The organism is Pseudomonas sp. FSL R10-2189 (genome assembly GCF_009600325.1).
GTDB lineage: Bacteria > Pseudomonadota > Gammaproteobacteria > Pseudomonadales > Pseudomonadaceae > Aquipseudomonas > Aquipseudomonas helleri.
In genome coordinates, this window is record NZ_WIVZ01000018.1 from 1 (window position 1) to 57,671 (window position 57,671).

At 57.4% G+C, this 57,671-nt stretch carries 53 protein-coding genes and 1 tRNA gene; 27 read left to right on the forward strand and 27 right to left on the reverse strand.

Translation table 11 applies throughout. The annotated features are described in order from the left end of the window. Positions 1-148 precede the first annotated feature (148 nt). Positions 149-1,348 carry a tyrosine--tRNA ligase gene (tyrS, locus tag GHO32_RS14255; protein WP_123750923.1) on the reverse strand — a complete coding sequence of 400 codons (1,200 nt, stop codon included), beginning with the start codon at positions 1,346-1,348 and terminating at the stop codon, positions 149-151. Positions 1,349-1,560: 212 nt separating this feature from the next. Between tyrS and GHO32_RS14260 the strand changes: the two genes are divergently transcribed. Together GHO32_RS14260 and GHO32_RS14265 are read left to right on the forward strand one after the other, a co-directional pair. After that, positions 1,561-2,961, forward strand: a complete 1,401-nt coding sequence (locus GHO32_RS14260; protein ID WP_153335046.1) for a peptidoglycan DD-metalloendopeptidase family protein — start codon at positions 1,561-1,563, stop codon at positions 2,959-2,961. A 3-nt stretch (positions 2,962-2,964) separates the two neighbouring features. After that, positions 2,965-4,056, forward strand: a complete 1,092-nt coding sequence (locus GHO32_RS14265) for an anhydro-N-acetylmuramic acid kinase (protein WP_153335047.1) — start codon at positions 2,965-2,967, stop codon at positions 4,054-4,056. Positions 4,057-4,117: 61 nt separating this feature from the next. On the opposite strand, the gene erpA is transcribed toward GHO32_RS14265, so the two are convergent. Then, the gene (gene erpA, locus GHO32_RS14270; RefSeq protein ID WP_048372172.1) at positions 4,118-4,468 is read right to left on the reverse strand and encodes an iron-sulfur cluster insertion protein ErpA; all 351 of its coding nucleotides are present in this window, start codon (positions 4,466-4,468) and stop codon (positions 4,118-4,120) included. A 147-nt stretch (positions 4,469-4,615) separates the two neighbouring features. Further along, positions 4,616-5,650, reverse strand: coding sequence for an N-acetyl-gamma-glutamyl-phosphate reductase (gene argC / locus GHO32_RS14275; protein WP_048389637.1), 1,035 nt, complete (start codon positions 5,648-5,650; stop codon positions 4,616-4,618). Positions 5,651-5,783: 133 nt separating this feature from the next. Here argC and hemJ point away from each other — a divergent pair, with 133 nt between their 5' ends. The 6 genes from hemJ (at position 5,784) to coq7 (ending at position 9,818) form a co-directional block, all read left to right on the forward strand. Further along, on the forward strand, positions 5,784-6,209 hold the full coding sequence (hemJ, locus tag GHO32_RS14280) for a protoporphyrinogen oxidase HemJ (RefSeq protein WP_048372176.1): 426 nt from the start codon (positions 5,784-5,786) through the stop codon (positions 6,207-6,209). Between the two features lie 30 nt (positions 6,210-6,239). Continuing rightward, a complete protein-coding gene (locus tag GHO32_RS14285) occupies positions 6,240-7,199 on the forward strand; it encodes a nitronate monooxygenase family protein (protein WP_153335048.1) in 960 nt (319 codons plus the stop codon). 60 nt (positions 7,200-7,259) lie between these two features. Beyond that, positions 7,260-7,778, forward strand: a complete 519-nt coding sequence (locus GHO32_RS14290; protein WP_153335049.1) for a DUF805 domain-containing protein — start codon at positions 7,260-7,262, stop codon at positions 7,776-7,778. Positions 7,779-7,854: 76 nt separating this feature from the next. Next, on the forward strand, positions 7,855-8,643 hold the full coding sequence (locus tag GHO32_RS14295) for an SDR family oxidoreductase (protein ID WP_153335050.1): 789 nt from the start codon (positions 7,855-7,857) through the stop codon (positions 8,641-8,643). A 66-nt stretch (positions 8,644-8,709) separates the two neighbouring features. Continuing rightward, positions 8,710-9,048, forward strand: a complete 339-nt coding sequence (locus GHO32_RS14300) for a histidine triad nucleotide-binding protein (protein ID WP_153329208.1) — start codon at positions 8,710-8,712, stop codon at positions 9,046-9,048. Between the two features lie 122 nt (positions 9,049-9,170). Continuing rightward, positions 9,171-9,818, forward strand: coding sequence for a 2-polyprenyl-3-methyl-6-methoxy-1,4-benzoquinone monooxygenase (gene coq7, locus GHO32_RS14305; RefSeq protein WP_048372185.1), 648 nt, complete (start codon positions 9,171-9,173; stop codon positions 9,816-9,818). Positions 9,819-9,886: 68 nt separating this feature from the next. Here the strand turns inward: coq7 and speD are convergent, their stop codons facing one another. Beyond that, positions 9,887-10,678 carry an adenosylmethionine decarboxylase gene (gene speD / locus GHO32_RS14310; RefSeq protein ID WP_048372186.1) on the reverse strand — a complete coding sequence of 264 codons (792 nt, stop codon included), beginning with the start codon at positions 10,676-10,678 and terminating at the stop codon, positions 9,887-9,889. A 238-nt stretch (positions 10,679-10,916) separates the two neighbouring features. Then, positions 10,917-11,339 carry an OsmC family protein gene (locus GHO32_RS14315; protein WP_048372189.1) on the reverse strand — a complete coding sequence of 141 codons (423 nt, stop codon included), beginning with the start codon at positions 11,337-11,339 and terminating at the stop codon, positions 10,917-10,919. 221 nt (positions 11,340-11,560) lie between these two features. On the opposite strand from GHO32_RS14315, the gene crp reads away from it, so the two are divergent. Further along, positions 11,561-12,205 (forward strand): cAMP-activated global transcriptional regulator CRP, encoded by a 645-nt coding sequence (crp, locus tag GHO32_RS14320; RefSeq protein ID WP_048372190.1) that lies wholly within the window; start codon positions 11,561-11,563, stop codon positions 12,203-12,205. Here the strand turns inward: crp and GHO32_RS14325 are convergent. From GHO32_RS14325 to rpe, 7 genes are all read right to left on the reverse strand, one after another. Next, positions 12,202-12,903, reverse strand: coding sequence for a lipoate--protein ligase family protein (locus GHO32_RS14325; protein ID WP_153335051.1), 702 nt, complete (start codon positions 12,901-12,903; stop codon positions 12,202-12,204). The two genes, crp and GHO32_RS14325, sit on opposite strands and share 4 nt — an antisense overlap. Positions 12,904-12,928: 25 nt before the next feature. Beyond that, on the reverse strand, positions 12,929-13,765 hold the full coding sequence (trpC, locus tag GHO32_RS14330; RefSeq protein WP_153335052.1) for an indole-3-glycerol phosphate synthase TrpC: 837 nt from the start codon (positions 13,763-13,765) through the stop codon (positions 12,929-12,931). Further along, positions 13,762-14,811 carry an anthranilate phosphoribosyltransferase gene (gene trpD, locus GHO32_RS14335; protein WP_153335053.1) on the reverse strand — a complete coding sequence of 350 codons (1,050 nt, stop codon included), beginning with the start codon at positions 14,809-14,811 and terminating at the stop codon, positions 13,762-13,764. The genes trpC and trpD overlap by 4 nt, the downstream gene beginning before the upstream one ends. A gap of 9 nt (positions 14,812-14,820) precedes the next feature. Next, the gene (locus GHO32_RS14340; RefSeq protein WP_048372197.1) at positions 14,821-15,414 is read right to left on the reverse strand and encodes an aminodeoxychorismate/anthranilate synthase component II; all 594 of its coding nucleotides are present in this window, start codon (positions 15,412-15,414) and stop codon (positions 14,821-14,823) included. Positions 15,415-15,425: 11 nt separating this feature from the next. Further along, positions 15,426-16,913 carry an anthranilate synthase component I gene (trpE, locus tag GHO32_RS14345; RefSeq protein WP_153335054.1) on the reverse strand — a complete coding sequence of 496 codons (1,488 nt, stop codon included), beginning with the start codon at positions 16,911-16,913 and terminating at the stop codon, positions 15,426-15,428. A 69-nt stretch (positions 16,914-16,982) separates the two neighbouring features. Beyond that, positions 16,983-17,801 carry a phosphoglycolate phosphatase gene (locus GHO32_RS14350; protein ID WP_153335055.1) on the reverse strand — a complete coding sequence of 273 codons (819 nt, stop codon included), beginning with the start codon at positions 17,799-17,801 and terminating at the stop codon, positions 16,983-16,985. Then, on the reverse strand, positions 17,798-18,472 hold the full coding sequence (gene rpe / locus GHO32_RS14355) for a ribulose-phosphate 3-epimerase (protein ID WP_153335056.1): 675 nt from the start codon (positions 18,470-18,472) through the stop codon (positions 17,798-17,800). The genes GHO32_RS14350 and rpe overlap by 4 nt, the downstream gene beginning before the upstream one ends. Positions 18,473-18,757: 285 nt before the next feature. On the opposite strand from rpe, the gene GHO32_RS14360 reads away from it, so the two are divergent. After that, on the forward strand, positions 18,758-19,216 hold the full coding sequence (locus GHO32_RS14360) for a transposase (RefSeq protein ID WP_153335057.1): 459 nt from the start codon (positions 18,758-18,760) through the stop codon (positions 19,214-19,216). Positions 19,217-19,219: 3 nt separating this feature from the next. Here GHO32_RS14360 and GHO32_RS14365 read toward each other — a convergent pair whose 3' ends face one another. The 6 genes from GHO32_RS14365 to GHO32_RS14390 form a co-directional block, all read right to left on the reverse strand. Beyond that, complete coding sequence (locus tag GHO32_RS14365; RefSeq protein WP_153338143.1) at positions 19,220-20,044, reverse strand: ABC transporter permease; 825 nt, start codon at positions 20,042-20,044, stop codon at positions 19,220-19,222. 10 nt (positions 20,045-20,054) lie between these two features. Continuing rightward, positions 20,055-21,302 (reverse strand): ABC transporter permease, encoded by a 1,248-nt coding sequence (locus GHO32_RS14370; protein ID WP_048372205.1) that lies wholly within the window; start codon positions 21,300-21,302, stop codon positions 20,055-20,057. 68 nt (positions 21,303-21,370) lie between these two features. Then, positions 21,371-22,411, reverse strand: a complete 1,041-nt coding sequence (locus GHO32_RS14375; RefSeq protein WP_048372207.1) for an ABC transporter substrate-binding protein — start codon at positions 22,409-22,411, stop codon at positions 21,371-21,373. Positions 22,412-22,451: 40 nt separating this feature from the next. Continuing rightward, complete coding sequence (locus GHO32_RS14380; RefSeq protein WP_123750912.1) at positions 22,452-23,576, reverse strand: ABC transporter ATP-binding protein; 1,125 nt, start codon at positions 23,574-23,576, stop codon at positions 22,452-22,454. Positions 23,577-23,871: 295 nt separating this feature from the next. Continuing rightward, positions 23,872-24,501, reverse strand: coding sequence for a response regulator transcription factor (locus tag GHO32_RS14385; protein WP_048372210.1), 630 nt, complete (start codon positions 24,499-24,501; stop codon positions 23,872-23,874). Positions 24,502-24,511: 10 nt separating this feature from the next. Continuing rightward, positions 24,512-26,923 carry a PAS domain S-box protein gene (locus tag GHO32_RS14390; protein ID WP_153335059.1) on the reverse strand — a complete coding sequence of 804 codons (2,412 nt, stop codon included), beginning with the start codon at positions 26,921-26,923 and terminating at the stop codon, positions 24,512-24,514. Positions 26,924-26,977: 54 nt separating this feature from the next. Between GHO32_RS14390 and GHO32_RS14395 the strand changes: the two genes are divergently transcribed. Then, positions 26,978-27,970: an alpha/beta hydrolase family protein gene (locus GHO32_RS14395; protein ID WP_153335060.1), complete on the forward strand. Its 993-nt coding sequence runs from the start codon at positions 26,978-26,980 to the stop codon at positions 27,968-27,970. On the opposite strand, the gene GHO32_RS14400 is transcribed toward GHO32_RS14395, so the two are convergent. From GHO32_RS14400 to GHO32_RS14410, 3 genes are read right to left on the reverse strand one after another with little or no spacing between them, the layout of a single operon-like run. After that, positions 27,967-28,734: a TerB family tellurite resistance protein gene (locus GHO32_RS14400; protein WP_153335061.1), complete on the reverse strand. Its 768-nt coding sequence runs from the start codon at positions 28,732-28,734 to the stop codon at positions 27,967-27,969. The two genes, GHO32_RS14395 and GHO32_RS14400, sit on opposite strands and share 4 nt — an antisense overlap. 1 nt (position 28,735) lies before the next feature. After that, positions 28,736-29,407, reverse strand: a complete 672-nt coding sequence (gene murU / locus GHO32_RS14405; protein ID WP_153335062.1) for an N-acetylmuramate alpha-1-phosphate uridylyltransferase MurU — start codon at positions 29,405-29,407, stop codon at positions 28,736-28,738. Further along, complete coding sequence (locus GHO32_RS14410; RefSeq protein WP_153335063.1) at positions 29,404-30,429, reverse strand: aminoglycoside phosphotransferase family protein; 1,026 nt, start codon at positions 30,427-30,429, stop codon at positions 29,404-29,406. Before GHO32_RS14410 ends, murU begins: the two co-directional genes overlap by 4 nt. Positions 30,430-30,561: 132 nt before the next feature. Between GHO32_RS14410 and GHO32_RS14415 the strand changes: the two genes are divergently transcribed. From GHO32_RS14415 to GHO32_RS14465, 11 genes are all read left to right on the forward strand, one after another. Continuing rightward, positions 30,562-33,348, forward strand: coding sequence for an LPS-assembly protein LptD (locus tag GHO32_RS14415; protein WP_153335064.1), 2,787 nt, complete (start codon positions 30,562-30,564; stop codon positions 33,346-33,348). Continuing rightward, on the forward strand, positions 33,329-34,666 hold the full coding sequence (gene surA, locus GHO32_RS14420; RefSeq protein ID WP_048389642.1) for a peptidylprolyl isomerase SurA: 1,338 nt from the start codon (positions 33,329-33,331) through the stop codon (positions 34,664-34,666). Before GHO32_RS14415 ends, surA begins: the two co-directional genes overlap by 20 nt. Next, positions 34,663-35,652, forward strand: coding sequence for a 4-hydroxythreonine-4-phosphate dehydrogenase PdxA (gene pdxA, locus GHO32_RS14425; RefSeq protein ID WP_368668385.1), 990 nt, complete (start codon positions 34,663-34,665; stop codon positions 35,650-35,652). Before surA ends, pdxA begins: the two co-directional genes overlap by 4 nt. Then, a complete protein-coding gene (rsmA, locus tag GHO32_RS14430) occupies positions 35,649-36,467 on the forward strand; it encodes a 16S rRNA (adenine(1518)-N(6)/adenine(1519)-N(6))-dimethyltransferase RsmA (protein WP_153335065.1) in 819 nt (272 codons plus the stop codon). Before pdxA ends, rsmA begins: the two co-directional genes overlap by 4 nt. A gap of 123 nt (positions 36,468-36,590) precedes the next feature. Further along, entirely contained in the window at positions 36,591-36,971 is a 381-nt protein-coding gene (apaG, locus tag GHO32_RS14435) for a Co2+/Mg2+ efflux protein ApaG (protein ID WP_048372227.1), read from the forward strand. Continuing rightward, the gene (locus GHO32_RS14440; protein ID WP_153335066.1) at positions 36,971-37,852 is read left to right on the forward strand and encodes a symmetrical bis(5'-nucleosyl)-tetraphosphatase; all 882 of its coding nucleotides are present in this window, start codon (positions 36,971-36,973) and stop codon (positions 37,850-37,852) included. Before apaG ends, GHO32_RS14440 begins: the two co-directional genes overlap by 1 nt. 33 nt (positions 37,853-37,885) lie before the next feature. Continuing rightward, a complete protein-coding gene (glpE, locus tag GHO32_RS14445) occupies positions 37,886-38,203 on the forward strand; it encodes a thiosulfate sulfurtransferase GlpE (protein ID WP_153335067.1) in 318 nt (105 codons plus the stop codon). A gap of 311 nt (positions 38,204-38,514) precedes the next feature. Continuing rightward, the gene (locus GHO32_RS14450; RefSeq protein WP_048372233.1) at positions 38,515-40,437 is read left to right on the forward strand and encodes a PrkA family serine protein kinase; all 1,923 of its coding nucleotides are present in this window, start codon (positions 38,515-38,517) and stop codon (positions 40,435-40,437) included. 102 nt (positions 40,438-40,539) lie between these two features. Beyond that, positions 40,540-41,814 carry a YeaH/YhbH family protein gene (locus GHO32_RS14455; protein ID WP_123750903.1) on the forward strand — a complete coding sequence of 425 codons (1,275 nt, stop codon included), beginning with the start codon at positions 40,540-40,542 and terminating at the stop codon, positions 41,812-41,814. Next, on the forward strand, positions 41,811-43,373 hold the full coding sequence (locus GHO32_RS14460) for a SpoVR family protein (RefSeq protein WP_048372235.1): 1,563 nt from the start codon (positions 41,811-41,813) through the stop codon (positions 43,371-43,373). The genes GHO32_RS14455 and GHO32_RS14460 overlap by 4 nt, the downstream gene beginning before the upstream one ends. Positions 43,374-43,434: 61 nt before the next feature. After that, on the forward strand, positions 43,435-44,664 hold the full coding sequence (locus tag GHO32_RS14465) for a multifunctional CCA addition/repair protein (protein ID WP_153335068.1): 1,230 nt from the start codon (positions 43,435-43,437) through the stop codon (positions 44,662-44,664). Positions 44,665-44,753: 89 nt separating this feature from the next. Here the strand turns inward: GHO32_RS14465 and folK are convergent, their stop codons facing one another. Continuing rightward, positions 44,754-45,272 (reverse strand): 2-amino-4-hydroxy-6-hydroxymethyldihydropteridine diphosphokinase, encoded by a 519-nt coding sequence (gene folK, locus GHO32_RS14470; RefSeq protein ID WP_153335069.1) that lies wholly within the window; start codon positions 45,270-45,272, stop codon positions 44,754-44,756. After that, positions 45,263-45,616 carry a dihydroneopterin aldolase gene (gene folB, locus GHO32_RS14475; protein ID WP_153335070.1) on the reverse strand — a complete coding sequence of 118 codons (354 nt, stop codon included), beginning with the start codon at positions 45,614-45,616 and terminating at the stop codon, positions 45,263-45,265. Before folB ends, folK begins: the two co-directional genes overlap by 10 nt. A gap of 74 nt (positions 45,617-45,690) precedes the next feature. Between folB and plsY the strand changes: the two genes are divergently transcribed. Then, complete coding sequence (gene plsY, locus GHO32_RS14480) at positions 45,691-46,260, forward strand: glycerol-3-phosphate 1-O-acyltransferase PlsY (protein WP_048372243.1); 570 nt, start codon at positions 45,691-45,693, stop codon at positions 46,258-46,260. 4 nt (positions 46,261-46,264) lie between these two features. Here the strand turns inward: plsY and tsaD are convergent, their stop codons facing one another. After that, positions 46,265-47,290, reverse strand: coding sequence for a tRNA (adenosine(37)-N6)-threonylcarbamoyltransferase complex transferase subunit TsaD (gene tsaD, locus GHO32_RS14485; RefSeq protein WP_153335071.1), 1,026 nt, complete (start codon positions 47,288-47,290; stop codon positions 46,265-46,267). Between the two features lie 198 nt (positions 47,291-47,488). Here tsaD and rpsU point away from each other — a divergent pair, with 198 nt between their 5' ends. From rpsU to GHO32_RS14505, 4 genes are all read left to right on the forward strand, one after another. After that, positions 47,489-47,704, forward strand: coding sequence for a 30S ribosomal protein S21 (gene rpsU, locus GHO32_RS14490; protein ID WP_002551877.1), 216 nt, complete (start codon positions 47,489-47,491; stop codon positions 47,702-47,704). A gap of 473 nt (positions 47,705-48,177) precedes the next feature. After that, on the forward strand, positions 48,178-50,133 hold the full coding sequence (dnaG, locus tag GHO32_RS14495; protein ID WP_048372249.1) for a DNA primase: 1,956 nt from the start codon (positions 48,178-48,180) through the stop codon (positions 50,131-50,133). Positions 50,134-50,200: 67 nt separating this feature from the next. Next, positions 50,201-52,048, forward strand: coding sequence for an RNA polymerase sigma factor RpoD (rpoD, locus tag GHO32_RS14500; RefSeq protein WP_153331580.1), 1,848 nt, complete (start codon positions 50,201-50,203; stop codon positions 52,046-52,048). Positions 52,049-52,212: 164 nt separating this feature from the next. Next, positions 52,213-52,289 (forward strand) — tRNA-Ile (locus GHO32_RS14505). Positions 52,290-52,507: 218 nt separating this feature from the next. Here the strand turns inward: GHO32_RS14505 and GHO32_RS14510 are convergent. The 3 genes from GHO32_RS14510 to GHO32_RS14520 form a co-directional block, all read right to left on the reverse strand. Beyond that, positions 52,508-53,734: an SLC13 family permease gene (locus GHO32_RS14510; protein WP_153338144.1), complete on the reverse strand. Its 1,227-nt coding sequence runs from the start codon at positions 53,732-53,734 to the stop codon at positions 52,508-52,510. A 166-nt stretch (positions 53,735-53,900) separates the two neighbouring features. After that, the gene (locus GHO32_RS14515) at positions 53,901-54,737 is read right to left on the reverse strand and encodes a polyphosphate kinase 2 family protein (RefSeq protein WP_153335073.1); all 837 of its coding nucleotides are present in this window, start codon (positions 54,735-54,737) and stop codon (positions 53,901-53,903) included. A 16-nt stretch (positions 54,738-54,753) separates the two neighbouring features. Next, positions 54,754-57,378 (reverse strand): plasma-membrane proton-efflux P-type ATPase, encoded by a 2,625-nt coding sequence (locus GHO32_RS14520; protein WP_153335074.1) that lies wholly within the window; start codon positions 57,376-57,378, stop codon positions 54,754-54,756. Positions 57,379-57,671: the final 293 nt, after the last annotated feature.

The window sequence follows — 57,671 nt, forward strand, 5'->3', positions numbered from 1 at the left end:
ACACCTCATTTCCTGCTTCGATGAATTGAAGCTGGCACCGTCAAAACCATCCAACTCGTTGATATTCAAGGAGTTTTACGTTTCGACTGCGCCGGAAGTGGGCGCATTATAGGCTAATAAAATGCGCCGTCCAGCACTAATTTCAGATTTATTCAGCTTTTAGCGTAATTCGCGCAAAAGACTTCTTGCCAGCCTGGCAAACGTGAGTCGAACCCACTGCATATATATAGGAGCGATCAACCACCTCACCATCTATACGCACACCACCCGAGCCCAGCAAATCCCGCGCAACCGCAGAGTTCTTCACCAGGCCTGCTTTATTAAGGACGGCCGCAATCGGCATGTCTTCTGCCGATACGAGCTCAATCTCAGGCAAGTCATCCGGCAACTCACCATCCTTCATCCGGTTACCCGCACCGCGATGAGCACTAGCTGCCGCTTCTTCACCATGGAAACGCGCCACGATCTCTTCAGCCAGCTTGATCTTGATGTCACGCGGATTAGCCCCCGCCTCAACATCAGCACGCAAAGCATTGATTTCGTCCATCGAACGGAAGCTCAGCAATTCGAAGTAACGCCACATCAACGCATCCGGGATAGAAACCAGCTTGCTGTACATCACGCCCGGCGCTTCCTGGATCCCGACGTAGTTACCCAAAGACTTGGACATCTTCTTAACACCGTCCAACCCCTCAAGCAGCGGCATCGTCACGATGCACTGAGCTTCCTGGCCGTAACCGCGCTGCAACTCACGCCCCATCAGCAAGTTGAACTTCTGGTCAGTACCACCCAGCTCAACATCGGCCTTCAGCGCAACAGAGTCATAACCCTGCACCAACGGATAAAGGAACTCATGAATAGCGATTGGCTGGTTGGTGGTGTAGCGCTTATCGAAGTCATCGCGCTCTAGCATGCGAGCAACGGTGTACTGAGACGTCAGACGAATAAAGTCAGCAGGCCCCATTTGATCCATCCAGGTGGAGTTGAACGCCACCTCGGTCTTGGCCGGATCAAGAATCTTGAAGACTTGGGTTTTATAAGTCTCGGCATTATCGAGCACTTGCTCGCGCGTCAGCGGAGGACGCGTAGCACTCTTGCCACTTGGGTCGCCAATCATCCCGGTGAAGTCCCCAATAAGGAAAATCACCTGATGCCCCAGATCCTGGAACTGACGCAGCTTATTAATAAGCACGGTGTGCCCCAAGTGCAGATCCGGCGCCGTCGGGTCGAAACCTGCCTTAATACGCAACGGCTGGCCGCGCTTGAGTTTCTCGACCAATTCAGACTCGACCAGCACCTCTTCGGCACCACGCTTGATTAGCGCTAGCTGCTCTTCAACCGACTTCATATCAGACCCGTAAGGCTCAAATTCAAAAAGGAACCAACCATACAAGATCAGAGACTAATTACAAGTTCTGCCCGGCATATGGCGACCATCCGCCCAGGAAAGGTTCGTCGACTTGCTTCAAGGGTGATTTGGTTATATTTTATACAGTTATTTCATCTTTACCGTGTCAGTCATCTTTTCCAATTCATCCTTTATTCAAAGTCAAATTATCTATGACCAGTCAACCGCCTAAAGCGCCACCGCTTTATCCGAAGACCCACCTGCTTGCCGCAAGTGGTATCGCCGCCCTTTTAAGCTTGGCTTTGTTGGTTTTCCCATCGAGCGAAGTAGAAGCAAAAAGAACAACCCTGAGCCTCGAACTGGAAACCCCTGGCGAGCAACTCAAGCAAGACCAAGGCAGCGAAGAGTTGGTCCAGACGACCAACGACGCCACCCCAGCGCCTTTTGCTCAAATAGAACAGCCAGACAGCACCCCTGAAGCCACCGCCAAAGTCGAAGAACCCAAAGCCCCAAACCATCGTGAAGTGGTCGTTACCAAAGGCGATACGCTGTCTACTTTATTCGAAAAAGTAGGCCTGCCCGCGTCCTCCGTTCATGAAATTTTGGCCAGCGACAAACAAGCCAAGCAATTCAGCCAGCTCAAACACGGCCAGAAACTTGAGTTTGAAATGGGCCCTGACGGTCAGCTAAACAACCTGCACAGCCAGATAAGTGATCTTGAAACCATAACCCTCACCAAAAGCGCCAAGGGCTACACGTTTCGTCGCGTTACCGCACAACCGACTCTCAAATCCGCCTACGTACACGGCGTCATCACCAGTTCCTTGTCTGCCTCCGGCCAGCGTGCAGGCTTGCCACACAGCATGACCATGCAAATGGCCAAGGTGTTCGGCTACGACATCGACTTCGCCCAGGACATCCACCCAGGCGACCAGTTCGAAATCATCTACGAGCAAAAAGTCATTAACGGCAAGACCGTCGGCACCGGCAACATCCTGTCTGCCCGCTTTACCAACCGCGGCAAAACCTACACCGCCGTGCGCTACACCAACAAACAAGGCATCAGCAATTACTACACCGCTGACGGCAACAGCATGCGCAAAGCCTTCATCCGTACTCCAGTTGATTTTGCCCGCATCAGCTCGCGCTTCTCTTCAGGCCGCAAGCACCCCATCCTGAACAAAATCCGTGCCCACAAAGGCGTCGATTATGCGGCTCCGCGCGGCACACCGATCAAAGCAACGGGCGATGGCAAAGTCTTCCTTGCAGGCCGCCAAGGTGGCTACGGCAACACCGTGATCATTCAGCACGGCAATACTTACCGCACCCTGTACGGGCACATGCAAGGCTTCGCCAAAGGCATTAAAACCGGTGGCACAGTGAAGCAAGGCCAAGTGATTGGTTACATCGGTACGACGGGCCTCTCCACCGGCCCGCACCTGCATTACGAGTTCCAGGTCAATGGCGTTCACGTAGACCCGCTTGGCCAAAAGCTGCCAATGGCCGACCCGATTGCAAAAGCCGAGCGCACTCGCTTCCTGCAACAAAGCCAGCCGCTGATGGCCCGCATGAACCAAGAGAAAGCCACTCTCCTGGCTTCGAGCAAGCGCTAAGCCATGGCTCTCTATATAGGCGTAATGTCCGGCACCAGCCTGGACGGTCTGGACATTGCACTTATAGAGCTGGGAGCGAGCATCAAACTGCTCGCCACCCACTACACGCCCATGCCAGATGCACTGCGCAGTGAACTACTGGGTTTGTGCAGCAGCGGACCAGACGAAATAGCCCGTAGCGCAATCGCTGAAAACCATTGGGTCGAACTCGCAGCTCAAGGCATCAATAGCCTGCTCAAGCAGCAGCAACTGTCGCCCAGCGCCATCCGCGCCATTGGTAGCCATGGCCAGACGATCCGGCACGAGCCGACACAAGGTTTCACCGTCCAGATCGGTAACCCTTCCTTGCTGGCAGAGCTCACCCATATTTGCGTAGTGAGTGATTTCCGCCGTCGCGACGTAGCCGCAGGCGGTCAAGGCGCACCGCTGGTTCCAGCCTTCCATGAAGCCTTGTTTACCGATGATGTAGGCTACCGGGCCGTATTGAACGTAGGAGGGTTCAGCAATTTAAGCCTGATTACTCCTGAAAACCCCGTCGCAGGGTTCGACTGCGGCCCGGGGAATGTTCTGCTGGATGCCTGGATACAAACGCAACGCAATGAACTCTATGACCGAAATGGCCAATGGGCAGCCAGCGGCAAGGTCGCTCCTCTTCTGCTCAGCACCTTGCTGAGTGACCCTTTCTTCCAAACAAAAGGCCCAAAGAGCACAGGCCGCGAGGTGTTTAACCTCCCATGGTTGCAGAATCACCTGAACACGCTTCCGGCTTTTGCCGCAGAAGATGTTCAAGCCACCCTGCTGGAGCTCACCGCGCAGACTATCGTGCAGTCACTGCAGGCAGCCCAAGCGAATACCAGCGAACTGTTGGTATGCGGGGGTGGCGCGCATAACGGTGCACTGATGACCCGCCTCGCTCAGTTGCTGGAGCAAACACAGGTCAGCAGCACCCAGGCCAAAGGCGTTGATCCAGACTGGGTTGAGGCGATGGCCTTTGCATGGCTTGCACACTGCTGCCTTGAAAACATCCCCACCAACCGCCCAAGCGTCACCGGCGCGCGCGGCCCGCGTGTTCTGGGCGCTATTTACCCCACCTGATCGCAGACAGCAAAACGCCGCGATTCTACGCGGCGTTAAGGGTGTAGCAGGTATCGCGACATTAAATCGAGAACGATGATCCGCAACCACAGGTCGTGGTTGCATTCGGGTTCTTGATGACAAAACGCGAACCTTCCAGGCCTTCCTGATAATCCACCTCGGCACCCGCCAAGTACTGGAAGCTCATCGGATCGACCACCAGGCTTACGCCTTCGCGCTCGACGATGGTGTCATCGTCGGCCACGTCTTCATCGAAAGTAAAACCATACTGAAAACCGGAACAACCGCCGCCCGTTACAAATACGCGCAACTTCAAACGATCATTACCCTCTTCATCGACCAGGCTCTTCACCTTGTGCGCAGCACCTTCGGTGAATTGCAAAGCCGTGGGGGTGAAGGATTCGACGCTCATGCTGACTATCTCCCGGCGCTATGCCGCCATAATGCGTGATGAAGCGCATTATCCGCTTCTCCTAGAAAAGCGGTCAACTATTAAGGGAGCAGCGGCAAGCTTCAAGTTGCACGCCTGCCGCTCACAACTTGAAGCTTACAGCTGCTCTTACGGCAACATTCCTGCGTGAGACAAGCCCAGGCGCTCATCCAAACCGAACAGGATGTTCATGTTCTGCACCGCTTGGCCAGAAGCCCCTTTAACCAGGTTATCGATAACCGACAACACCACGACCAGGTCGCCGTCCTGCGGGCGGTGCACCGCGATACGGCACACGTTCGCCCCGCGCACACTGCGGGTTTCCGGGTGGCTGCCAGCAGGCATCACGTCGACAAAAGGCTCGTTGGCGTAACGCTTTTCGTACAACGCCTGCAAGTCGACCGAGCGATCCACCACAGTGGCGTAAAGCGTGGAATGAATACCACGAATCATCGGCGTCAGATGTGGGACGAAGGTCAAACCCACGTCTTTACCCGCAGCACGGCGCAGGCCCTGACGAATTTCTGGCAAATGGCGATGCCCTTTTACCGCATAAGCTTTCATGCTTTCGGACGTCTCGGCATACAACGAGCCGACACTGGCACCGCGCCCGGCACCGCTGACTCCCGACTTACAGTCAGCAATCAGCACAGAGGTATCAGCCAGCCCCGCTTCCAGCAACGGCAAAAAGCCCAGCTGAGCAGACGTTGGATAGCAACCCGGTACCGCAATCAGGCGGGCCTGTTTGATCTGCTCGCGGTTAACCTCAGGCAAGCCATAAACAGCTTCCTTCAACAACTCTGGCGCGCCGTGCGGCTGACCGTACCACTTGGCCCACTCATCCGCGTCCTGCAAACGGAAGTCTGCAGACAGGTCGATCACCTTGGTTCCAGCCGCCAGCAATTCACCAGCCAGTGCATGAGCAACGCCGTGAGGCGTGGCGAAAAACACCACATCGCAGGCCGCCAATGTCTGAGTGTCCGGCACGCTGAACGCCAGGCCGTCATAGTGACCGCGCAGGTTCGGGTACAGATCGGCAACTGGCAGGCCCGCCTCGGATCGAGAAGTGATGGCAACCACTTCAGCTTGCGGATGCTGTGCCAGCAAACGCAGTAATTCGACACCGGTGTAACCCGTGCCGCCGACAATACCGACCTTGACCATAACCTGCCCTCAACGAACCCACTGGAAAGCCCTCGATAATAGGGACACCGCGCCCCTGCGACAACCGTCAAGGTGACTCTCAGATGCTCTACTACTACTATTTGGTCTACCGTGAACCTGGGAATAACTAAAAATGCTTTATCTATGGATCAAAGCCTTCCACATCATCAGCATCGTCTGTTGGTTTGCAGGCCTGTTTTACCTGCCCCGCCTCTTTGTTTACCACGCACAAAGCGAAGATTCCGTCAGCAAAGAAAGATTCAGCCTCATGGAACGCAAGCTGTATCGCGGCATCATGGGCCCCGCAATGATCGCCACCCTGATCTTCGGCGGCTGGCTGCTCTACCTGACCCCGGGCTTTCTCAGCCAAGGGTGGATGCACGCCAAACTGACCCTCGTGTTCCTGCTGATCGGTTATCACCACATGTGTGGCGCTCAGGTAAAACGCTTTGCCCGTGGCGAGAACACGCGCAGCCACGTGTTTTATCGCTGGTTCAACGAAGTCCCTGTTTTATTCCTGCTGGCCATCGTCATCCTGGTGGTGGTCAAACCGTTCTGAATTTAACTCTCCCAACTCTGAGGTTATCCAATGTCACTGCCTGCTTTGCTGGATCAACGCTTGCGCCTGCCGGTAGTTGCCGCGCCCATGTTCCTGATTTCCAACCCGCAACTCGTCCTGGCGTGTTGCCGCAATGGTGTCGTGGGCAGCTTTCCGGCGCTCAATCAACGTGACAGCAGTGGTTTCAAAGCCTGGCTTGAAGAGATCGAAGCCGGGCTGGCGACATTGGAAAACCCGGCGCCCTACGCCGTTAACCTGATTGTGCACAACAGCAACCCACGGCTGCAGGCGGATCTGGCGATTTGCATTGAGCATAAAGTGCCCATCGTCATCACCAGCCTGGGCGCAGTTAAAGAGGTCGTTGATGCCGTCCACAGTTATGGCGGACTGGTTTTCCACGATGTGACCACCCGCCGCCATGCCGAAAAAGCCGCAGAAGCGGGTGTCGATGGCCTGATTGCAGTGGCCGCAGGCGCCGGTGGCCATGCTGGCACCTGGAGCCCGCTCGCGCTGGTGGCAGAGATTCGTCAGTTCTTCGACAAAACCATTCTGCTGGCCGGTTGCATCAACCACGGCCACGAAATTTTGGCCGCTCAGGTGTTGGGCGCAGACCTCGCCTACTTGGGTACACGCTTTATCAGCACCCAGGAAAGCCATGCCCCTGACGCGTATAAAGAGATGCTTCTGGCCTCCCATGCCGCCGATATCATCCACACCGCGGCGGTATCGGGCGTACCCGCCAGCTTTATGCGTCAAAGCCTTGAGAATGCAGGTTTTGATCTGGCAGCCCTTAAAACCCAGGGCGAAGTAAAACTCAAGCCGCTCACCGACGAAGCCAAAGCCTGGAAAACCGTATGGTCCGCGGGTCAGGGTGTAGGAGAAATCACCGATCTCCCGACAACCGAGCAATTAATTACCCGCATGGACGAGGAGTACCGCACAGCGTTAAGCCTTACCTCACAGCTGGCCCAGCACTGGCCGCGACACTGACACCTAGAAGCCCGCCCACCCGGCGGGCTTTTTTAAAGACACACCGACAAGGAAGCCTTCATGCCAGAACCAATCCCGGGCAATACACCCTCAGAAGCACCTTTCGCCACGCTGGACCCTCTGGGGTTTGACGGTCGCATTGGCCGTTTGCGATTTTTGGTCTGGAGCACCGTGATCACCCTCATTGCTATCGTGACCGGGGTATTGGTACTGCTGGCCGTCAATGTTTCACCCACATTGGGTATTACCTGTGGCGTAACACTGGCCATTGCTTATGCGTTCATTAGCCTGAGAATTGGCGCCCAGCGCCTGCATGACCTCAATTGGTCCGCCTGGATGTTACTGCTGCATCTGGTACCGATGGCCAACCTGGTGCTCGCGGTCATGATGCTCCTGATGCCCGGCACAGAAGGCCCGAATAAATACGGCCCGCCGCCACCGCCCAACAACCGCTCAGTCACCATCGGCGCGTGGATCATCATTTTCTTTATCGGTTTGAGCCTGTTCGTGATGGCGGCGCTCTTCGCTTTAGGCCTAATGGCAACGTTGATCAACGCAGCCACCAGCAACACCCTGTAAACTGCGCAGCTAAATGAACGCGTTAACGCCAGGGACATCATTGTCACCGGACTGTACCGTTGCGATGGAGAGAAACATGACCCGTTACGCTTTGATCACTGGCGCTTCCAGTGGCATCGGCCTGGCCTTGGCAGAAGCGCTTGCCCGCCGCGGGCGCAGCCTCATCCTGGTTGCCCGTCAGCGCGATGCGCTGGAAAGCATTGCGCTTGAGTTGACCCAGCGTTTCGGTGTCGAGGTCTTGTTCCGCGCCTGTGACTTGGGCGAGCCCTTGCGCCTGTCGGGCTTCTTGCTGGAACTGGAAGAAGGTGACCGGCAAATCGACTTGCTGATCAACTGCGCCGGTATTGGCACTTGCGGGCCATTCCTCGCCCATGACTGGAGCGCCGAGCAAGACCTGATCGAGCTCAACATCCTGGCCCTGACCCGCATGTGCCATGCCATTGGCAACATGATGGCCGTGCAGGGTGGCGGGCAAATCCTCAACGTTTCCTCGATCGCCGCCTACCAGCCCGGCCCGTGGCTTAGCACCTACTTCGCGAGTAAAGCGTATGTACTGCATTTCTCCGAGGGCTTACGCGAAGAAGTGAAAAAAACCGGCATCAAAGTCTCGGTGCTCTGCCCCGGTGTCACCCGCACCGGCTTTTTCGACGCGGCAAACATGAACCCGGAAGCCGTCAAACGTAATAAAAGTGCCCTGAGCCCCGAAGAAGTTGCCCTTTTCACTGTGCGGGCTCTCGACAAGAACAAGGCGATTATCATGCCCGGCTGGCGCAACCGCTGGCTCACGCGTATGCCACGCCTGCTTTCTCGTTGGCTGACCCGCAAAATCGCAGCCTCAGTGAACAAATCTTACTGCCCGCGTTAACGAGGCTGGGCGTAATCCGTGTCCGTGAGTACACTCAGACCGGACTTCACTCACGGAGACAACGCTTTGGATACTCTGTTCACCAAAATCATCAACCGTGAAATACCGGCCAAGATCATCTACGAGGATGATCAAGTGCTGGCTTTTCACGATATTGCCCCCCAAGCGCCGATTCACTTTTTGGTCATTCCAAAAAAACACATCGCCACCCTCAATGACCTGACCGAAGAAGACAAACCGCTGGCCGGTCATATCCTGTTTACCGCGCAGCGCCTGGCCAAAGAGCTGGGTTGCGAAGACGGTTTTCGCGTGGTGATGAACTGCAATGAAAATGGAGGCCAGACGGTTTACCACATTCACATGCACGTCCTGGGTCAGCGCCAGATGAACTGGCCGCCGGGCTGATCGCCCTGCCCGACCGTATACACAGTGGGGGCCACCGCTCCCACGCCGCCGCATGATCCAACGCAAACCCTGCCTGCGCGTTTGAGGTAAACTGGCCGCCGTGATTTTTTCCGGAGGTAAGCATGACTACCCAACGTCACTACTCGCCGATTGACCGTCTCCTGTTGCAAGCCGATACCGCCATGCGCACCCTGCTGCCCTTCAGTGGTCAGCCGCATCGCCCTTCCCCGGCCATTGTCAAAACCGAAAAGCCGCTCGATGAAAAAACCGCCCGCCACGTGGCCGGGCTGATGCGCATCAACCATACCGGCGAGGTATGCGCCCAAGCGCTGTACCAAGGGCAGGCCTTGACCGCCAAATTGCCCCACGTGCGCGAAGCGATGGAACATGCCGCCGAAGAAGAAATCGACCACTTGGCCTGGTGCGAACACCGTATCCACCAACTGGGCAGCCATACCAGCGTGCTCAACCCGCTGTTCTACGGCATGTCATTTGGCATTGGCGCTGTCGCCGGCCTGATCAGCGACAAGGTCAGCCTCGGCTTTGTTGCCGCAACTGAAGACCAAGTGTGCAAACACCTCAACGAGCACCTTGAGCAACTGCCTGCCGAAGATGAAAAATCGCGCGCCATCCTCGAGCAGATGCGCCTCGACGAAGAGCAACACGCCGAGTCAGCACTGAACGCGGGCGGCTACCGCTTCCCGGCGCCGGTAAAATTTGGCATGAGTCTGCTGGCGAAAGTCATGACCAAAAGCACCTATCGCATCTGATCCCGGCATGCGGGCCATAAAAAAGGCGGTTACCTCTCGGTAGCCGCCTTTTTTTGTTGCGCGAAACCTTACCCCATATTGCGGGCGTAGAAGATTTCGAGCATTTCATGCTTCACGCGCTCAGTGACCTGCGCACGTTGTTCAACCGACAGATTGCTGGTCGCGTCGCCGAACAGGTAATTATCCAGTTCGAAGTTCTTGAGCAGCATCTTGGTGTGGAACAGGTTTTCCTGGTACACGTTCACGTCGGTCATCTGGTAACCGTCGCGAGTGTCTTCGGAGAGGTAGTTCTGGATCGAGTTGATCTCGTGATCGATAAAGTGCTTTTTGCCTTCTACGTCGCGGGTAAAACCACGCACACGATAGTCGACCGTCACGATATCCGAATCAAACTGATGGATCAGATAGTTGAGAGCTTTAAGCGGTGAAATAACGCCGCACGTCGACACGTCGATATCCACACGGAAAGTCGCAATACCGTCCACAGGATGAATCTCTGGATAGGTGTGTACCGTGATATGACTTTTGTCGAGATGACCCAAAATGGTCTCAGGCAGCGGGCCAGGGGATTCTTCGATCTGGCTTTCGGTAGGCGTTACCGGTTGCTCAGAAATCAGAATAGTGACGCTGGCGCCTTGTGGATCGTAATCCTGACGAGCGATGTTCAGGATATTGGCCCCAATGATATCGACCACATCTGTGAGGATCTGCGTCAGGCGTTCTGCGTCGTACTCTTGATTGATGTACTCAACGTATGCCTGCTGGTCTTGCGGGGTTTCCGCGTAGCAGATGTCATAGATGTTGAAGCTCAAGGTCTTTGTCAGGTTATTGAACCCGTGGAGCTTGAGTTTGCTTTTCACCGTTATAAAACTCTCTATGTCGATGCGGCTCGGCCGCGTGATCCAGCATGCCCGTCAAGTGCGTGGACGCACCTGCGTAGGACGGTTAACACCTCTTCGCGATGGCGATTTTGGTTATTTGTTCGGACGTGAGCCGGGGTTATTCCCTGCCACTGCCCTTAAAAAAGTGGCGCATTATGCAGACGTCAGCTTCTGATCGCCAGAGTCTGCAATGCTTTTATGTAAATTGGATGTCGGCTCAGCCTAGCTCAACAATTTCATAATCGTGGCTAATAGCTACACCTGCTGCGCCCAGCATGATCGACGCCGAGCAATACTTCTCGGCAGACAGCTCGATGGCACGCTTAACCTGAGCTTCTTTCAGGCCACGGCCCTTGACGACAAAGTGCAGGTGGATCTTGGTGAACACTTTTGGGTCTTCAGTGGCGCGTTCTGCTTCCAGAAAAGCCTCGCAGCTTTCAACCGGCTGACGCGACTTCTTGAGGATACTGACGACATCGAAGTTGCTGCAGCCGCCGAGCCCCAGCAGGAGCATTTCCATAGGTCTTACACCCAAGTTGCGACCGCCACTCTCAGGAGGGCCGTCCATGACAACCACATGGCCACTCCCTGATTCGCCCAGAAACATGGCTTCACCTGCCCATTGAATGCGTGCCTTCATCACCCAGACTCCACTGTTCTAAAAGGGGCGCCAGCTTAGCACAGGGCCTTAAAGCGGTGACTCACCGCACCAAAGGCTTTATCCGTCAGCCCATAATAAAAAATCTACAAACCATACAGAATCTGTCTGTTAAGCTGGCGCCAAATCACTGGCGCCAGCCAGCCAGCGCTCTATATAAAATTAGATCTGCCCCTTACTGTGTACGCTTTCGGGATACAACCATGGTTGCTATTACCCCTCTATCCAAGATCAAGAATCTCGACAAATTTTTGACTCATTGCCAACGCAGACGCTATCCAACCAAGAGCAATATCATCTGCGCAGGCGAACACTCACACACGCTGTTTTTCATCCTCAAAGGCTCTGTCACCATCCTGATTGAGGACGACGAAGGGCGCGAGATGATCATTGCCTACCTCAACTCAGGCGACTTCATTGGCGAGCTGGGTTTGTTTGAACAGGCAGGGCAAGAACAACCCCGCAGCGCTTGGGTTCGAGCCAAGACTGAATGCGAAGTCGCAGAGATCAGCTACGTAAAGTTCCGAGAGTACGCACAACAAGAACCCGAGATTCTCTACTCCCTGAGCGGCCAGATTGCTCAGCGTCTGCGTAACACCACCCGCAAGGTGGGAGACTTGGCGTTCTTTGATGTCACCGGGCGGGTCGCACGTTGCTTGCTGGACCTGTGCAAACAGCCCGACGCCATGACCCACCCGGACGGGATGCAGATCAAAATCACGCGTCAGGAAATCGGCAGAATCGTCGGCTGTTCACGAGAGATGGTCGGCCGTGTGCTCAAAGGTCTTGAAGAACAAAACCTGGTCAGCGTCAAAGGCAAAACCATGGTGGTGTACGGCACCCGCTAAGGGCGCAGCAGGGGCGCCAGAATCTGTTGATAACTGGCCCCCAGGCGCTCGAAGAAATCGGGCGCGGCAAACACTTCATGCAAGGCAATATGGCTGTCAGCGAGGCAGTGTTGATCTTGCGCACAGCGCTGATTGAAACGATTGACGGCAGCCACCATCGACTCACGTTCATCCTCAACCAGCAATGCACCGTGCACCAGACCCACAGGCCGTTGGCCGCCCTGGCTTTGGCGCCAGCGCTGAGCCGTGCCAACCAGTTTGCGGGCATTGAGATTGACGTTAAAACGGCCATCACAAAAGGCGCCTTCGACTTCGCCTAAAGACGCCGTGCCACCCAAGGCCGTCAACAGATCACAGATCGGGTCGCACAAGCGGCGATAGGCCGTTTCGATACGACCGTGATCGCCTTCGCTGCGGGGCGGTGCATACACCAGCGCGATATTGACCGTAGAAGGCGATTGAGGAACGGGCTCTCCACCCGTCTCACGCAACAAAATCGGCCAACCAATGGCGGCCAATTCAACACTGGCTTGATCAAACCCGGCCAACCGGCTCAAACGCCGAGGCATCACCAGCGCAAGGTCAGTGGGCTGCCAGAACAGCACACCCGCCTCAGCCTGCCCTGCACACACCGAAGCCAGCAAATCCTGCTCGGCTTTAAGACCTGCTTCGACGGTGAGTTGCTGGATAAGCGCCATAGAGACCTGCCTGAGACAAAACGGGTTAGTCCAGCGTCGAGCCTGCCACGTGCACGCTGCGCTCCGGGAAGAACAAACGCTGCAGCTCAACGCCTGGCTGTTCAGCGCGCATAAACACCTCACCGACGAGGAACGAATACACCTCGCTGATTTCCATCAGCTCAACGTCGGCGCGGTTGAGAATCCCGCTCTCGGTTACCACCAAGCGATCTCGCGGCACCCGTGGCAACAAGTCCAGCGTGGTTTCCAGGCTGACCTCAAAGGTGTGCAAATTGCGGTTGTTGATACCCACCAGCGGGGTATCCAGGATCTTCAAGGCACGTTCCAGCTCATCGGCATCGTGCACTTCAACCAGCACATCCAGGTTGACGCTTTTGGCAACGGCAGCCAGTTCGGCCATCTTCACGTCATCCAGCGCAGAGACGATCAGCAAAACGCAATCCGCCCCCAACGCGCGCGCTTCAACGATCTGATAAGGATCGATCATGAAGTCCTTGCGGATCACCGGCAACTTGCACGCCGCACGGGCTTGTTGCAGGTAAGCATCGGCACCCTGAAAGTAGTCAACGTCGGTCAAAACCGACAAACACGTTGCGCCGCCCAGCTCATAACTTTTGGCAATGTCGGCCGGAACAAAATCTTCGCGGATCACGCCCTTGCTCGGCGATGCCTTTTTAATTTCGGCAATCACAGCCGGTTGCTTCAGCTTGGCCTGAGCCAACAAGGCTTTAGCAAAGCCGCGTACAGGATCAGCCTGAGCCGCCAGACCTTCAAGCTCCGCCAGGCTCACGCGTGCGCTGCGCTCGGCGACTTCTTGAACTTTGCGCGCCAGAATTTTTTCCAGAACGGTAGGCACACTCATGCTTCATTCTCCTGCTTGAAGATCGCGGTAAAGGCGCCCAGCTCTTCGAGTTTTTCTCGCGCCAGACCTGTGTGCAACGCATCGTGGGCCAAAGCCACACCCTCTTTGAGCGTGTAGGCAAGGTCAGCGGCGTACAGCGCAGCGCCGGCATTGAGTACGATCATTTCAGCGGCCTTCTGGCCAGCCTCAGTTTTGCGACGGCCCAAGGCATCGCGGATCAGCTCCAATGATTGCGCCGGGCTATCCACCACCAGGCCAAACAAACTCTGGCTCTTTATACCCAAGTCTTCTGGCTGAACCCAGTACTCAGTGATTTCACCTTTTTTCAGCTCAGCCACAAACGTTGGTGCGGCCAGGCTGAATTCATCAAGACCGTCTTGCGAATGCACCACCAGCACGTGTTTGCTGCCCAGACGCTGCAACACTTCAGCCAGCGGACGGCACAGCGCCTGGTTGAACACCCCGACCACTTGATGCAACACACCAGCCGGATTCGTAAGCGGGCCAAGCATGTTGAACAAGGTGCGCAGCCCCAGGTCGCGACGCGGGACGGCCGCGTGCTTCATGGCGCCGTGATGGGACTGGGCAAACATAAAGCCAATGCCAACGCTGTCGATGCAACGCGCCACCTGAACAGGTGTCAGGTTCAGGTACACACCGGCAGCCTCAAGCAGGTCGGCACTGCCGCTTTTGCCCGACACCGCACGGTTACCGTGTTTGGCCACCGTGCAACCGGCAGCAGAAATCACCAGGGCAGACGCCGTGGAGACGTTGAAAATGTTCGCGCCATCACCCCCGGTGCCGACGATATCCACCACGCCGTCCAGGGTATTGAGCTCGACCTTGTCCGCCAACTCACGCATGGCCGTGACGGCACCAACGATTTCGTCGATGCTCTCGCTCTTCATGCGCATGCCCATCATGAACGCGCCAATCTGCGCTTCAGTGCATTGGCCGGTCATGATGTCGCGCATTACATCGCGCATCTCGGTTTCGCTCAAATCAAGGTGACCGACGATACGGCTCAGGGCTGTTTTGATATCCATAAGAAGTCCTTAGCGCGTGCCGCCAGTTTGTTTGAGGAAGTTAGCGAACAGTTCGTGGCCCTGCTCAGTCAGAATCGACTCCGGGTGAAATTGCACCCCTTCGATGTTCAGCGTTTTGTGGCGCAGGCCCATGATCTCGTCAACCGAACCATCGGCATGTTGCGTCCAGGCCGTGAGTTCCAGGCACTCCGGCAGGGTTTCACGCTTGACCACCAGCGAGTGGTAACGCGTCACCGTCAGCGGGTTATTCAGGCCCTGGAATACACCCGTGTCCAGGTGATAGACCGGGCTGGTTTTACCGTGCATCACTTGCCGGGCGCGAACCACGTCACCGCCAAAGGCCTGGCCGATGGACTGATGGCCCAGGCACACACCCAGAATCGGCAGCTTGCCGGCAAAGTACTTGATCGCTTCAAGGGAAATGCCCGCCTCATTAGGCGTGCACGGGCCGGGCGAGACCACTATGCGCTCAGGTTTGAGCGCCTCGATCTGGGCCACGGTCAATTCGTCGTTGCGCACCACTTTGACCTCGGCACCCAACTCGCCGAGATATTGCACAACGTTGTAAGTAAAAGAGTCGTAATTGTCGATCATCAGCAACATGGCAAAGCTCCTCAGGCGTCGGATGCAGGGGTTTGTTCAGCGAGCGCTACGGCACGAAACATCGCGCGACGTTTATTCAGCGTCTCTTCCCACTCCAGGGCCGGTACCGAGTCAGCGACAATGCCGCCGCCGGCTTGTACGTGCAATTCGCCATCTTTGATCACTGCGGTCCGAATCGCGATGGCCGTGTCCATGTTGCCGTTCCAGGCGAAATAACCGACTGCGCCGCCATACACGCCACGCTTGACCGGTTCCAGTTCGTCGATGATCTCCATCGCGCGAATTTTCGGTGCACCCGACAACGTGCCCGCAGGCAAAATGGCGCGCAACGCGTCCATTGCGGTCAGGCCGTTTTTGAGCTGGCCAGTGACGTTAGACACAATGTGCATCACGTTGGAGTAACGCTCGATCACCATCTTCTCGGTGAGCTTCACCGAACCGGTTTCCGAAACGCGCCCCGTGTCGTTACGCCCAAGGTCAATCAGCATCAAATGCTCGGCAATTTCCTTGTCATCCCCCAGCAGGTCCTTTTCCAGCGCCAGGTCCGCTTCTTCCGTGGCGCCGCGTGGGCGAGTCCCGGCAATCGGGCGCACGGTAATCAGATTGTCTTCCACCCGCACCAGCACTTCCGGCGAACTGCCCACCACGTGGAAGTCACCAAAGTTGAAGAAGTACATATACGGCGTCGGGTTGAAGCAACGCAGCGCGCGGTAAAGATCAATCGGCGCAGCCTTGAAGTCGATCGACATGCGCTGCGACGGCACAACCTGCATGCAGTCGCCCGCCAGGATGTAGTCCTTGATCGTATCGACGGCTTTTTCGTAGTCGGCCTGGGTGAAGCTGGAACGGAACACCGGATCTGCCGCTTGCTGCTGGGTGAAATCCAGGCCACGGCGCGGGGCAATCGGTTGGCGCAACTGCTCAAGCAACGCCTCAAGACGCGCCTGGCCCTCGTCATAGGCATCGGCCTCAGACGGATCCACCAGCACGATTGCGTGCATCTTGCCGGCCAGGTTATCGAACACCACAACAGCGTCCGACACCATCAGCAAAATGTCCGGCACGCCCAGCGGGTCCGGGTTCGGGCATTTACCCAAACGCTTCTCGACATAACGCACGCAGTCGTAGCCGAAATACCCCACCAGACCGCCGTTAAAACGCGGCAGACCGGCAATGGTCGGTACGTTGTAACGCGCCTTGAAGGCCTCAACGAAAGCCAGCGGGTCTTCAACGTCATGAGCTTCGATTTCTACACCGTCGTGGGTGATGCGGATCTGCTGCTCATGGGCACGCAACACCGTGCGGCATGGCAAACCAATGATCGAATAACGCCCCCACTTCTCGCCGCCCTGCACCGACTCCAGCAGATAGGAGTTGGGCTGGTCGGCCAGTTTCAGGTAGATCGACAGCGGCGTGTCGAAGTCAGCAAGGGTTTCACGTGCAAGCGGGATACGGTTGTAGCCAGCAGCGGCCAAGCGCAGGAATTCTTCGCGGATCATGAGGTGCCTCGTGGTCTGAGGTAAAACAGTCAGGTATGCAAACGTGCCGGATCTCCGGCCAGATAAAAGTCAGGCGCGCCAACGCCAACGGGCCAGGGCCTTGATAACTTTCATCCAGAGTTTGCGAGTGACCACCACGATGGAATCTCTTTGAGAGGGGTGAACAGGAGCGCCCAACGTTATCTCAGGCGCCGAATCTAAGCAACCGGCTATCAGCTCTTGCAGGTTATCAATGACCGCATCCGGTGATTCTTCGGCAATCGGTCGGCCATGGTTATAGCCGTAGCTCAGCGCAACACAGCGCACACCTGCGGCCTTGGCCGCCAGCACGTCATTGCGCGAATCGCCGACAAACAGCGACTCCTGCGGGGTTACACCGGCCATTTTCATGACAAAAAACAGCGCTGCAGGGTCCGGTTTTTTCTGCGCCATGGTATCGCCGCCGACAATCCAGCGAAAAAACCGGCCCAGCTTCATCTCATCCAGCAGGGGCGCCACAAACCGCTCGGGTTTGTTGGTAATCAGGGCCATCTCAACGCCCTGCTTTTGCAGCCACTTGAGGCTTTCGCGCACACCCGGGTAAACCTTGGTGTGTTCATGGCCGCCCGCGTAGGCTTCCATGAAAATTTCCAGCGCCTGCTCGGCTTCGGCGTCATCGACGCCCTTGGCGTCCATGTTGCCCGCCAGCGCACGGCGCACCAGCAACGGCGCACCGTTGCCGACCCACATCCGCACGTTCTCGATACCCGCTGGTGGGCGCCCCAGTTTGAGCAGCATGGTCTCAACGGCGACGGCCAGATCTGGAACCGAGTCGATCAAGGTCCCATCCAGATCGAACATCACCAATTTAGGCAGCGGCCCCTGGAGCGACTGCTCAAAACGGCTCATGGGCGCGCCAACGCAAGCTCGGCGCGCATTTTCTGGATGACGTCTTCGTAGTTAGGCGTGTTGAAAATGGCCGAACCGGCGACAAAGGTGTCTGCACCGGCTTCAGCGATTTCACGGATATTGCCGACGTTCACGCCACCATCGATTTCCAGGCGGATATCGCGGCCCGAAGCGTCGATCAGTGCACGGGCTTCGCGCAGCTTGTTCAACGTACCGGGGATGAACTTCTGCCCGCCAAAACCCGGGTTAACGCTCATCAGCAAGACCATGTCGACCTTGTCCATCACGTACTTGAGCACATCCAGCGGCGTGGCCGGGTTAAACACCAGGCCCGCCTTGCAGCCGCCTTCGCGGATCAACTGCAAAGAGCGGTCAATGTGCTGAGTGGCTTCGGGGTGGAAGGTGATGTAAGTCGCACCGGCTTCGATAAAGTCGCCAATGATCCGGTCGACCGGGCTGACCATCAAGTGGGCATCAATGGGCGCGGTAATGCCGTACTTGCGCAGCGCGGCGCAGACCATCGGGCCGATGGTCAGGTTAGGGACGTAATGATTGTCCATGACATCGAAGTGCACGATATCAGCGCCCGCGGCGAGTACATTGTCGACTTCCTCGCCCAGGCGGGCGAAATCGGCAGAGAGAATCGATGGGGCAATAGCGAAGGGCTGCATAACGCACCTTTTAATAAGCAAATCACGGTGGCGGGCATTGTATACGCCCTGCCAAGAAGCGCCACCGCACCGTGATGATTGGCGCCTAATGCCAACTTCACGACCGCTTCCCGCCCGATCGCAGCCTGAGGCAGCGACTACAGGGCACATACCTATGTAGTCGCTGCCGAAGGCTGCGATAAGGGCCGAAGGACCTTCCAGCAATATCTTGCGAATAAAGACTGCGGCTACTTCTACGCCCAACTGCTAGTTTTAAAAAACACGGACCTAAACGAGGGCAAAGGAATGCCGCGTTGCTATACCAGCAATCGCCTATTAAAAGGCCGCTACTCCGAAACCGGACGACTGTATCTGCTCACCACGGCAACTGATCAACGACGTCCTGTTTTTGAAGACTTTCAGTTAGGCAGGCTTTTAGTCGATCAATTTAAACAAGCCCATGACGAAGGCATCGTGACATCAAAAGCATGGGTCGTGATGCCGGACCATTTTCATTGGTTAGTCGAACTGAACAACAAAACACTGGGCGAATTAATGTGCCGCATCAAGTCACGCAGCAGCGTGACCGTTAACAACGCCAGCCAGTCCAGTGGTCGACTGTGGCAAAAGGGTTATCACGACAGGGCATTGCGCCGTGAAGATGACCTCAAGGCAACCGCCCGTCACATCGTACAAAACCCGATCCGTGCGGGCCTGGCCACACGAATCGGGGACTATCCCTTATGGGATGCGTGCTGGATGTAACCCTTACGCCTGGGCCGTGCGCATTTTTTCGCTGCGCCCGCGCAACCACTCCAGGGTCAGCAACAACACCACCGAGAAGGCAATCAACAAGGTCGCCGCAGCGGCAATGGTCGGGCTGAGGTTTTCGCGGATGCCGCTGAACATCTGCCGTGGCAAGGTCGCTTGTTCGGGCCCGGCCAAAAACAGGGTCACGACCACTTCATCAAACGAGGTCGCAAAGGCAAACAGCGCCCCCGAAATCACCCCCGGCGCAATCAGTGGCAAGGTCACCCGGCGGAACGCCGTCAGCGGCGAAGCCCCCAGGCTGGCCGCAGCACGCACCAGGTTCTGGTTGAAGCCCTGCAAGGTCGCTGACACGGTGATGATCACAAACGGCACACCCAACACCGCGTGCACCACGATCAACGAAAAGTAGCTATTACCCAGGCCCAGCGGCGCAAAAAACAAGTAGCTGGCCACACCGATAATCACCACCGGCACCACCATTGGCGAAATGACCAAGGCCATCACCAGCGCCTTGCCCGGGAAGTGCCCCCGGGTCAGGCCAATGGCCGCCAACGTACCAAAAACCATGGCCAGCAACGTCGCGGCAGGCGCCACGATCACGCTGTTTTTCAAGGCCCGCATCCACTCCGCCGAGCCAAAGAAATCCTGGTACCAGTGCAGCGAAAAGCCCTGCAACGGATACACCAGAAAGCTGCCCGAGTTGAAGGACAACGGGATGATCACCAGCACCGGCAAAATCAGAAACAACAGGATCAGCCCACACAGAATGCGCAAGCTGTAAAACCACACCCGCTCAATGGGCGACATATAAGGACTCAGCATGGCGATCTCCTTAGCTCAAGCGCAGGCGGCTGGCGCCTACCAGCCAGTTGTAAATCAGATAAAGCACCACAGTCGCCAACAGCAGCAGGCCGCCCAATGCCGTCGCCATACCCCAGTTGATGCTGGTGTTGGTGTAGAACGCCACGAAGTAACTGACCATTTGATCGTTCGGGCTGCCCAGCAAGGCCGGGGTGATGTAGTAGCCAATCGCAATGATGAACACCAGCAAGCAACCCGCGCCCACACCGGCATAGGTCTGTGGGAAATACACTCGCCAGAAACTGGCAAACGGGTGGCAACCGAGTGAGATCGCTGCGCGCATATAGGTCGGAGAAATGCCTTTCATCACGCTGTAGATCGGCAAAATCATGAACGGCAACAAGATGTGCACCATCGCGATGTAGACACCTGTGCGGTTGAACACCAGCTCCAGCGGCTTATCAATGATGCCCAAGCTCATCAGCCCGCTATTGATCAGGCCACCCGATTGCAACAAGACAATCCAGGCGGCGACCCGAACCAGCACCGAGGTCCAGAACGGCAACAGCACCAGAATCATCAACAGGTTGCTTTTGCGTGCTGGCAAGTTGGCCAACAGGTAGGCCAGCGGATACGCCAGCACCAGGCAGATGCAGGTGATGACAAAACCCATCCAGAACGTACGCGCAAAAATGTCCAGATAGATCGACTGATCCGGGGTGGCCGGGGCTATTTCGCCCAAGTCGTCAATACGGTGATCAACGGAGGCCAACAGGTAAAACGGGGTAACGCTTGAGGTGTTGCGCTTGATCGCCTGCCAATAAGCCGGGTCGCCCCAGCGCTCGTCCAGGCCTTCCATCGCGTCTTTGTAAGACGCTGGCTGCGCCTTGAACGGCAGCCCCTTGGCGGTTTTCATCAGCAGGCTGCGGTAGCCGGCCAATTCCATGTTCAGACGCTTGGACAAATCACCCAACACTTGATTCTTGCGGGCTTCGGCCAAGTCTTCGCTCAACGCCTGGTACACCGGCTCAGCGGGCAAGCCCTTACCGTCCCAGCTGTGCACGGCCACCACTGTACGCGGCAAACCCTCTACCACTTCCGGGTTACCGACACTTTTGTAGAGCAGGGCCGCGATGGGCACCAGGAACACCAGCAACAAGAAAATAACCAACGGTGCGATCAGGGCCTGCGCTTTCCAGCGATTAACCCGTTCGGCACGCTTTAGGCGTTTTTTCAACGACGTGTTGGAGACCTCGTTCAGGGGAACGGCGATGGCCATGGCGAACTCCGGAAATCTTTAAACGATGGCGGCGTGGCCAGATCAGCCACGCCGCCGTTGCGTAGTGCTTACTTGGCAGCCCAGGCGTTGAAACGCTGCTCCAGTTGCTCACCGTTATCAGCCCAGAAGCTGACGTCGATTTGCACCTGGTTAACGATGTTTTGCGGGGCGGTCGGCATGTCTTCCTGCACGTCTTTAGGCAGCAAAGGCATGGCTTCTTTGTTCGCCGGGCCGTACGCAATGTTTTGCGAGTAGAGGCTCTGCTGTTGCGGCTGCAAGGTGAAGGCCATGAACTTCTTCGCCACGTCGGCTTTAGCCTTGCTCAGGCCTTTAGGGATGGCCCATGCATCGAAATCATAAATGCCGCCATTCCAGACAATCTTCAGATTGCTTTCTTTCTGTACCGCCGCGATCCGGCCGTTGTACGCCGAGCTCATGACCACGTCGCCAGAGGCCAGGTACTGCGGCGGCTGAGCGCCCGCTTCCCACCATTGGATGAAAGGCTTGAGCTCATCGAGTTTTTTGAAGGCGCGGTTCTGCCCGTCCTTGCTCGCCAGCACGGTGTACACATCTTTCGGCGCCACGCCGTCGGCCATCAAGGCAAATTCGAGGGTGTACTTGGCACCTTTACGCAGACCGCGCTTGCCCGGGAATTTTTGCGTGTCCCAGAAATCCGCCCAGCTGGTCGGTGCGGTTTTCAGTTTGTCTGCGTTGTATGCCAATACCGTTGACCACACGAAGAAGCCCGCGCCGCAGGTCTGGATTGCGCCTTTTACGTACTGGTCCGGGTTGCCAAACAGTGCAGGGTCCAGCGCTTCAAACATGTCTTCATCGCAACCACGGGCCAGTTCTGGCGACTCCACTTCTACCAGGTCCCAGGAGATGCTTTTGGTGTCGACCATGGCCTTGATCTTGGCCATTTCACCGTTGTACTCACCGGCGATGATTTTGCCGTCGCCCTTGGTTTCCCACGGCTGGTAAAACGCTTTGACCTGCGCCGCCTTGTTCGCGCCGCCAAACGACACCACGGTCAGGTCAGTCGCGGCCAGCGCACTGCCCGCAAACATCAGGCCGAGGCTCAGAGCCGTTAACTTTAAAGTCTTGTGCATTGTGTGTTCTCCGCTGTGCAGGGTGGGTGAAGCCGGGCGATCAATTCGCCTCTAATACAGGGTCCAGCGCACGTACATGTTCGACTTGCCAGCCCAGCGGCACGACGTCACCGACGGCCAGGGTGGGGTCCAGCTCGGCAATCGGCTGTTTCACAAAGAAATCGGTCTTGCCGCAGACTTCCAGACGAACCCGGACGTGGTCGCCCAGATAGATAAATTCTTCGACACGCCCCGAGAAACGGTTGGCGCAGGACTCGCTCGCGTCCTTGAGGGTAATGCGCTCGGGACGAATCGACAGCGTCACCGGATCACCCGTGCGGCCCACATTCACGGCCAGCGCCTGAACCTTCTCGCCACGGCTCAACTCGACCACGCAGCGCTCCCCGTCCTGGCTGTGCAGGCGGCCGCTGAGGCGGTTGTTCTCACCAATAAAGTTGGCCACAAAGGTGTTTTTGGGCTCTTCGTAGAGGGTACGCGGCGGGGCAATCTGCTGGATCTCGCCCTGATGGAACACCGCCACCCGGTCCGACATCGTCAGCGCTTCGCCCTGGTCATGGGTCACGTACACCACGGTCACGCCCAGGCGTTGGTGCAGGTGCTTGATCTCCATCTGCATGTGTTCACGCAGCTGTTTGTCCAGTGCGCCCAATGGTTCGTCCATCAGGACCAACTGCGGCTCAAACACCAGCGCCCGCGCCAGGGCAACACGCTGCTGCTGGCCACCCGACAATTGCGCCGGGTAACGCTGCGCAAACGCTTCGAGCTGGACCATGCTGAGGACTTTTTTCACCCGCTCGCTGACATCGGTGCGGTTGAGGCCGCGCACCGACAACGGAAACCCGAGGTTTTCAGCCACAGTCATGTGCGGGAACAAGGCGTAGTTCTGAAACACCATGCCGATGTCGCGCTTGTGCGGCGGCACATTATTGATGGCCCGCCCGGCCAGCAAAATCTCGCCTGCGGTCGGCGTTTCAAAGCCGGCCAGCATCATCAGACTGGTGGTTTTGCCCGAACCGGACGGTCCGAGCAAGGTCAGAAACTCGCCTTTGCGAATATCCAGATTAAGATCTTTGACGATCAGGTTTTCGCCGTCATAGCTCTTTTGCACGCCACGGAAGCTGACCAATACATCACTCGCCCCAGCGCTTGCACCGACCTCACTCATAACCGCACCTTTTGTTTTGGACTGCTGTAGTCCAAGACTAAAGAAGGTGCCAGCCCGCAGAAATCGGGGCGCAGGAGAGATTTACATCAGCAGGCTGGAAGGCTCTTTGTAGGGATTGCCCTATAGCGATGTCGCAAACAGAACGCACCCTGCCACCCGGCCCAACGATTACGTTGAGAGTCGTCATAAAACTGTCGCAAACAGATATGCACCCTCAAAGAAACCTGTAGGAGCGAGCTTGTCTCGCGATCTTTTTTGCCTTCTAAAAATCGCGAGGCAAGCTCGCTCCTACGGTTCAAATCAACTTATGCTCCATCGCATACTTCACCAACTCCGCCAGCGAAGTGACATTGAGCTTCTGCATCAACCGCGCTTTATGGGTGCTGATGGTCTTGCTGCTCAGCGCCAGTTGCTGGGCAATGTCGTTGACGTTCGCGCCTTGGGCCAGGCGCTCAAACACCGAAAACTCGCGCTCGGACAACAACGCGTGCAGCGGCCGCTCATCCGTCAGCCCCACCTCAAACACCATGCGATCTGCCAGCTCGGGGTCGATATAACGCCCACCCGCCGCCACCTTGCGAATCGCGGTCAACAGCAGTGCCGGGTCGCTGTCTTTGGTGGCATAGCCCGCCGCGCCAAACTTCAAGGCACGGGCCGCCATTTGCGCTTCGTCGTGCATCGACAACACCAAAATAACCGGCGGGTTGTTCAACGCACGAATCCGCGGGATGGCCTCCAGCCCATTCACCCCCGGCATGGAGATATCCAGCAGCACCACTTCACACGGCACATGGCGCAAGGTTTCAAGCAATTGCTCACCATTGCTCGCCTCGCCCACCACCAACAAGTCTTTCGCCAGGCCGATCAATTGCTTGATGCCTTCACGCACGATGGTGTGATCTTCTGCTACCAGTACACGAATCACAGGTCCTTCCTTATTCAGAGTCACTTGGGTCTGGCTGGCGTTGAATCAATGGCACGCGCACCGCCAAGGTAGTGCCCTCGCCCGGTTCGCTGTGCAGGTCCAGGGTGCCGCCAAGCATCAATACCCGCTCGCGCATGCCCACCAAGCCGAAGGAGGTCGAGCGCCCGGCCGACGGTTCAAAGCCCCGGCCATCATCACTGATGGTCAGGCACAACTCCCGGCCTTCGACACTCAAGGTCAACTCAACCGTTTGCGCGTCAGCGTGGCGCAGCACGTTGGTCAGGGCTTCCTGCAAAATCCGGAACAGGCCCACTTCCTTGGCCGCACTCAACGGCGGCAGTTGTTCAGGGACTTGTACCAGACACGGGATATTCGAGCGTGCTTCAAAACGACGGGCCTGCCACTCAATCGCCGAGCTGATCCCGGCATCCAGAATCGGCGGGCGCAAGGCCGTGGCCACATCGCGCACGAGCTGGAACAACTGGGCGATGAGTTTTTTCATGCTATTGAGCCGCTCGCGCAACCCCGGATCAAGGTCCGCATACGCCAGCTCACACATTGAGGTTTCGAGTTTAAGCACCGTGAGCATTTGCCCCAGCTCGTCATGAACCTCGCGGGCAATTCGCGCCTTTTCTTCCTCGCGCACGCTCTCCAGGTGCGCTGAAAGCTCACGTAACTGACCGCGCGAGCTGTCCAGCTCCAGCTCGATGCGCTTGCTCTCGCTGATGTCCCAGACAATCCCGTCCCAGACCACCGTACCGTCTTCAAGACGGCGGGTAATGGCTTTGATCTCGGCCCAGCGTTGCAGCCCTTCGCGGGTCAGGATTCGCCCTTGCCACGACCAGTCGCTGTCACTGTCTATGGCCACGTCCTGCACCCGATGGTAATCGGCTCTGTCATCCGGGTGCACGAGGCTGCGCAGGCCAACGTCATGCCGACGTAAGGTCGCCGGAGAAAACCCCACCAGGCTCTCGCTGCCTTCACTGATGTAAGGGAAATCCAACTCGCCCGTCAGCAACGAGCGCTCCAGTCGAAATACCAGCCCCGGCACATTGGCTGCAATGCCTTGCAGGCGCGCATCGCTTTCTTGCAACGCGGCCTGCACACGGCGGCGCTCGGTGATGTCATGCAGGTAAACCACCAGGTATTCGGCCTGTTTAAAGCGCAGGAAGCTCAAGGTCACGTCAGCCGGGAACTCGCTGCCATCAGCCCGCACGCAAATCGCTTCCATGCGCTGCGCCGTGTCCTCGTTACCCCGCGCGCGGCGCCACAAGCCCAACCAGCGGTCCATGTCCAGGCCCGGCTCAAAATCACTCAGTGACCGATCGAGTACCGCGCCCGGCGAATACCCCAGCATGTTTTCGGCCGCCAGATTGGCGTACCGAATATGGCTGTCCCAGTTAACCCATAAAATTCCCACCGGGCTTTTATCGATAGAAAACTGCGTCAGGCGCAGGGCCTCGGCGCTGGCGGCCCCCTCGGCGAGGTCTTCGCGGGCTTTTAACAGCGCCTGCTCCAGAACACTCTGCTGGCGGCGCTGCCACACCACAATGGCCATGCTGGCCAACATCAGCGCCGCGAACAACAGCACGAGGTTTTGCCAGAAGCCGGGGGAGTGGGTTGAGCGCGCGAACTTGGGCTGCAACCAAAGCGTGTGCAGTTGCTCCATATCCCGTGCTGGTATCGCATGGAGCCCGCGCTCCACGATGCCGGCCAACTCGGGCAAGTCCCGACGCGTACCCACCCGCAAAAGCTGCGGCAAGCCAATGTCGCCAACCACCGCCAAAGCGGTGAACTCAGGCTCGGCAGAAAGCCGCGCCAGTTGCGCTTCATCAATCACCGCATAGGTGGCTTGCTGACTCAGTAAGAGTTGCAGGGCCTGACGCTCCAGCGGCACGCCTTGCAGATTGAGCCCCGGATAACTGGAGCGCAAAAAGTCTGCCGTGGCTCCGGGCATCCGCACGGCGACACGGGTTTTGCTGTCGATGCGATCAAGGTCTACCGAACCTGAGCCATTGCGTTCACCGACCAACAATTGCGGGACCCGCATATAAGGGTCAGAAAAAATCCACACGCGCAGCCCGGCCGGGGTTTGCTTGAGACCCGGCGCGATGTCGATTTGCCCCTCACGCGCGGCCTTCTCCAACTGCTCAAGGTCCGGATAGGTGCGCCAGGTCAGGTCAATATCCAGGCTCTGCGCCAGCCATTTCATCAGCTCAACATTGGCCCCGGACAACTGCTGCAAGCGTTGGTCAAAGGTGGCATAAGGCGCCTGCAACACCAGGCCGACCCGCAGCGCTTTATGCTGCGCCAGCCATTGCTGTTGCTCGGGACTTAATTGCGCAGCCGGGATAGTCGCCGCGTGCCCCATCAAGGGCAGCCACAACCAGCCGATAACCAACAGATAGCAAAAACGCTTCATCGCAACACTCACACCCATTACGCTGCCGGGATAACTTCTGGCCTGGAATTACTTATGTCTTCTTTGCGCCTGGCGTTGGCGGCGTTGTACCTGTCATCTGCCTTACCGGTCCTGGCGGCCGAGCCAGCTCCCGACACCACACCCGCGCAACCCGCACCCGTGGTGCGTCAACCCTTGCCTGAACGCAGCCAGGAAGACGCCACTGCGCTTGAGCGACAAGTGCCGGCCGCTGAGCAGCAACAACTGCAAGCCGCGCAGGACACTTTTCTGGCGCTCTGGAAACCGGCCAACAGCAGCGACCCCAGCGGCGTCGTGGTAATCGTCCCCGGCGCCGGTGAAAACGCGGACTGGCCACGGGTCGTAGGCCCATTGCGCAACAAACTGCCAGACGCCAACTGGGCCAGCCTGAGCCTGAGCTTGCCTGACCTGCGCAGTGAAGCCAGCCAACCGCGCGCGGCCGAACCAGAGAAAATTCCTACAGAGCCCGCGCCGAACAGTAGCAGTAAAGAGGCCAGCACCACAGCCAAACCCATCGAGCAGGCCGCCAGTGTCGGTACCGAGAACCCGGACACCGAGTTGCAACCCGAGCAAACCCTGGAAGCGCTGACCAACGCTGACGCCGAGCGAATTTTCGCCCGCATCGACGCTGCCATTGCCTTCGCTCAACAGCAACACATGCGCAGTATTGTGCTGCTCGGGCACGGCACCGGGGCCTATTGGGCGACGCGCTACCTGAACGAAAAACAGCCCAAGCAGGTGCAAAAGCTCATTCTGGTAGCAGCGCAATCACCGGCTCAGGTCGAGCCCGATATCAATGTATTGGCCCCGGCGCTCTCGGTTGAGCTTCTGGATGTGTTCTACAAAGACAAACCGCTTATGCGCAAAGCCGCTTTGCAACGGCTACACGCCAGCAAACGCATGGATCGCTCAAATTTCAACCAAGTAGGCCTGGACACCATTGCCGGCAATCGCGAGGCCGAACAAGAACAACTGTTGCGCCGGATTCGCGGCTGGCTCAGCCCGAAGGCTGTGGATAAGCCGGATTAACGAAAACCGCGGTACTCACGGATCAACGCATACGCGTGATGCAGCTCGCGGGTTTTATCGGTGGCCTCACGCACCTGCGCCGGGGTTGCACCGGCGCCCGCCACTTTGTCCGGGTGGTGACGGCTGAGCAAACGCCGGTAAGCCCGTTTGATGTGCTCGGGATCGGTGCTGGCGGTCACGCCGAGCAAGGCAAGCGCCTGCTGGTACGTGCCGCCCCGGGTTGCGGGCGTTTTTTTCTGCGGCTCGTGATCGGCTCCCAGCAGTTGCACTTGCTGCGGGGTCCAGCCCAACCAGCGGCCCCACTGGAAAATCAGTTTTCGCTCTTTGGGGTCTACCCGTCCGTCCGCCACAATCATTCGCCAACAGGCCCGCAGCACGCCTTCGGCCGCCGCAGGCTGAGCCCGCAAGCGCAGCAGATAACCGCGTAACGAGTCATGCCCGGACTTGCCCCGGTTGAACGCGGCAATCGCACGCTGCTGCGCGGCCGGGTTCATGTCGAGCTGGCGCATTTCCTGGCGCGCCTGTTCGATATGTTTATCCACAACCCGCCCGCCGCTTTTGGCCAGCCGACCGAGTAACACAAACAGCAGTTCATCATTGCGCAAGGCCGGGCGGCCGCCCAGACGCTCACGCAATTGCGCCCAACTGTGAAGTTGCAAGCGCCGGTCCAGGGCCTGCCCCAACAAAGCGCCAAGCATGGCCCCCGGAATGCTGGCGATAAAAAAGCCAGCCCCGGCTCCGATCAGAGTCCCTGGCCACAGCATCTTAGTGTTTGCCCTTAATCAACAACTCAACCTCTGCCAACCGTTCATGTGTGCCGACATCCACCCACTGCCCCTGCAAGCGCTCGCCTGTAACTGCACCTGCAGCCATGGCGGTGCGCAGCAAAGGAGCCAGCTTGAATGCCCCCGCTGTCGAGCCGTCGAACAGGGTCGGGCTCAAGACCGCAATCCCGCTGTACGTCAGCGTGTCGGCGCCGGGCAGCGCGTCCTGCACGTGACCATCGCTCAGCGAGAAATCACCGCCGGGATGATGCGCCGGGTTGTCCACCAGCACTAAATGCGCTTGCCCGGCCAGCGGTTGGCGCAACCCGGCGAAGTCGTAATCGGTCCAGATGTCGCCGTTAACCACGACAAAAGGTTTATCGCCCAACAGCGGCAAGGCTTTAAAAATGCCTCCACCGGTTTCCAGCGGCTCGCCTTCGGCGGAGTACTGAATGCTCACCCCAAAACGTGCGCCATCGCCCAGGTGGTCTTCGATTTGCTGACCGAGCCAGGCGTGATTGATCACGATCTCGGTAAAACCTGCCGCTGCCAGCGCGCGCAGGTGGTACTCGATTAATGGCACGCCGCCTGCGCGAATCAACGGTTTAGGCGTGTGCAGGGTTAACGGGCGCAAGCGTTCGCCTTTGCCCGCAGCCAAAATCATCGCTTTCATGCACGGGCCTCGGCAGACAGGGGCAGGCTGGCGAACAATTGACCCAGCTCAGCCAGTTCAGGACGGCGCGCCAGAACCGCTTCTATATAAGAGAAGAAGCGCGGCACGTCGGCCAGGTAGCGGGGTTTGCCATCACGGTGGCAGATACGGGCAAAGATACCGATCACTTTCAAGTGGCGCTGCACGCCCATCAAATCGCTGGCCCGCAAGAACTCTTCAAAATTGGCGCCGACCGGAATGCCCAGCGGCAAGGCCAGCTTCCAGTAGTCTTCCAGCCAGGCGCGCACGCGCTCTTCGGGCCAACTGAGAAACGCATCCTTGAACAGGCAGGTGATGTCATAGGTCACCGGGCCATACACGGCATCCTGAAAATCGAGCACGCCGGGGTTGGGAATACTGAGCATCAGGTTGCGCGGCATAAAGTCGCGGTGCACCAGCACTTGGGGCTGCGCCAGTGCGCTGTCGATCAACAGCGTGCTGACACGCTGCCAGGCCGCCAATTGTTGCTCAGTGAACTCGACGCCCAAATGCCGGCGCACGTACCACTCAGGGAACAGCTCAAGCTCGCGGCGCAGCAAGGCCACGTCATAGCTGGGCAAAGGGGCCGTCATCGGCAATTGCTGGAAGGCCAGCAAGGCTTCGATGGCGTCCTTGAACAATTCATCGGCGTTGCTGCTGTTGATCACGTCCAAAAAGGTTTTATTGCCCAGATCGTTGAGCAAAAGGAACCCGCGCTCCAGGTCTTGAGCGTAAATTTTTGGAACATTTATCCAGCTGGTACGCAATAAATCTGCGATTTCGACGAAAGGTTGGCAGTTTTCCTGGGGCGGCGGAGCATCCATCACGATAAAACTGCGGCCCTCGCCCTCCCATCGGAAGTAGCGTCGGAAACTCGCGTCACTGCTGGCCGCAGTCAATGTGGCCGGGGGCACGGGACCCCACCCCTCGTTCTCGAACAAGGTGTCCAACTGTTCATCAAGCCAAACATTCAGGTGTTGCAAGCGTACATCTTGGTCAGGCATTACAAGGGTCTCCGACGGCGCTAGCCGTCAAGCGGGTCATGCTTTATTATCCAGAATCTTTTCCAGACCATCGATAGGCGTGCGGTCCCCCCACCGCGGGCTGATGGCACGCAGGAAGCCCGGACTAATAAGATGGCATTGAAATCCCCCGCGTTTCGTAAAAAATTTCCGTTGCTGGTAACTGGCAGTCTGCTGGCCATGCAACCTCTAGCCGTGCCATTCGTATTTGCCGAGGAGCAGTATGACTGTTCCGCATCGGCTTCGGGTGGCTGGGATTGCGCGCCGAAAGCAAATACTGCGCAATTGCCACCACGCCCGTCGCACACTGGCACCGTGGCGCAAGCCAATGGTGAGTCGGGCGAGCAAGGTGAGCAAACCCCGCTGGTGACATCCGCCAAAGGTCGTGGCCTCAAGGCGCGCAGTGCTGACTACAGCCACCTGGACTGGGTCCCGCGTGACAAGCTCACGCCGGCGCAACTGGCTGAAACCGGCCCGTATTGCTCTGGCGCCTATATCGAGCCTACGCGTCCCGGCATGCGCGACACCACCAGCAAAAGCGATTCGCCGACCTTCATTGGCGCCAAAGCTTCCCGCTACCAGCAGGAAGAGCAAATCGCGACCCTGGCCGGTGATGTGGTCATGCGCCAAGGCAGCATGCAGGTCGAGGCTGACGAAGCCAACTTGTACCAGGCCGAGAGCCGTGGCGAGTTGAGCGGCAATGTGCGTCTGCGTGACAACGGTGCACTGCTGGTTGGCGACCACGCCGATGTGCAGCTGGACACCGGTGCCGCCAAGGTCGACAACGCCGAGTACGTGTTGCACAAGTCGCGTATTCGCGGCAGCGCGCTGTACGCCAAACGTGCCGAAGACGCGATCATCCGCCTCAAGGACGGTACGTACACCACGTGCGAGCCGAACAGCAACGCCTGGCAGCTCAAAGGCAACAACATCACGTTGAACCCGGCCACCGGTTTCGGTACCGCAACCAACGTGACACTGCGGGTTAAAGACATTCCTGTCCTTTACACCCCGTACATTTACTTCCCGATCGACGATCGCCGTCAGTCCGGTTTCCTGCCGCCGTCCTTCAGCAGCAGCTCCGACACCGGCTTTACGCTCGTGACCCCGTACTACTTCAACCTGGCACCCAACTACGATGCCACGTTGTACCCGCGCTACATGACCAAGCGCGGTCTGTTGATGGAAGGTGAGTTCCGCTACCTGACCGAGTCCAGCGAAGGACAGTTCGGTGCCGCGTACCTCAACGACGACAACGACGATCGCAAGCGGCAGACCGACTACGAAAAAACCCGCTACATGTACAACTGGCAGCACAAGGGCGGGCTTGATTCGCGCGTGCTGACCGAAGTTGACTACACCAAGATCAGCGATCCGTACTACTTCCAGGATCTGCAAAGTGATCAGGTTGGCGTCGAAAGCCGTGACTACCTGAACCAGCAAGCAGCTGTCAGCTACCGTGGCGATGACTTCACCGCCAAGCTGAACGTGCACGCTTACCAGTTGGCGACCGTGACCCAGGTCACGCCGTACAACCAGATGCCACAGCTCACCTTCAATGGTGGCCTGCCGTATCACCCGGGCGGCGTGAACTTCTCTTACAACACCGAACTGGTGCGGTTTGAGCGTGACCTGGAAAACGGCACCTACACCGACGAATACGGCGTCACCAAACCGCGTCTGGACACAAACGTAACAGGCCTGGCGCGCGCCAACGGCACACGTCTGAACCTCGCACCGGCCATGTCGCTGCCAATGACCTCGAGTTACGGCTACGTGACCCCGACCCTCAAGTACGCGTACACCCAGTACGATCTGGACCTTGATGGCACCGGCAAGAGTGACATTGTAAAAGCTCAAGCTGCAGCAGCATCTGCTGGCACGAGATACAACGGTGGTGTTTACGACAGCTCGGTCAGCCGCAGCGTACCGATCGCCAGCGTCGACAGCGGCTTGTACTTCGACCGCAACACCAACTGGTTCGGCACCAACTACCGCCAGACCCTGGAACCACGGGCGTTCTACCTGTATGTGCCTGAGCGCAACCAGGAAAACATCCCTGTTTTCGACACCAGCGAAAGTACCTTCAGCTACTCCTCGCTGTGGCGTGACAACCGCTTCACCGGCTCTGACCGCATCGGCGACGAAAACAAATTGTCGCTGGGTCTGACCAGTCGCTGGATCGAAGAAAACGGCTTCGAGCGTCAACGCGTGAGCATTGGCCAGGCGTACTACTTCAAGGACCGCAAGGTTCAGTTGCCAGGCATCGATGATAAACGTGACGACTCGACATCGAACGTTTCCCCGTACGCACTCGAATACGCTTACCGCTTCAACCGCGACTGGCGTGCAACCGCTGACTACAACTGGGACCCGGAAACCCGTAGCCCACGTTCTGGCAGCGCAATGATGCATTACCAGCCAGAAGACAACCCGAACAAGGTCGTCAACCTGGGCTATCGCTATCGCAACGACCAGGTGGTGTACAACCAGTACACCGGTAAGTGGCAATTCGGCGGTGACTACCTGTCTCCTGGGCAGGACGGCTACATCAAGGATTACTACAAAATCCAGCAGCACGACTTCTCGGTGATCTGGCCGCTCGTGCCGCAATGGAGCGTCATCAGCCGCTGGCAGTACGATTACAACCGCAACCGTACCCTGGAAGCCTTCGGTGGCTTTGAGTACGACAACTGCTGCTGGAAAATGCGCCTGATCAGCCGCTACTGGGTTTCCAACGACGAATACACCCAAGAAGCCCCGCAAAACGAAAAGGGCGACCATGGGATCTTCCTTCAAATTGTGCTGAAAGGTCTCGGCGGCGTTACAGGCGCCAAAGTAGAGAGCTTCCTCGACAAAGGCATCCAAGGTTATCGTGAACGTGAAGATCAAGCTTTCTGAGTGTCTGCGCCCCCTAGTATTGGGCGCATTGTTCCTGGGTACTGCGGCGGCACACGCTGCAGTTCAGCCCCTTGATAAGGTGGTGGCCATCGTCGATAACGACGTGATCATGCAGAGCCAGCTGGACCAGCGTGTCCATGAAGTTCAGCAAACCATCGCCAAGCGCGGGCAGGGTGTCCCCCCTGCCAGCGTTCTGGACCAACAAGTGCTTGAGCGTCTGATTGTCGAAAACCTGCAACTGCAGATCGGCGAGCGTTCGGGCATTCGTATCTCTGACGAAGAACTGAACCAGGCCATCGGCACCATTGCCCAGCGCAATAACATGACCCTTGATCAGTTCCGTCAGGCATTGGCCCACGACGGCCTGTCCTATGACGATGCGCGCGAGCAGGTTCGCCGCGAAATGATCATCAGCCGTGTACGTCAACGCCGTGTGGCCGAGCGTATTCAGGTGACCGATCAGGAAGTGAAAAACTTCCTCGCCTCTGACCTGGGCAAGGCGCAACTGTCCGAGGAATACCACCTGGCCAACATCTTGATCCCGACGTCTGATAGCGCGAGTTCAAGTGAAGTCCAGGCGGCGGCCCAGAAGGCTGAAGACCTCTACAAGCAACTCAAGCAAGGTGCTGACTTTGCCCAGCTGGCGATCGCCCGCTCCGGCAGCGACACCGCACTGGATGGCGGCGATATGGGCTGGCGCAAAGCGGGCCAGTTGCCACCTCCGTTCGATCGTATGCTGAGCAGCATGCCGACAGGCGACATTACGCCTCCGGTCCGCACGCCTGGTGGCTTCATCATTCTCAAGCTGCTCGACAAGCGCGGCGGCCAGACCGTGATGGTCGACGAAGTTCATGTTCGTCACATCCTGATCAAGCCAAGCGAAATCCGCACTGAAGCGCAAACCAAGGAACTGGCCCAGAAAATCTACGACCGCATTCAGTCGGGCGAAGACTTTGCCACCCTGGCCAAAACTTATTCGGAAGACCCAGGCTCAGCCCTTAACGGCGGCGACCTGAACTGGATCGACCCGAACGCGCTGGTACCTGAGTTCCGTGAAGTCATGGCAGAAACCCCGCAAGGCGTCCTGTCCAAGCCATTCCGCACTCAATACGGCTGGCATGTTCTGGAAGTGTTGGGCCGTCGCTCCACTGACAGCACCACCCAGGCGCGCGAGCAGCAAGCCATGAACGCCTTGCGTAACCGCAAGTACGACGAAGAGCTGCAAAGCTGGCTGCGTCAGATCCGTGACGAAGCCTATGTAGAAATCAAACTCCCTGGCGCAACCAACCAGGCAGAGAGCGCAGACCCAGCACAGTGAAAACACAGCGTTTTGCACTGACACCCGGCGAGCCGGCAGGCATAGGTCCCGACCTGTGCCTGCTTCTCGCCTCGCAACGCCAGCCACATCCCCTGATTGCCATTACCAGCCGCGACCTGCTCCATGAGCGGGCCGCGCAGCTGGGCGTGGCTGTCAGTTTGCTGCCTGTCAGCCCGGACAACTGGCCCGACCAACCGGCACCTGCAGGCAGCCTCTATGTCTGGGACACGCCGCTCAATGCCCCTGTCACCGCAGGCACATTGGACAAAGCCAACGCCCCGTTCGTACTGCAAACCCTGACCCGTGCAGCCCTTGGCTGTGTTGCAGGCGATTTTGCAGGCATGATCACCGCGCCCGTGCACAAAGGCGTGATCAACGAAAGCGGCATCGCGTTTTCTGGCCACACCGAATTTCTGGCAGACCTGACCGGCACCGAGCAAGTCGTGATGATGCTTGCCACGCGCGGGCTGCGCGTCGCGCTGGTGACCACTCACTTGCCGCTGCGTCAGGTGGCCGATGCAATCACACCTGAGCGTATAACCCGGGTAACCCGAATTCTGCATGCCGACCTGCAACACAAGTTCGGCATCGCCCAACCGCGTATCCTGGTGTGCGGGCTCAACCCCCACGCCGGTGAAGGCGGCCACTTGGGCTTTGAAGAAATCGACATCATCGAACCCACCCTGGAGCGTCTGCGAAGCGAAGGCATGGACCTGCGCGGCCCGTTGCCTGCAGACACTCTGTTTACCCCCAAATATCTGGAGCACTGCGATGCAGTGCTGGCGATGTACCACGACCAAGGCCTGCCCGTGCTCAAGTACAAAGGGTTTGGCGCCGCCGTCAACATCACCCTGGGCTTGCCGATCATCCGCACGTCTGTCGACCATGGCACCGCCCTGGATCTGGCAGGCAGCGGCAAGATCGACACTGGCAGTCTGCAAGTCGCCCTGGAAACCGCCTATCAGATGGCCGAGACACAACTATGACCGAGCAATACCAACACAAGGCGCGTAAGCGCTTTGGCCAAAACTTCTTGCACGATGCGGGCGTTATCGACCGCATCCTGCGCGCGATCAACGCCAAGTCGGGCGACCGCCTGCTGGAGATTGGTCCGGGCCAGGGCGCACTGACCCAAGGCATTCTGAGCAGCGGCGGGCAACTGGACGTTGTCGAGCTGGACAAAGACCTGATCCCGATCCTGAATCAGCAATTTGCCGGTATGAGCAACTTCAACCTGCACCAGGGCGACGCGCTGAAGTTTGACTTCGCAACGCTCAATGCTGCGCCGCGCACGCTGCGTGTCGTCGGCAACCTGCCGTACAACATCTCCACGCCGCTGATTTTCCACCTGCTGAAAAACGCCGAACTGATCCGCGATATGCACTTCATGCTGCAAAAAGAAGTAGTTGAGCGCATGGCCGCAGGGCCTGGCGGCGGTGACTGGGGTCGTCTGTCGATCATGGTTCAGTACCACTGCCGCGTCGAACACCTGTTCAACGTCGGCCCTGGCGCCTTCAACCCGCCGCCAAAAGTCGACTCGGCGATTGTCCGCCTGGTGCCACACGACGTGCTGCCGCACCCGGCCAAGGATCATCGCCTGCTCGAACGCGTGGTGCGTGAAGCCTTCAACCAGCGCCGCAAAACGCTGCGTAACACCCTCAAAGCCTTGCTCAGCAACGACGACATCGAAGCCGCCGGCGTCGATGGCAGCTTGCGCCCGGAGCAACTCGACCTCGCCGCTTTCGTGCGCCTGGCCGACACACTCAGCGAAAAAGCGGCTAACGCGCCCGTTGCTGACTGATTACTGAGAAAAAACGGTGCCCGGACCAGACATAGCCTCTGGCCGGGCACCCGCCCTCTAGCCTAGACTCAGGCAGCTGTTTTATTCCGAACGTTGTCTGCGCTTTTCAGTAAGGCCTCTCGCATGCATGAGCCCCGCTATGTGATCGACGTCAGCGTCGTCACGCGTTACCTGCCAGAACAATCTCAACCCGAGCATCAGCGCTACGCCTTTGCCTACACCATTACAGTAAGCAACACAGGCACCGTGGCGGCCAAACTGCTGTCCCGGCATTGGGTGATTACCGATGGCGACGGGCATGTCGAAGAAGTGCGCGGAGCCGGAGTGGTCGGGCAACAGCCGTTGATCGAGCCCGGCGAGCAGCACACGTACAGCAGCGGCTCGGTGCTGACCACCACTGTGGGCACCATGCAGGGCAGCTACCTGATGCAGGCAAATGACGGCCATCAGTTCAAAGCCATCATCAAGCCCTTCCGCCTGGCCGTCCCCGGAGCGCTTCACTGATGGCGGTCTATGCCGTGGGTGACCTGCAAGGGTGCTTGCAGCCCCTCAAGTGCCTGCTGGAGCAAGTGGCCTTCGACCCGGCCAACGATAAACTGTGGCTGGTGGGAGACCTGATTAACCGCGGCCCGGAATCGCTCGAAACCCTGCGCTTTCTCTACCGTATGCGCGAGTCTGTGGTGTGCGTGCTGGGCAATCACGACCTGCACCTGCTGGCGGTTGCCTACAACATCGAACGCCTGAAAAAGGGCGATACGCTGCGCGACATCCTGCAAGCGCCCGATTGCAACGACCTGCTCACCTGGCTGCGACAGCAACCGCTGCTGCACTACGACGCCGAGCGCAATACGGCGCTGGTGCACGCCGGGATACCGCCACAGTGGTCACTGAAAAAAGCCCTCAAATATGCCGGTGAAGTTGAGCACGCCTTGCGCGATGACAGCCTCATCAAGCCGTTCCTGGACGGCATGTACGGCAACGACCCGGCCAAGTGGGACAGTGACCTCACCGGTATCACCCGCCTGCGGGTCATCACCAACTACTTCACCCGCATGCGCTTTTGCACCCGCGACGGCAAACTCGACCTCAAGAGCAAAGAGGGTCTGGGCACCGCGCCGCCGGGCTTTGCACCATGGTTCAGCTACAAAGAACGCAAAACCCGGGACACCAAGATCATCTTTGGCCACTGGGCGGCACTTGAAGGCCAATGCCCAGAGCCTGGGGTATTCGCACTCGACACCGGCTGCGTCTGGGGCGGTGCGATGACCTTGCTCAATGTCGATACCGGCCAGCGCCTGAGCTGCGACTGTGATGAGCAGGGGCACCCGGCCCCTCAACCGCTTTGCCCCCCAACCCCTTCTTCGCAACCGCCGCTCGCGCCTTGATTCGCACGCGCTGTCTGGCTAAAGGAAACTCCCATGACCGAATTCAAACGCATTCCCCCAGAACAAGCCCAAGCCCTGCGCGAAAAAGGCGCTGTCGTCGTCGACATCCGCGACCAGCCCACCTATGCCGCCCTGCATATCACCGGCTCACAGCATCTGGACAACCACTCGATCGCTGACTTCATCCGCGCAGCCGACCTCGACGCCCCGCTGATCGTCACCTGCTACCACGGCAACTCCAGCCAAAGCGCAGCGGCTTACCTGATCAGCCAAGGGTTTTCTGACGTTTACAGCCTCGATGGCGGCTTCGAACTGTGGCGCACCACCTACCCCGCAGAAACGTCCGAATAAGTAGCCCGAAAAATATTTTCATCCGCCCAAGCCCGCGTCCTGAGCGGGCTGGCGCTCTTGCAGACCAACGGTCGCGCCAACTATTCGCGCATCTCTTCTTGACCTCCCCGATTACCAACTATCCTTAAGCGCAGGCCATCCGAATCTGGGGAGAGCCGGTACACCGGTGTATGGATCATCAGTAGTAACTTCAAGGGGTTAAGCACCTTGATGGTGTCCTGGGGGGTACACGGCAACTGCAACGTTGCTGCATGCCAGCACTCGAACTGACCGATCAATCGCCGGCTCCACGTATCGAGCGAGGTGACGTCATGAGTATTTTTAGCCACTTCCAACAACGCTTTGAATCCACACGCCAAGAAGAGCTCACGCTCCAGGAATACCTTGAGCTGTGCAAACAAGACAAAAGCGCTTACGCCTCAGCTGCCGAACGGCTGCTGATGGCCATCGGTGAACCGGAACTCCTGGACACCTCAACCAATTCCCGCCTGTCGCGCATTTTTTCGAACAAAGTGATTCGCCGCTATCCGGCCTTTGCCGACTTCCACGGAATGGAAGAGTGCATTGACCAGATCGTGTCGTACTTCCGCCATGCCGCGCAGGGCCTGGAAGAGAAAAAACAAATTCTCTACCTGCTCGGCCCGGTGGGCGGCGGCAAGTCTTCGCTGGCAGAAAAGCTCAAAGAACTGATCGAGAAGGTCCCGTTCTATGCGATCAAGGGCTCACCCGTCTTTGAATCACCGCTGGGGCTGTTCAACGCGACCGAAGACGGCGCGATTCTTGAAGAAGACTTCGGCATCCAAAAACGCTACCTGAACACCATCATGTCGCCTTGGGCCACCAAACGCCTGGCCGAATTTGGTGGCGACATCAGCCAGTTCCGCGTCGTTAAACTCTACCCGTCGATCCTCAATCAGATCGGCGTGGCCAAAACCGAGCCCGGTGACGAGAACAACCAGGACATTTCGGCCCTCGTCGGTAAGGTCGATATCCGCAAACTCGAAGAATTCCCGCAAAACGACGCCGACGCCTACAGCTACTCGGGCGCACTGTGCCGGGCCAACCAGGGCCTGATGGAATTCGTCGAGATGTTCAAGGCACCGATCAAGGTGCTCCACCCTCTGCTCACTGCCACCCAAGAGGGTAACTACAACAGCACCGAAGGGCTGGGCGCGATTCCGTTCAACGGCATCCTGCTGGCTCACTCCAACGAATCGGAGTGGCACACCTTCCGCAACAACAAGAACAACGAAGCGTTCATCGACCGGATTTACATCGTCAAAGTCCCGTACTGCCTGCGCGTCAGCGACGAAGTCAAAATCTACGACAAGCTGTTGTTCAACAGTTCGCTGGCCAAGGCCCATTGCGCGCCGGACACCCTGAAAATGCTCGCGCAGTTCACTGTGCTGTCGCGCCTTAAAGAGCCAGAGAACTCCAACATCTACTCCAAGATGCGGGTCTATGACGGCGAGAACCTCAAAGACACCGACCCGAAAGCCAAGTCGATTCAGGAGTACCGCGACAGCGCAGGCGTGGATGAAGGCATGACCGGTCTGTCGACCCGTTTCGCGTTCAAAATCCTATCCAAAGTGTTCAACTTTGACCCGCACGAAATTGCTGCCAACCCGGTGCACCTGCTCTATGTGCTGGAGCAACAGATCGAGCAAGAGCAGTTCCCGGCAGAAACCCGCGAGCGCTATTTGCGCTTCCTCAAGGAATACCTGGCACCGCGCTACATCGAGTTCATCGGCAAGGAAATCCAGACCGCTTACCTGGAGTCCTACAGCGAGTACGGGCAAAACATCTTCGACCGTTACGTGCTCTACGCCGATTTCTGGATTCAGGACCAGGAGTACCGCGACCCGGAAACCGGCGAGATCCTCAATCGCGTAGCGCTTAACGAAGAACTGGAGAAAATCGAAAAGCCGGCCGGTATCAGCAACCCGAAAGATTTCCGCAACGAAATCGTCAACTTCGTGCTGCGTGCCCGCGCCAACAACAATGGCAAAAACCCGACCTGGCTCAGCTACGAGAAGCTGCGTGTGGTCATCGAGAAGAAAATGTTCTCCAACACCGAGGACTTGCTACCGGTTATCAGCTTCAACGCCAAAGCGAGCAAAGAGGACCAGCAAAAACACAACGACTTCGTCACCCGCATGGTCGAACGCGGCTACACCGACAAACAAGTACGACTGCTCTCCGAGTGGTATCTGCGAGTCAGAAAATCGCAGTGAGGCAGTTGTAAGCCTCAAGCCTCAAGCTGCAAGAAGAAACACAAGCGCTGTGCTTCGACTTGCAGCTTGCAGCTCACAACTTGAAGCTGCCCGGAGGGCCTTATGAGCTATGTGATCGACCGACGCCTCAATGGCAAGAATAAAAGCACGGTAAACCGTCAGCGTTTCCTGCGGCGTTACCGCGACCACATCAAAAAGGCGGTCGAAGAGGCCGTAGGCCATCGTTCCATCACCGACATGGAGCATGGCGAGCAAATCAGCATCCCGGGCCGCGACATTGATGAGCCCGTGCTTCACCACGGCCGTGGTGGCAAGCAAACCACGGTTCACCCCGGCAACAAGGAATTTACCAGCGGTGAACATATCCAGCGCCCACAAGGCGGTGGCGGTGGGGGCGGCGGCCCTGGCAAGGCGGGTAATTCCGGTGAGGGCATGGATGAATTCGTCTTTCAGATCACCCAGGAAGAGTTCCTCGAATTCATGTTCGAAGACCTGGAACTGCCGAACCTCATCAAACGCCACCTGACCGGTACCGACACCTTCAAAACCGTGCGCGCGGGCATCAGCAACGAAGGCAACCCGTCGCGCATCAACATCATCCGCACCCTGCGTTCGGCCCACGCACGGCGTATCGCCCTGTCCGGCAGCAGCCGGGCAAAACTCAAAGAAGCCAAAGCTGAACTTGAGCGGCTAAAACGTGAAGAACCGGACAACTTCGGCGATATCAGAGACATCGAGGCCGAAATAGAGAAACTCAGCGCACGGATACACCGTGTGCCGTTCCTCGATACCTTCGACCTCAAGTACAACCTGCTGGTCAAACAACCCAACCCCAGCTCCAAGGCGGTGATGTTCTGCCTGATGGACGTTTCCGGGTCCATGACCCAGGCCACCAAAGACATCGCCAAGCGCTTCTTCATCCTCTTGTACCTGTTCCTGAAACGGAACTACGACAAGATTGACGTGGTGTTCATTCGCCATCACACCAGCGCCCGAGAGGTCGATGAAGAGGAGTTCTTCTATTCCCGGGAAACCGGCGGCACCATCGTTTCCAGCGCACTCAAACTGATGCAAGAGATCATGGCCGAGCGGTATCCGGCCAACGAATGGAACATCTACGCAGCCCAGGCCTCGGACGGTGACAACTGGAACGATGACTCCCCTATTTGCCGCGACATCCTGGTCAACCAGATCATGCCGTTCGTGCAGTACTACACTTACGTTGAAATCACCCCGCGCGAGCATCAGGCGCTCTGGTTCGAATATGAGCGCATCAGAGACTCGTTCCCCGACACGTTCGCTCAACAGCAACTGGTCTCGGCCGGCGATATCTACCCGGTCTTCCGTGAACTCTTCCAGCGCAGGTTAGCCACATGACCGCCAAAGAGCATAAACGCCAACCCATTTCCACAGGGTCCGAGTGGACCTTTGAGCTGATCCAGGCTTACGACCGCGAAATCAGCCGCCTCGCGGAACGTTATGCGCTGGACACCTACCCCAACCAGATTGAGGTGATTACCGCCGAGCAAATGATGGACGCCTATGCGTCCGTCGGCATGCCACTGGGTTACCACCATTGGTCCTACGGCAAACACTTCTTGAGTACCGAGAAATCCTACAGCCGTGGGCAGATGGGGCTGGCCTACGAAATCGTGATCAACTCCGATCCGTGCATCGCCTACCTGATGGAAGAAAACACCATCTGCATGCAAGCCTTGGTCGTGGCCCACGCGTGCTACGGGCATAACAGCTTCTTCAAGGGTAACTACCTGTTCCGGACCTGGACCGACGCCAGTTCGATCATCGACTACCTGGTGTTCGCCAAGCAGTACATCATGCAGTGCGAAGAACGCCACGGCATCGATGCCGTCGAAGACCTGCTCGACTCCTGCCATGCCTTGATGAACTACGGCGTGGACCGCTACAAACGGCCCTATCCGATTTCGGCCGAAGAAGAACGCCGTCGCCAGAAAGACCGCGAAGAGCACCTGCAAAAGCAAATCAACGACCTGTGGCGCACCATCCCCAAAGGGGTGGGCAAATCCAGTGAAAAGGACAACGCCCGCTTTCCGGATGAGCCGCAGGAAAACATCCTGTACTTCATTGAAAAACACGCGCCACTGCTGGAACCCTGGCAGCGCGAAGTCGTGCGCATTGTGCGCAAAATCGCCCAGTATTTTTACCCGCAGCGCCAAACCCAGGTGATGAACGAGGGCTGGGCTACGTTCTGGCACTACACGCTGATGAACGACCTGTATGACGAAGGGCTGGTCACCGATGGCTTCATGATGGAGTTCCTGACCTCGCACACCAGCGTGGTCTTCCAGCCAGGCTTTGACAGCCCGTATTACAGCGGGATCAACCCCTATGCACTGGGGTTTGCGATGTACCAGGACATCCGCCGCATGTGCGAACACCCCACCGAAGAAGACCGGCGCTGGTTCCCGGACCTTGCAGGCAGCGACTGGCTGACCAGCATCAAATTTGCCATGAGCAGCTTCAAGGACGAGAGCTTCATCCTGCAATACCTGTCGCCCAAGGTCATTCGCGACCTCAAGCTCTTCAGCATCATGGACGACGATCAGAAAGACGACCTGCTGGTGCCTGCGATTCACGACGAGAACGGTTACCGCACCATCCGCGAAACGCTGGCGGCGCAATACAACCTGGGCAATCGTGAACCCAACGTGCAGATCTGGAGCATTGATCGACGCGGCGACCGCTCTCTGACCTTGCGCCACCAACAACATGACCGCAAACCGCTCGGCGACTCCACCGACGAGGTACTCAAGCACCTGCACCGTCTGTGGGGCTTCGATATCCATCTGGAGACCCTGCAAGGCGACCAGATCATGAAGGTGCAGCACGTACCGCCCAAAGGCGAGCATGGTGAAAACGACTACGGCCGTCTGGACTTGTCCGCCGTCCACCTGTAACCACATCGGCCTCCGCTAACGCGGCACACGGGTTATCCTGTCGCGCTAACGGAGGCTTTTTATGAAGATCTATAAAGTGGGCGGCGCAGTGCGCGACCGCTTGCTGGGTAAACCCGTCACCGACATCGACTGGGTGGTGGTGGGTGCGACTGCCGAGCAAATGCTCGCAGAAGGGTATCGCCCGGTAGGGTCGGACTTCCCGGTGTTTCTTCACCCAAAAACCGGGGAAGAATATGCACTTGCCAGAACCGAACGCAAAAGCGGCCATGGCTATGGTGGCTTTGTCTTCCATGCCAGCCCCGACGTCACCCTCGAAGACGACCTGATACGCCGCGACCTGACCATCAATGCGATGGCCGAAGACGCTGATGGCAATATCACCGACCCGTACCACGGCCAGCGAGACTTGGAAGCACGCATTCTGCGCCACGTTTCCCCCGCGTTTGCCGAAGATCCCTTGCGAGTTCTGCGTGTTGCCCGCTTTGCCGCCCGTTATGCAGGGCTTGGTTTCAGCATCGCTCCCGAGACCCTGGAACTCATGCGCCAACTGTCCGTCTCTGGCGAACTGCAGGCCCTGACGCCCGAGCGTTGCTGGAAAGAAATCTCCCGCGCCCTCATGGAAGATCACCCACAGGTATTCATCGAAGTACTGCGCAGTTGCGACGCGCTTGAGGTGCTGCTGCCAGAGGTCAACGCCCTGTTTGGCGTGCCACAACCTCCCATTCATCACCCCGAAGTCGACAGCGGCCTGCACACGCTGAGCGTGCTCGAACAAGCCGCCTTGCACCACCAGCCGCTGACTGTGCGCTGGGCTTGCCTGCTGCACGACCTGGGTAAAGGGCTGACACCCGAGAGCCAGTGGCCACGACACATTGCCCACGAGCACAAAGGGCTGCGTCTGATAAAAGCCGTCAACGAACGCTACAAAGCACCGAGAGATTGCCAGGAATTGGCGCTGTTGGTGGGCGAGTACCACACCCATGGTCATCGCGCCCTGGAGCTCAAGGCATCGACATTGCTGGAGTTGCTGCAGCGGTTTGATGTATATCGCCGCCCTCAGCGTTTTGAAGAATTTGTGGTGGCCTGCGAAATGGACGCCAGAGGGCGTTTAGGCCTGGAGAACCGCCCTTACCCACAGGCGGATTATCTGCGCGGCGCGGCCCTGGCAGCACAAGGCGTGACCGTACAACCGCTGATTGAACAAGGTTTCAAAGGCCCCGAACTGGGTGAAGCCCTCAAACACGAACGGCTCAAGGCCCTGCAAGCCTACAAAGACGCCGCCAAACACTGACCGTCTGTAGGAGCGAGCTTGCCTCGCGATCTTTTAAACAATCAAAAGATCGCGAGGCAATCGAGCGTCGAGCGGCTGCTCCTACAAAATCAAAGCATCTCTGCCGGCGTCAACTGCACGCCCCGCCACTCAAACGCCACAGGCGCTAATACCTGGTCGATGTGCGCTTCGGCCCACATCTGGGCAAGGGTTTTACCCACGCCCGGATGCACCTTATCTGGCGCCATCAAAGACAATGGCCACAGCACGAACGCATTCTTGAGAATTTCTGCTCGCGGCAAGGTCAGGAACTCAAAGTCGCCCACCAGATCGCCGTAAAACAACACGTCGATATCCAGCGGCAGCCCTTTGCGATCCGGCGCATAACGCCCGTTATCGGCTTCAATCAGCTTCAAACGTCGGCTTAATTCAATCAGTGGCAAATCGGTTTTGGCCGCGACCACCAGATTGAAAAAAGGCCCGCTTTTGATACCCACCGGCTGACTCTCAAACACCGCCGAACACGTCATGCCCTCTAAAAATACCGCAAGCGCATCCAGCCCGGCACACAAATGCCGTTCACGCTCGATATTGCTACCGAGCCCGAGATAAACCTCTGTTAGCGGCATCCGCGCTCAATCTCCACACCCACCCCTGTGGCCGCCGCAACGGCGCCGGGCTTGGTCAGCTTGAGGTGCAGCCAGGGAATGTTGAACTCACTCATCAGCACCTGCGCCAAACGTTCGGCAAACGTTTCTACCAACTGGAACTGAGCCTGTTCAGCAAACGCCTGGATGCGCGCTGACACACTGGCGTAATCCAACGCCAGGGTCAGGTCGTCTCCGGACGCTGCCGGGCGGTTATCCCACGCAAAACTCAGGTCAAGCCGCAGGCACTGACGGATGCCGCGCTCCCAGTCATAAGCACCGATAACGGTGTCAACTTCCAGGCCTTCGATAAACACTCTGTCCAAGCACTCTTCTCCGCAGCACGACAAGGGCGCAATGCGCCGTTAGAATCAGGGCGTCCTTGCCCGGAATAGTTAGCATGTTTTGGTTACTGGCGATGCTCGCCTACCTGCTTGGTTCTATGTCCTTCGCTATTTTGCTCAGCCGCCTGACGGGAAATCCCGACCCGCGAATGAGTGGCTCAGGCAATGCCGGCGCAACCAACATGTTGCGCCTGGCCGGTAAAAAGCTCGCCATCCTGACCTTGCTTGGCGATCTGTGCAAAGGGCTTTTACCCGTATTGCTGGCCTATCAACTGGGCTGCACGCTCCAGCAACAAGCCTGGATCGGCGCCTGCGCCGTTGTAGGGCACATGTACCCACTGTACTTCCGCTTTCGCGGCGGCAAGGGCGTTGCCACCGCTGCCGGCATGCTGCTGGGCCTTTATCCGCCCGCTGCGCTGCTGGCTGCTGTCGCATGGCTGCTGACCTTCCAGCTCAGCCGTACGAGCTCGCTGGCCTCACTGATTGCCGCCCCCCTCACCCTGCCCTTGCTGGCCTGGCAAGAACCTGCAGCGCTGCTGCCCATGAGCGCCCTGACGACGCTCATTGTGTGGCGGCACCGCAGCAATCTACGCGACCTGATGGCTGGGCGCGAACGGCATTTCTGAACCCTTACAGCGGTGGCAACTGCTCCATCGGCCAGCGCGCCTGCACGCTGATCGCCAGGCTTTCGTGTTGGCCCACCAGTAAACGCTGACACCCGGCATAGGCAATCATCGCGCCATTATCCGTGCAGAACTCCGGGCGAGCGTAGTACACCTGACCGTTCATCTCACCGAGCATTTTCTCGAGCGATTCACGCAGCGCCTTGTTCGCACTCACACCCCCGGCAATGACCAGGCGCTTCATCCCGGCAGCCTTCAGCGCACGCTTGCACTTGATGGTCAGGGTCTCGACAACGGCCTGCTGAAACGCGAGCGAAATATCGCAACGCGCCTGCTCTGTATCTTCGCCCGCGTCTACACAACGCTGCCAAGTATTCAGCGCGAAGGTTTTAAGGCCGCTAAAACTGAATTGCAGCCCCGGACGATCGGTCATTGGCCGCGGGAACACAAAACGCCCGGCAACCCCTTGTGCAGCCAGGCGCGCGATCTCAGGGCCACCCGGATAACGCATCCCCATCATCTTGGCGGTTTTGTCGAAGGCTTCACCCGCCGCATCATCCAGACTCTCGCCCAAGAGCTCGTATTGACCGATGCCATCGACACGCACCAGCTGCGTATGGCCGCCCGACACCAACAAAGCGACGAACGGGAACTCAGGTGGCTGCTCTTCCAGCATGGGGGCCAATAAATGGCCTTCCATGTGGTGCACGCCAAGGGCAGGAATACCCCAGGCAAAGGCCAGCGCCTGGGCGCACGAAGCCCCGACCAGCAAGGCCCCGACCAGTCCCGGCCCTGCCGTGTAGGCAATGGCGTCAATCTCTGTAGGCACGCAATCGGCTTCAGCCAACACCTGACGAATCAAGGGCAGCATGCGCTTGACGTGGTCACGCGAGGCAAGCTCCGGCACCACACCGCCATAAGCGCGGTGCAGGTCGATCTGACTGAACAGCGCATCGGCCAAAAGCCCGCGCTCACTGTCGTATAGCGCGACGCCGGTTTCGTCGCAGGAAGTTTCTAATCCCAGTACTAGCATGGGTTTACGCCTTGTTGAGGCTCAATTCGAAGGCGCGCATAATAGTCGCCACTCCCGCCCCCGACCAGCGGTTTTCGATCAGAGGCTTTGCATTCCGGGCGTTGAGGGGTTAACATCCGCAACCCTTAAAAACCGACGTCTTACAACGCAATTTAGCCTTGGGACGTTGACCCCGGTAATGAATGAAGGTAGCTCTGGATGCCAGCCGTCAAAGTAAAAGAGAACGAACCCTTCGACGTAGCTCTGCGTCGTTTCAAGCGCTCCTGCGAAAAAGCCGGTGTACTGGCTGAAGTTCGCAGCCGCGAATTTTACGAGAAGCCGACTTCTGAGCGTAAGCGCAAAGCAGCAGCAGCTGTTAAGCGTCACGCGAAGAAAGTTCAGCGCGAGCAGCGCCGCGCCGTTCGTCTGTACTAATACACAGACGTTCGTTGCAAGCTTCTGCCAAGCCCGGCCTAAAGCCGGGCCGTAGGCAGTTGCAGCAAGTTACATGCTCTACCGTCAAGGCCGCAGATGCGACCGCGACAAAGCGCATCACCACGTCAGACCTGGTTTTAACAACCAGCGGTGCACGTCTTTACTGACGAGCCTTACAAGGCTACCGACGAGCACACTTTTCCTGATTATCCCAAGACAATCAGCCCAAGGTACTTCTCCTGTGCCTGCTTATGAGCCACCCGAGACCCACCACAGGTCAATTCGGACTCAGAGCGCAACACCTATCGAACATATTCGTACTGATTAAAACCCTAGTCAGATGAGATTCGACAGATACACTTCCCCACAATGACTGAGCAGACGCCACACGATCGAGCCATGCACCTGCGTGCACGCCATCATGCCAAGCCACTCATCTGGGTTAAATTCTGCTCCGTGATGACGAGAACGCCATGGCCGGGTTAATCCCCCAGAGCTTTATTGACGACCTTCTGAACCGCACCGATATCGTCGATGTCGTCAGCTCGCGCGTGCAAATGAAGAAAGCAGGCAAGAACTACACGGCTTGCTGCCCGTTTCACAAAGAAAAAACGCCCTCGTTCAGTGTCAGCCCCGACAAGCAGTTTTATTACTGCTTTGGCTGCGGCGCAGGCGGTAATGCCCTCGGCTTCATCATGGACCACGACAACCTGGACTTCCCCCAGGCCGTCGAAGAGCTGGCAAAAGCAGCCGGCATGGAGATCCCCCGAGAAGAAGGCGGCCGCTCACACAAGCCACGGCAACCTACCGACTCACCGCTCTACCCGCTTCTGACCGCTGCCGCCGACTTTTACCGGCAAGCACTCAAGAGCCATCCTGCACGCAAAGTCGCCGTCGAATACCTGAAAGGCCGCGGCCTGACCGGCGAAATCGCTCGCGACTTTGGCCTTGGTTTCGCCCCGCCCGGCTGGGACAACCTGTTCAAGCACTTGAGCAACGACACCCTGCAGCAAAAAGCGATGATTGACGCCGGGCTGCTGGTGGAGAACGCCGAGACCGGCAAACGCTACGACCGCTTTCGCGATCGCGTGATGTTCCCGATCCGCGACAGCCGGGGCCGTATCATTGCGTTCGGCGGCCGCGTGCTCGGCGACGATAAGCCCAAATACCTGAACTCCCCGGAAACCCCAGTGTTCCACAAGGGCCAGGAGCTCTACGGGCTGTTCGAGGCACGCAAATTCAACCGCAGCCTCGATGAAATCATCGTGGTTGAAGGCTACATGGACGTGATCGCGCTGGCCCAGCAAGGCCTGCGCAATGCCGTCGCCACCCTCGGCACCGCCACCAGCGAAGAGCACATGAAACGCTTGTTTCGCGTGGTGCCCAGCGTTTTATTCTGCTTTGACGGCGATCAGGCTGGCCGCAACGCTGCCTGGCGCGCCCTTGAGGCCACACTTTCTTGCTTGCAGGACGGGCGCCGTGCGCGCTTTCTGTTTTTGCCCGAAGGCGAAGACCCGGACACACTGGTGCGCTCCGAAGGCACCGATGCCTTCAAGGCGCGCATCAACCAGCACGCGCAACCGCTGGCCGATTACTTTTTCCAGCAACTGACCGAAGAAGCCGACCCGCGGTCGCTTGAGGGCAAAGCCCACATGGTCACGCTGGCAGCACCGTTGATCGACAAAGTGCCAGGCGCCAACCTGCGCACGCTGATGCGTCAGCGCCTGACCGAAATCACCGGCCTGACCCACGACATGGTCAGCCAACTGGCACAAAGCGCGCCCGTCAAACCCCAGGCCCAACCCGCTTACGACCCCGGCATTGATTACGACGCAATGCCCGACTACAGCGACTTCCAGCAACCGGACGTGTACATCCCCCAACAGGAATGGACCCCGAAAAAGCCTGGTGCTGGCGGTAAAAAGTGGGAAAACAAACCTTGGGACAAAAAAGGTAAACGGGGTGCCGAGCGCGAGCAGGCCTGGGTGCCGGTCGGCGTTGAACCGCCCACGCTAACGGCCTTGCGCACGCTGCTGCACCACCCCCAACTGGCAAAAAAAGTTGAGGATGCCGGGCACTTTGCGGCCGAAGACCAGACAAATAATCAACTACTGATTGCTCTGGTAGAAGCCGTACAGAAAAATCCTAAGCTAAGCTCTATTCAGTTGCTGTCGCGCTGGCACGGCACCGAGCAGGGTCGATTGTTACAACGATTGCTGGAAAAGGAATGGCTAATTGACGCCGACAACCTTGAACAACAGTTTTTCGACACCATAACTAGCTTGTCAGCACGCCAACGTGAGCGAAATCTAGAGCAACTTCTTCGAAAAGCACGTCAAGGCGAGCTTAGTACCGAGGAAAAAAACCAGTTACGCGACCTCTTGAGTCGCAATAATCCTGCATCAAACCCGACCTCAACTGGCGCGTGAGGTCACAGCTAAGGTATAATCCTCGGCTTGTTTTTTGCCCGCCAAGACCTTCAGTGGATAGGGTGTTATGTCCGGAAAAGCGCAACAGCAGTCTCGTATCAAAGAGTTGATCACCCTCGGCCGTGAGCAGAAGTATCTGACTTACGCAGAGGTCAACGACCACCTGCCCGAAGATATTTCAGATCCGGAGCAAGTGGAAGACATCATCCGCATGATTAATGACATGGGGATCCCCGTACACGAGAGTGCTCCGGATGCGGACGCCCTTATGTTGGCCGATGCTGACACCGACGAAGCCGCTGCTGAAGAAGCAGCCGCAGCGTTGGCGGCAGTAGAGACCGATATTGGTCGTACGACTGACCCTGTACGTATGTATATGCGTGAAATGGGTACGGTAGAGTTGCTGACACGTGAAGGCGAAATCGAAATCGCCAAGCGTATCGAAGAAGGCATCCGTGAAGTGATGAGCGCAATCGCGCACTTCCCTGGCACGGTTGACCACATTCTCTCCGAGTACACTCGCGTCACCACCGAAGGTGGCCGCCTGTCCGACGTTCTGAGCGGTTATATCGACCCGGACGACGGTATTACGCCACCTGCCGCAGAAGTTCCGCCACCTGTCGACGCCAAAGCGGCTAAAGCTGACGACGACAGCGACGATGACGACGCAGAATCTTCAGACGATGAAGAAGAAGCTGAAAGCGGTCCAGATCCGGTCATTGCCGCCCAGCGTTTTGGTGCCGTCTCTGATCAGATGGAAATCACTCGCAAGGCGCTGAAAAAGCACGGTCGCGACAGCAAGCAAGCCATCATCGAACTGGTTGCCCTGGCTGAGCTGTTCATGCCGATCAAACTGGTTCCGAAGCAATTCGAAGGTTTGGTTGAGCGTGTTCGCAGCGCCCTGGAGCGTCTGCGTGCACAAGAACGCGCCATCATGCAGCTGTGCGTACGTGATGCACGTATGCCACGCGCCGACTTCCTGCGCCTGTTCCCGGGCAACGAAGTTGACGAAAGCTGGAGCGATTCGCTGGCCAAAGGCAAAAGCAAATACGCTGAAGCCATCGGTCGCCTGCAACCGGACATCATCCGTTGCCAGCAAAAGCTGTCGGCACTGGAAGCAGAAACCGGCTTGACGGTTGCTGAGATCAAGGACATCAACCGTCGCATGTCGATCGGTGAGGCCAAGGCCCGCCGCGCGAAGAAAGAGATGGTTGAAGCGAACTTGCGTCTGGTGATCTCCATCGCCAAGAAGTACACCAACCGTGGCTTGCAGTTCCTCGACCTGATCCAGGAAGGCAACATCGGCTTGATGAAAGCGGTAGACAAGTTTGAATACCGCCGCGGCTACAAATTCTCGACTTATGCCACCTGGTGGATCCGTCAGGCGATCACTCGCTCGATCGCCGACCAGGCCCGCACCATCCGTATTCCGGTGCACATGATCGAGACGATCAACAAGCTCAACCGTATTTCCCGTCAGATGTTGCAGGAAATGGGCCGTGAACCGACCCCGGAAGAGCTGGGCGAACGCATGGAAATGCCTGAGGACAAAATCCGCAAGGTATTGAAGATCGCTAAAGAGCCGATCTCCATGGAAACCCCGATCGGTGATGACGAAGACTCCCATCTGGGCGACTTCATCGAAGACTCGACTATGCAGTCGCCAATCGATGTAGCCACCGTTGAGAGCCTTAAAGAAGCGACACGCGACGTACTCGGCGGCCTGACGGCACGTGAAGCCAAAGTACTGCGCATGCGTTTCGGTATCGACATGAATACCGACCACACCCTTGAGGAGGTTGGTAAGCAGTTCGACGTTACCCGTGAGCGGATTCGTCAGATCGAAGCCAAAGCGCTGCGTAAGCTGCGCCACCCGACGAGAAGCGAGCACTTACGCTCCTTCCTCGACGAGTGATCCCAAAACCCCCGGCCCTGCCGGGGGTTTTGCTTTGTGGGCAATACAGCGTCTGCGCAGCTTCAAATGCGACAGAATTCGCACGCAGAATTCTTCGTACCTCTAATTAAGATTTTTCGGATAGCACTCCTAAGAAACCATCGTTATAATCCCCGGCTTACTTAGGGCCTATAGCTCAGTTGGTTAGAGCAGGGGACTCATAATCCCTTGGTCGTAGGTTCGAGTCCTACTGGGCCCACCACATTAAAAGCCGCGCACTGCGCGGCTTTTTTGTGCCCTTAACAAAGAGCTCATCGCACCACTCCCCCGTAGCAGTTGACGAGCCTTGCGAGGCCACGTCCGGCTGCATAGCAGCCGTCATCCACCCCGCCACCCTGACCAACTGTAGCCGCTGCCGAGGCACGAGGCTGCGATGCGGGCCGCAGGACCGCCCCTGAAGCCCCGCAATCCCCCACCACCTCACAAAAACGCAATCCACAGCCCCGCCATCAGCAAGGTCACCAAGGTCACGGGCACCCCGGACTTTGCGAATGACCCGAACGAGATCTTGATACCGCACCCCGCCGCCTGTTCCACGACGATGATCCCGGCCAGGCTGCCGAAAATAATAAGGTTGCTCGAAAACCCGGTACCCAACGCAATCGCAGCACCTAACGATTGCGCGTTGTTGTCCGGGTGCAGGTACGGAGAAAGCAGCATCACCGCCGGGTTGTTGCCGACCACATCACTGAGCAATGAACCGGCCACAAACAGCGAAATTGGGTCGTTGACGTCGATGCCCACATGGCGCAACCAGTCAAACAGCGATTGCGGCAGTCCGGTATTGGCAAGTGCCTGGTTGCAAATAAACAAGCCGATAATCAGCAGCAACAGGTTGCCGTCAACTTGCTTGAGCACGTCTTTGGAAGCCAGGCTGCGGTTGACCAGCAGGATGCCCGCGCCGGCCAGGGCCACCAGTTCTCGCGGCCATATATCGGCCACCAGGGCGATGATTACGGCGCTGGCGACGATGATGGCTTTGGTCGTTTCGACTTTATCGAGCTGTATGGGAGGGTGAACGACCGCTTTATCGGTCTTACGCTCAAGCGTCCATTTGCCACGGTATTGCCACGCGATGATGCACCAGATGATGGGCAGCGATAAAAGCGCCGGCACCCCTGCGGCAATCATGAATTCGTTAAACGAGAGATCAAGCGCTTGCGCCGCAATCATGTTTTGCGGGCTGCCGATCAGGGTGCCCGCAGCACCGGCGTTGGCCGCAAAACAAAATGCCAGCAGAAACGGCACCGGGTTAAGCCCCCGTGCCAGCGCCACGCTGACCAGCAGCGGCGTCATCGACAACACCACCACGTCATTGGTCAGCAATGAGGAAAGCCCGGCACTGACGGCAATAAACACTGCCAACAGCGCGACCGGGGTAATTTTCAGCGTTGCGACTTTCTCCGCAGCCCAGGCATAAAACCCCGAGACCGTGAACGCCCCCGACACCACCATCAAGCCAAACAACAGCCCAAGGGTGCGGTAGTCGATGGCATCCCACGCGGCTTGCGGGCTAAGGCTTCCTGCTACGATCATGGCCAGGGCGCCAACGACTGCAGCGCCCGTTCTGTCCACGTTAAATGCCGGCAGCTTACCGACACCCATTACCAAATAAACCATGAAGAAAATGAGCAGGGTTGTGTACATAACGACGCCTAATGCAATGAAGCCCGTCACAGGCCGATATAAGGTGAACCGCTAAATGCCAATAGCGCTTCCTGCTCTGATCAACCAACAGGAAACGCTATGAGATGTCAGACCTGGCCATCGCCGCCCTGAACGTTCAGAACCTTCAGGGCGGCGCTCTAATGATTTAGAGTTTTTCTTTCTTGGCCTGGTGGTACTTCCTTCTGATTTCTTTGAGATCAACCGTAGGTTTGGGCAACTGCATCTTCATGTCTTTGAGCGTCTTCTCAACAATGCTCCCGACGGCCAGGTTGCGGAACCACTTGTGGTTGGCCGGGATGACATACCAGGGCGCATGGTCAGTCGAACATTTGTTCAACATCGCCTCATACGCCTTGATGTAGTCGTCCCACAGGGCGCGCTCTGAATAGTCACCCTCGCTGATTTTCCACTGCCGCATCGGATCATCCAGACGCTCTTCAAAGCGTCTGAGTTGCTCTTCAGGCGAGATGTACAAGAAGAACTTCAGGATCGTCGTGTTATTCGAATGCACGGTGCTTTCAAACGCATTGATCAGGTCGTAGCGCTTTTCAATAACCTTGCCGGGCGCCATTTTGTGCACGCGCTGCACAAGCACGTCTTCATAGTGCGAACGGTTAAAGATAGCCACGTTACCGTCAGCCGGCACATGGGGATGCACCCTCCAAAGAAAATCATGGCTGCTTTCTTCGGGTGTCGGCTGCTTGAAACCATGCACATTGGTGCCTTGCGGGTTCATCGATCGCAACACATGCCAGCAAGTGCCATCTTTACCGGCTGCATCAATGCCCTGCAAAACAATGAGCAAGGAATGTTTGCGCTCGGCATAGAGCTTCTTCTGCAGGTCAGAGATGCTGGCGGACTGTTGATCAAGATGCTTTTGCGCATCCTTTTCCGATTTATAAGGACCATGAAAGTCAGGGTCCACGTCAGCGAGGCGAATTTTTGACCCTGGCTTAACAATCAACTTACTCATAAGGCTCATAGTCTGGCTTCCCTAGTCATGCGATGGCTTTAGTCAGGTTTTCGCTTTGTTTTTCACGCTTGTCGACGACGGAGAAGTAGATCAACTTCACGATATCGATGATCACCATCCAGACAAGGACGTACACCCAGACAACGCCGATCAGTTCCCACGAAATAGCCGGAACGAAAATACCGAAGGCACAAATAAACACCGCGACAATCTGCGTACCGATAACCGCCAACAACAGCGGCAACGACGGGAACGGTGGTTTGAACACACTGTTACGGTTACGCACCACAAACAGCAACAAGTGGCCGCCCGCTGCCAACTGCAAGAACAACATGGTCTGTAGATGACTCAGATCGAGTGCAAACACATGCATCAGTTCTGCGTTGTTCATCCAGTACATCGAGATCAGAACAAGACCAAAGCTCTGCGCCAGTGCCATCAACCCCATCAATGAAGAGAATATGATGATTCGGTGCATATCCCACCGCACCGGTTTCTTGGCTATTTTGACGTTGTCATAGGCGATGGTCATGATCGGAATATCATCCAGCAACGCCAGTACCACAATCATGATGGCGGTCAACGGACGCACACCGAACACCAAATAAGACAGCACCACCACAAACATGATGCAAATCGTCATCGCAATCCGGTAGTACACATACGAGGTAATGCGCTCGAAGATAGCCCGCGCTTCTTCAATGGCATTCACAATCGTGGATAACCCCGGGGCGGTCAAAATCAGCGCGGCGGCCGATCTTGCCGCATCCGTTGCACCCGACACAGCAATACCGCACTCAGCTTGTTTCAAGGCCGGGGCGTCGTTAACACCATCCCCTGTCATTGCAACAATGTGATTACGCTCTTGCAGCGCTTTAACGATCTGGTATTTGTTCTCCGGGAATACACGCCCAAACCCGTCGGCCGCCTCAACTGCACGGGCCGCATCAATCGGAATATGGTTGTTGTCCGTATCTTTAGGGAACACCTGATCAGCAACCAGCAAGTGCGTCCCAAGCCCCAGTTGCCGGGAGATTTCGGAACCAATCGCCACGTCATCGCCCGTGACCATCTTCACCGACAGGCCTAGCGCACGTGCCTGGGCAATGGTTTCTTTAGCGTCAGGGCGCGGCGGATCGAGCAAGGCCAGCAAGCCCAGGAGGTCCCAGGTTTTGCCGCCATCATCCGAACGTGCAACACCGAGTGCGCGCGTGCCATGGCTGGCCAGTTCGCTGACTTTGCCGAAGTAAGCCGTGGAGCGCGGATCATCGCTGGAGGTCTCACTGATACCGCACAACGTGGCAATCACTTGCGGCGCCCCTTTCGCATAGGACGTCTGTTTTTGCGAAGCGTCTTGCACCACCGCCAAGGTCTTTTTATTGACCGGGTCAAAAGGCGTGAAGCTGACTTGTTTAAAGCCCTCCAGCGATTTTTTATCCTTCAGCGCACTCAAAACAGCCTGGTCAATGGCATCCGTACTTTCAGGCTGACACGCCAACGCCGCGCCTAGAATCACTTCATCGGGGGTTGTTTTAGGGTCAAAAGGGATCGCGCTATCAACGGTCAGGTGGTTTTGCGTCAATGTCCCGGTTTTATCGGAACACAACACATCAACCCCGGCCAATTCCTCAATGGCCGACAACCGCGAAACAATGGCCTTTTGCTTGGATAACGCCAACGCCCCGAGCGCCATAGTGACGGACATGACCGCGGGCATGGCCACCGGTACCGAAGCGATCAGCAGTACCAACACAAACTGCGCAATATCACCGGCCTCAGACCACGCCCAATGCCCTTGCACAACAATGTCTTTATACAACTGCGTGCCGACCAGAATCAGCGCCAGAATGGCCGCGAGGATAATAAGGAAATCCCCGATACGCAGTACCGCTTGTTCAGCGTGGGACTTGGCACCCGCACTGGCCACCAACTTGGCCGTGCGACCAAAGAACGTATTGTTACCGGTTGACGTGACAATACCGGTCATCGAACCTTGCCGCGCGATAGAGCCGGAATAACCGCTGTCACCGACCATCTTCGATACAGGCAAAGACTCACCCGTCAACGCCGCCTGATCCACCGATAAATAAGCACCGTCGATCAGCAGCAAATCGGCGGGCAAAATCTCCCCACCGGACACTGTCACCACATCCCCCGGCACCAGTTCGGCCGCATCGATGGTTTGCAACTTCCCGTCACGCTTGGCGTGGGCTTTAAGTGCCAAACCTTTCTTCAGCGCCGCCAGTGCACTGGCCGCTTTGTTGTCCTGCCAAAAACCGACAGCCGCGTTATAAAGCAGCAGGCCGGTAATCACGATGAAGTCTGGCCAGTCCTGACGCGCCAACGAGATAAGTGCCGCAATTTCAATCATCCATGGAATAGGCCCCCAGAAATAACCGAGCAGTTTTTTCCAGCGACTGTCTTCTTTGGCCTCAATGGCGTTCGGCCCATACTTTTCAAGCAGGCTCTTGGCGGTTGCCGAACTAAGGCCATCTGGCGAACTGTTGAGTTGGCTTATTTCTTTCTTGATACCCTCAGCATCCAGTCGCGCCGGCTTGGCGTTAGAAGAGCTGGACGAACTGGGCGAGCTAGCTTTTTTCACCGGGTCACTGCTTGTAGACCCATCGCCTGCCAATGTGATGTCGGACATTCCCTTACCCTCTTAGACGGCTCTCGCTTATTCAGCACTCTCAAACTTCCAGTGTCGCAACCCAATAAAGTTGCGCACTCACCTATCTATCTTAAGGTCCGCACTTAATAATAATGCCGCTCTGCATAATCCATGACTGCAAAGTGGCTATTAATGACTGACCTGCTTAAATAACGACTGTTAAACAACTTAATTAACGTATCACCGGCACAACTAACTTTTATCCAATCTTAACGAAGTATCGAAATAGATTGGTTTTTTAACTTACTTTAGATAAACCTATTATTTTTTAT

Coding starts and splice junctions, on each gene's coding strand:
- tyrS (WP_123750923.1), bottom strand. CDS start 1,348: ATGAAGTCGGTTGAAGAGCAGCTAGCGCTAATCAAGCGTGGTGCCGAA.
- GHO32_RS14260 (WP_153335046.1), top strand. CDS start 1,561: ATGACCAGTCAACCGCCTAAAGCGCCACCGCTTTATCCGAAGACCCAC.
- GHO32_RS14265 (WP_153335047.1), top strand. CDS start 2,965: ATGGCTCTCTATATAGGCGTAATGTCCGGCACCAGCCTGGACGGTCTG.
- erpA (WP_048372172.1), bottom strand. CDS start 4,468: ATGAGCGTCGAATCCTTCACCCCCACGGCTTTGCAATTCACCGAAGGT.
- argC (WP_048389637.1), bottom strand. CDS start 5,650: ATGGTCAAGGTCGGTATTGTCGGCGGCACGGGTTACACCGGTGTCGAA.
- hemJ (WP_048372176.1), top strand. CDS start 5,784: ATGCTTTATCTATGGATCAAAGCCTTCCACATCATCAGCATCGTCTGT.
- GHO32_RS14285 (WP_153335048.1), top strand. CDS start 6,240: ATGTCACTGCCTGCTTTGCTGGATCAACGCTTGCGCCTGCCGGTAGTT.
- GHO32_RS14290 (WP_153335049.1), top strand. CDS start 7,260: ATGCCAGAACCAATCCCGGGCAATACACCCTCAGAAGCACCTTTCGCC.
- GHO32_RS14295 (WP_153335050.1), top strand. CDS start 7,855: ATGACCCGTTACGCTTTGATCACTGGCGCTTCCAGTGGCATCGGCCTG.
- coq7 (WP_048372185.1), top strand. CDS start 9,171: ATGACTACCCAACGTCACTACTCGCCGATTGACCGTCTCCTGTTGCAA.
- GHO32_RS14315 (WP_048372189.1), bottom strand. CDS start 11,339: ATGAAGGCACGCATTCAATGGGCAGGTGAAGCCATGTTTCTGGGCGAA.
- crp (WP_048372190.1), top strand. CDS start 11,561: ATGGTTGCTATTACCCCTCTATCCAAGATCAAGAATCTCGACAAATTT.
- GHO32_RS14325 (WP_153335051.1), bottom strand. CDS start 12,903: ATGGCGCTTATCCAGCAACTCACCGTCGAAGCAGGTCTTAAAGCCGAG.
- trpC (WP_153335052.1), bottom strand. CDS start 13,765: ATGAGTGTGCCTACCGTTCTGGAAAAAATTCTGGCGCGCAAAGTTCAA.
- trpD (WP_153335053.1), bottom strand. CDS start 14,811: ATGGATATCAAAACAGCCCTGAGCCGTATCGTCGGTCACCTTGATTTG.
- GHO32_RS14340 (WP_048372197.1), bottom strand. CDS start 15,414: ATGTTGCTGATGATCGACAATTACGACTCTTTTACTTACAACGTTGTG.
- trpE (WP_153335054.1), bottom strand. CDS start 16,913: ATGATCCGCGAAGAATTCCTGCGCTTGGCCGCTGCTGGCTACAACCGT.
- GHO32_RS14350 (WP_153335055.1), bottom strand. CDS start 17,801: ATGAGCCGTTTTGAGCAGTCGCTCCAGGGGCCGCTGCCTAAATTGGTG.
- rpe (WP_153335056.1), bottom strand. CDS start 18,472: ATGCAGCCCTTCGCTATTGCCCCATCGATTCTCTCTGCCGATTTCGCC.
- GHO32_RS14360 (WP_153335057.1), top strand. CDS start 18,758: ATGCCGCGTTGCTATACCAGCAATCGCCTATTAAAAGGCCGCTACTCC.
- GHO32_RS14365 (WP_153338143.1), bottom strand. CDS start 20,044: ATGCTGAGTCCTTATATGTCGCCCATTGAGCGGGTGTGGTTTTACAGC.
- GHO32_RS14370 (WP_048372205.1), bottom strand. CDS start 21,302: ATGGCCATCGCCGTTCCCCTGAACGAGGTCTCCAACACGTCGTTGAAA.
- GHO32_RS14375 (WP_048372207.1), bottom strand. CDS start 22,411: ATGCACAAGACTTTAAAGTTAACGGCTCTGAGCCTCGGCCTGATGTTT.
- GHO32_RS14380 (WP_123750912.1), bottom strand. CDS start 23,576: ATGAGTGAGGTCGGTGCAAGCGCTGGGGCGAGTGATGTATTGGTCAGC.
- GHO32_RS14390 (WP_153335059.1), bottom strand. CDS start 26,923: ATGAAGCGTTTTTGCTATCTGTTGGTTATCGGCTGGTTGTGGCTGCCC.
- GHO32_RS14395 (WP_153335060.1), top strand. CDS start 26,978: ATGTCTTCTTTGCGCCTGGCGTTGGCGGCGTTGTACCTGTCATCTGCC.
- GHO32_RS14400 (WP_153335061.1), bottom strand. CDS start 28,734: ATGCTGTGGCCAGGGACTCTGATCGGAGCCGGGGCTGGCTTTTTTATC.
- murU (WP_153335062.1), bottom strand. CDS start 29,407: ATGAAAGCGATGATTTTGGCTGCGGGCAAAGGCGAACGCTTGCGCCCG.
- GHO32_RS14410 (WP_153335063.1), bottom strand. CDS start 30,429: ATGCCTGACCAAGATGTACGCTTGCAACACCTGAATGTTTGGCTTGAT.
- GHO32_RS14415 (WP_153335064.1), top strand. CDS start 30,562: ATGGCATTGAAATCCCCCGCGTTTCGTAAAAAATTTCCGTTGCTGGTA.
- rsmA (WP_153335065.1), top strand. CDS start 35,649: ATGACCGAGCAATACCAACACAAGGCGCGTAAGCGCTTTGGCCAAAAC.
- apaG (WP_048372227.1), top strand. CDS start 36,591: ATGCATGAGCCCCGCTATGTGATCGACGTCAGCGTCGTCACGCGTTAC.
- GHO32_RS14440 (WP_153335066.1), top strand. CDS start 36,971: ATGGCGGTCTATGCCGTGGGTGACCTGCAAGGGTGCTTGCAGCCCCTC.
- glpE (WP_153335067.1), top strand. CDS start 37,886: ATGACCGAATTCAAACGCATTCCCCCAGAACAAGCCCAAGCCCTGCGC.
- GHO32_RS14450 (WP_048372233.1), top strand. CDS start 38,515: ATGAGTATTTTTAGCCACTTCCAACAACGCTTTGAATCCACACGCCAA.
- GHO32_RS14455 (WP_123750903.1), top strand. CDS start 40,540: ATGAGCTATGTGATCGACCGACGCCTCAATGGCAAGAATAAAAGCACG.
- GHO32_RS14460 (WP_048372235.1), top strand. CDS start 41,811: ATGACCGCCAAAGAGCATAAACGCCAACCCATTTCCACAGGGTCCGAG.
- GHO32_RS14465 (WP_153335068.1), top strand. CDS start 43,435: ATGAAGATCTATAAAGTGGGCGGCGCAGTGCGCGACCGCTTGCTGGGT.
- folK (WP_153335069.1), bottom strand. CDS start 45,272: ATGCCGCTAACAGAGGTTTATCTCGGGCTCGGTAGCAATATCGAGCGT.
- plsY (WP_048372243.1), top strand. CDS start 45,691: ATGTTTTGGTTACTGGCGATGCTCGCCTACCTGCTTGGTTCTATGTCC.
- tsaD (WP_153335071.1), bottom strand. CDS start 47,290: ATGCTAGTACTGGGATTAGAAACTTCCTGCGACGAAACCGGCGTCGCG.
- rpsU (WP_002551877.1), top strand. CDS start 47,489: ATGCCAGCCGTCAAAGTAAAAGAGAACGAACCCTTCGACGTAGCTCTG.
- dnaG (WP_048372249.1), top strand. CDS start 48,178: ATGGCCGGGTTAATCCCCCAGAGCTTTATTGACGACCTTCTGAACCGC.
- rpoD (WP_153331580.1), top strand. CDS start 50,201: ATGTCCGGAAAAGCGCAACAGCAGTCTCGTATCAAAGAGTTGATCACC.
- GHO32_RS14510 (WP_153338144.1), bottom strand. CDS start 53,734: ATGTACACAACCCTGCTCATTTTCTTCATGGTTTATTTGGTAATGGGT.
- GHO32_RS14515 (WP_153335073.1), bottom strand. CDS start 54,737: ATGAGCCTTATGAGTAAGTTGATTGTTAAGCCAGGGTCAAAAATTCGC.
- GHO32_RS14520 (WP_153335074.1), bottom strand. CDS start 57,378: ATGTCCGACATCACATTGGCAGGCGATGGGTCTACAAGCAGTGACCCG.